57 protein-coding genes and 1 pseudogene (2 of these 58 cut by a window edge) are annotated in these 56337 nt (G+C 56.1%); 23 read left to right on the top strand and 35 right to left on the bottom strand.

Translation table 11 applies throughout. The features are described 5' to 3' along the window. A protein-coding gene (gene dadX, locus HF675_RS10900; protein WP_187044596.1) for a catabolic alanine racemase DadX crosses the window boundary here: on the bottom strand, positions 1 to 718 show its 5' portion. Its footprint begins 356 nt before the window's first position; the window shows 718 of its 1074 coding nt (coding positions 1–718); the start codon lies at positions 716 to 718; its stop codon lies beyond the left edge, outside the window. Positions 719 to 779: 61 nt separating this feature from the next. Further along, positions 780 to 2084 carry a D-amino acid dehydrogenase gene (locus HF675_RS10895; RefSeq protein ID WP_187044595.1) on the bottom strand — a complete coding sequence of 435 codons (1305 nt, stop codon included), beginning with the start codon at positions 2082 to 2084 and terminating at the stop codon, positions 780 to 782. A 526-nt stretch (positions 2085 to 2610) separates the two neighbouring features. On the opposite strand from HF675_RS10895, the gene HF675_RS10890 reads away from it, so the two are divergent. Continuing rightward, entirely contained in the window at positions 2611 to 4146 is a 1536-nt protein-coding gene (locus tag HF675_RS10890; protein WP_105231376.1) for a SpoVR family protein, read from the top strand. A gap of 57 nt (positions 4147 to 4203) precedes the next feature. On the opposite strand, the gene fadR is transcribed toward HF675_RS10890, so the two are convergent. Next, positions 4204 to 4923 (bottom strand): fatty acid metabolism transcriptional regulator FadR, encoded by a 720-nt coding sequence (gene fadR, locus HF675_RS10885; RefSeq protein WP_105231377.1) that lies wholly within the window; start codon positions 4921 to 4923, stop codon positions 4204 to 4206. 238 nt (positions 4924 to 5161) lie between these two features. Between fadR and nhaB the strand changes: the two genes are divergently transcribed. Both nhaB and dsbB read left to right on the top strand, forming a co-directional pair. Beyond that, the gene (gene nhaB, locus HF675_RS10880) at positions 5162 to 6733 is read left to right on the top strand and encodes a sodium/proton antiporter NhaB (RefSeq protein ID WP_105231378.1); all 1572 of its coding nucleotides are present in this window, start codon (positions 5162 to 5164) and stop codon (positions 6731 to 6733) included. A 126-nt stretch (positions 6734 to 6859) separates the two neighbouring features. Next, the gene (gene dsbB / locus HF675_RS10875; protein ID WP_187044594.1) at positions 6860 to 7372 is read left to right on the top strand and encodes a disulfide bond formation protein DsbB; all 513 of its coding nucleotides are present in this window, start codon (positions 6860 to 6862) and stop codon (positions 7370 to 7372) included. Between the two features lie 223 nt (positions 7373 to 7595). On the opposite strand, the gene HF675_RS10870 is transcribed toward dsbB, so the two are convergent. Continuing rightward, complete coding sequence (locus HF675_RS10870) at positions 7596 to 7733, bottom strand: hypothetical protein (RefSeq protein ID WP_187044593.1); 138 nt, start codon at positions 7731 to 7733, stop codon at positions 7596 to 7598. Between the two features lie 307 nt (positions 7734 to 8040). Between HF675_RS10870 and HF675_RS10865 the strand changes: the two genes are divergently transcribed. Beyond that, positions 8041 to 8193 (top strand): hypothetical protein, encoded by a 153-nt coding sequence (locus HF675_RS10865; RefSeq protein ID WP_187044592.1) that lies wholly within the window; start codon positions 8041 to 8043, stop codon positions 8191 to 8193. A gap of 151 nt (positions 8194 to 8344) precedes the next feature. Here the strand turns inward: HF675_RS10865 and HF675_RS10860 are convergent, their stop codons facing one another. From HF675_RS10860 to HF675_RS10840, 5 genes and pseudogenes are all read right to left on the bottom strand, one after another. Further along, on the bottom strand, positions 8345 to 9919 hold the full coding sequence (locus HF675_RS10860; protein WP_187044591.1) for a hypothetical protein: 1575 nt from the start codon (positions 9917 to 9919) through the stop codon (positions 8345 to 8347). A 465-nt stretch (positions 9920 to 10384) separates the two neighbouring features. Next, entirely contained in the window at positions 10385 to 10831 is a 447-nt protein-coding gene (locus HF675_RS10855) for a YcgN family cysteine cluster protein (RefSeq protein WP_187044590.1), read from the bottom strand. Between the two features lie 185 nt (positions 10832 to 11016). Beyond that, positions 11017 to 11673, bottom strand: coding sequence for a fumarylacetoacetate hydrolase family protein (locus HF675_RS10850; RefSeq protein WP_105231381.1), 657 nt, complete (start codon positions 11671 to 11673; stop codon positions 11017 to 11019). Positions 11674 to 11770: 97 nt separating this feature from the next. Beyond that, positions 11771 to 12852 (bottom strand): annotated as a pseudogene (locus HF675_RS10845) (lytic transglycosylase domain-containing protein). A 59-nt stretch (positions 12853 to 12911) separates the two neighbouring features. Continuing rightward, positions 12912 to 13181 carry a YcgL domain-containing protein gene (locus tag HF675_RS10840; RefSeq protein WP_105231383.1) on the bottom strand — a complete coding sequence of 90 codons (270 nt, stop codon included), beginning with the start codon at positions 13179 to 13181 and terminating at the stop codon, positions 12912 to 12914. Positions 13182 to 13317: 136 nt separating this feature from the next. On the opposite strand from HF675_RS10840, the gene minC reads away from it, so the two are divergent. Genes minC through minE form a run of 3 tightly spaced genes read left to right on the top strand, consistent with a single transcriptional unit; the run spans position 13318 to position 15129 of the window. After that, complete coding sequence (minC, locus tag HF675_RS10835; RefSeq protein WP_187044589.1) at positions 13318 to 14019, top strand: septum site-determining protein MinC; 702 nt, start codon at positions 13318 to 13320, stop codon at positions 14017 to 14019. 24 nt (positions 14020 to 14043) lie between these two features. Further along, complete coding sequence (minD, locus tag HF675_RS10830; RefSeq protein ID WP_105231385.1) at positions 14044 to 14856, top strand: septum site-determining protein MinD; 813 nt, start codon at positions 14044 to 14046, stop codon at positions 14854 to 14856. Between the two features lie 3 nt (positions 14857 to 14859). Beyond that, positions 14860 to 15129, top strand: a complete 270-nt coding sequence (minE, locus tag HF675_RS10825) for a cell division topological specificity factor MinE (protein WP_105231386.1) — start codon at positions 14860 to 14862, stop codon at positions 15127 to 15129. 237 nt (positions 15130 to 15366) lie between these two features. Here the strand turns inward: minE and rnd are convergent, their stop codons facing one another. The 5 genes from rnd to HF675_RS10800 all read right to left on the bottom strand — a co-directional run bounded on the left by rnd (position 15367) and on the right by HF675_RS10800 (position 21874). Further along, entirely contained in the window at positions 15367 to 16488 is a 1122-nt protein-coding gene (rnd, locus tag HF675_RS10820) for a ribonuclease D (protein WP_187044588.1), read from the bottom strand. Positions 16489 to 16573: 85 nt separating this feature from the next. Beyond that, positions 16574 to 18262 (bottom strand): long-chain-fatty-acid--CoA ligase FadD, encoded by a 1689-nt coding sequence (gene fadD / locus HF675_RS10815; protein WP_105231388.1) that lies wholly within the window; start codon positions 18260 to 18262, stop codon positions 16574 to 16576. A 207-nt stretch (positions 18263 to 18469) separates the two neighbouring features. Then, on the bottom strand, positions 18470 to 19060 hold the full coding sequence (locus HF675_RS10810) for a Slp family lipoprotein (protein ID WP_105231389.1): 591 nt from the start codon (positions 19058 to 19060) through the stop codon (positions 18470 to 18472). A gap of 105 nt (positions 19061 to 19165) precedes the next feature. Beyond that, positions 19166 to 19867 (bottom strand): tRNA (adenosine(37)-N6)-threonylcarbamoyltransferase complex dimerization subunit type 1 TsaB, encoded by a 702-nt coding sequence (gene tsaB, locus HF675_RS10805; RefSeq protein WP_105231390.1) that lies wholly within the window; start codon positions 19865 to 19867, stop codon positions 19166 to 19168. A 105-nt stretch (positions 19868 to 19972) separates the two neighbouring features. Then, the gene (locus HF675_RS10800; protein WP_111736969.1) at positions 19973 to 21874 is read right to left on the bottom strand and encodes an ATP-dependent DNA helicase; all 1902 of its coding nucleotides are present in this window, start codon (positions 21872 to 21874) and stop codon (positions 19973 to 19975) included. A gap of 123 nt (positions 21875 to 21997) precedes the next feature. On the opposite strand from HF675_RS10800, the gene HF675_RS10795 reads away from it, so the two are divergent. After that, positions 21998 to 22342 carry a RidA family protein gene (locus tag HF675_RS10795; protein WP_105231392.1) on the top strand — a complete coding sequence of 115 codons (345 nt, stop codon included), beginning with the start codon at positions 21998 to 22000 and terminating at the stop codon, positions 22340 to 22342. Positions 22343 to 22402: 60 nt separating this feature from the next. Here the strand turns inward: HF675_RS10795 and mdtI are convergent, their stop codons facing one another. From mdtI to zwf, 4 genes are all read right to left on the bottom strand, one after another. Next, complete coding sequence (gene mdtI / locus HF675_RS10790; protein ID WP_187044587.1) at positions 22403 to 22732, bottom strand: multidrug/spermidine efflux SMR transporter subunit MdtI; 330 nt, start codon at positions 22730 to 22732, stop codon at positions 22403 to 22405. Continuing rightward, entirely contained in the window at positions 22719 to 23087 is a 369-nt protein-coding gene (mdtJ, locus tag HF675_RS10785; protein ID WP_105231393.1) for a multidrug/spermidine efflux SMR transporter subunit MdtJ, read from the bottom strand. Before mdtJ ends, mdtI begins: the two co-directional genes overlap by 14 nt. Positions 23088 to 23652: 565 nt before the next feature. Beyond that, positions 23653 to 24294 carry a bifunctional 4-hydroxy-2-oxoglutarate aldolase/2-dehydro-3-deoxy-phosphogluconate aldolase gene (locus HF675_RS10780; RefSeq protein ID WP_105231394.1) on the bottom strand — a complete coding sequence of 214 codons (642 nt, stop codon included), beginning with the start codon at positions 24292 to 24294 and terminating at the stop codon, positions 23653 to 23655. 142 nt (positions 24295 to 24436) lie between these two features. After that, positions 24437 to 25912, bottom strand: a complete 1476-nt coding sequence (zwf, locus tag HF675_RS10775) for a glucose-6-phosphate dehydrogenase (protein ID WP_111736968.1) — start codon at positions 25910 to 25912, stop codon at positions 24437 to 24439. Between the two features lie 458 nt (positions 25913 to 26370). Between zwf and HF675_RS10770 the strand changes: the two genes are divergently transcribed. The 3 genes from HF675_RS10770 (at position 26371) to HF675_RS10760 (ending at position 29887) form a co-directional block, all read left to right on the top strand. Continuing rightward, positions 26371 to 27243 carry a MurR/RpiR family transcriptional regulator gene (locus HF675_RS10770; RefSeq protein ID WP_054304816.1) on the top strand — a complete coding sequence of 291 codons (873 nt, stop codon included), beginning with the start codon at positions 26371 to 26373 and terminating at the stop codon, positions 27241 to 27243. Positions 27244 to 27457: 214 nt separating this feature from the next. Further along, a complete protein-coding gene (pyk, locus tag HF675_RS10765) occupies positions 27458 to 28900 on the top strand; it encodes a pyruvate kinase (RefSeq protein ID WP_105231396.1) in 1443 nt (480 codons plus the stop codon). 96 nt (positions 28901 to 28996) lie between these two features. Beyond that, positions 28997 to 29887, top strand: coding sequence for a leucine-rich repeat domain-containing protein (locus HF675_RS10760; RefSeq protein ID WP_255427351.1), 891 nt, complete (start codon positions 28997 to 28999; stop codon positions 29885 to 29887). Positions 29888 to 29937: 50 nt separating this feature from the next. Here HF675_RS10760 and lpxM read toward each other — a convergent pair whose 3' ends face one another. The 3 genes from lpxM to znuA all read right to left on the bottom strand — a co-directional run bounded on the left by lpxM (position 29938) and on the right by znuA (position 33376). Beyond that, complete coding sequence (lpxM, locus tag HF675_RS10755; RefSeq protein ID WP_105231397.1) at positions 29938 to 30906, bottom strand: lauroyl-Kdo(2)-lipid IV(A) myristoyltransferase; 969 nt, start codon at positions 30904 to 30906, stop codon at positions 29938 to 29940. Positions 30907 to 31105: 199 nt separating this feature from the next. Beyond that, positions 31106 to 32428 (bottom strand): murein DD-endopeptidase MepM, encoded by a 1323-nt coding sequence (gene mepM / locus HF675_RS10750; protein ID WP_105231398.1) that lies wholly within the window; start codon positions 32426 to 32428, stop codon positions 31106 to 31108. Between the two features lie 21 nt (positions 32429 to 32449). Next, entirely contained in the window at positions 32450 to 33376 is a 927-nt protein-coding gene (gene znuA, locus HF675_RS10745) for a zinc ABC transporter substrate-binding protein ZnuA (protein WP_187044586.1), read from the bottom strand. 77 nt (positions 33377 to 33453) lie between these two features. Here znuA and znuC point away from each other — a divergent pair, with 77 nt between their 5' ends. Together znuC and znuB are read left to right on the top strand one after the other, a co-directional pair. Continuing rightward, complete coding sequence (gene znuC / locus HF675_RS10740) at positions 33454 to 34212, top strand: zinc ABC transporter ATP-binding protein ZnuC (protein WP_187044585.1); 759 nt, start codon at positions 33454 to 33456, stop codon at positions 34210 to 34212. Continuing rightward, the gene (gene znuB, locus HF675_RS10735; RefSeq protein ID WP_105231401.1) at positions 34209 to 34994 is read left to right on the top strand and encodes a zinc ABC transporter permease subunit ZnuB; all 786 of its coding nucleotides are present in this window, start codon (positions 34209 to 34211) and stop codon (positions 34992 to 34994) included. The genes znuC and znuB overlap by 4 nt, the downstream gene beginning before the upstream one ends. A gap of 59 nt (positions 34995 to 35053) precedes the next feature. Here znuB and ruvB read toward each other — a convergent pair whose 3' ends face one another. The 7 genes from ruvB to HF675_RS10700 all read right to left on the bottom strand — a co-directional run bounded on the left by ruvB (position 35054) and on the right by HF675_RS10700 (position 40925). Next, positions 35054 to 36058: a Holliday junction branch migration DNA helicase RuvB gene (gene ruvB, locus HF675_RS10730; protein WP_015672617.1), complete on the bottom strand. Its 1005-nt coding sequence runs from the start codon at positions 36056 to 36058 to the stop codon at positions 35054 to 35056. A gap of 21 nt (positions 36059 to 36079) precedes the next feature. Further along, positions 36080 to 36694, bottom strand: a complete 615-nt coding sequence (gene ruvA / locus HF675_RS10725) for a Holliday junction branch migration protein RuvA (RefSeq protein ID WP_105231402.1) — start codon at positions 36692 to 36694, stop codon at positions 36080 to 36082. A gap of 334 nt (positions 36695 to 37028) precedes the next feature. Further along, the gene (gene ruvC / locus HF675_RS10720; RefSeq protein ID WP_015672619.1) at positions 37029 to 37550 is read right to left on the bottom strand and encodes a crossover junction endodeoxyribonuclease RuvC; all 522 of its coding nucleotides are present in this window, start codon (positions 37548 to 37550) and stop codon (positions 37029 to 37031) included. 73 nt (positions 37551 to 37623) lie between these two features. Then, positions 37624 to 38367, bottom strand: coding sequence for a YebC/PmpR family DNA-binding transcriptional regulator (locus HF675_RS10715; protein ID WP_187044584.1), 744 nt, complete (start codon positions 38365 to 38367; stop codon positions 37624 to 37626). Between the two features lie 19 nt (positions 38368 to 38386). Next, complete coding sequence (gene nudB, locus HF675_RS10710; protein ID WP_105231404.1) at positions 38387 to 38833, bottom strand: dihydroneopterin triphosphate diphosphatase; 447 nt, start codon at positions 38831 to 38833, stop codon at positions 38387 to 38389. Further along, entirely contained in the window at positions 38833 to 40626 is a 1794-nt protein-coding gene (gene aspS / locus HF675_RS10705) for an aspartate--tRNA ligase (protein WP_187044583.1), read from the bottom strand. The genes nudB and aspS overlap by 1 nt, the downstream gene beginning before the upstream one ends. A gap of 11 nt (positions 40627 to 40637) precedes the next feature. Then, positions 40638 to 40925, bottom strand: a complete 288-nt coding sequence (locus tag HF675_RS10700) for a zinc ribbon domain-containing protein (RefSeq protein ID WP_232251557.1) — start codon at positions 40923 to 40925, stop codon at positions 40638 to 40640. A 202-nt stretch (positions 40926 to 41127) separates the two neighbouring features. On the opposite strand from HF675_RS10700, the gene HF675_RS10695 reads away from it, so the two are divergent. From HF675_RS10695 to cmoB, 5 genes are all read left to right on the top strand, one after another. Continuing rightward, entirely contained in the window at positions 41128 to 41700 is a 573-nt protein-coding gene (locus HF675_RS10695; protein ID WP_187044582.1) for a hydrolase, read from the top strand. A 75-nt stretch (positions 41701 to 41775) separates the two neighbouring features. Further along, entirely contained in the window at positions 41776 to 42588 is an 813-nt protein-coding gene (locus HF675_RS10690) for a DUF72 domain-containing protein (RefSeq protein ID WP_105231407.1), read from the top strand. 102 nt (positions 42589 to 42690) lie between these two features. Beyond that, positions 42691 to 43086, top strand: a complete 396-nt coding sequence (locus HF675_RS10685; RefSeq protein ID WP_105231408.1) for an MAPEG family protein — start codon at positions 42691 to 42693, stop codon at positions 43084 to 43086. 113 nt (positions 43087 to 43199) lie between these two features. Further along, entirely contained in the window at positions 43200 to 43943 is a 744-nt protein-coding gene (cmoA, locus tag HF675_RS10680) for a carboxy-S-adenosyl-L-methionine synthase CmoA (protein ID WP_187044581.1), read from the top strand. Beyond that, entirely contained in the window at positions 43940 to 44911 is a 972-nt protein-coding gene (gene cmoB / locus HF675_RS10675; protein WP_187044580.1) for a tRNA 5-methoxyuridine(34)/uridine 5-oxyacetic acid(34) synthase CmoB, read from the top strand. Before cmoA ends, cmoB begins: the two co-directional genes overlap by 4 nt. A 45-nt stretch (positions 44912 to 44956) precedes the next feature. Here the strand turns inward: cmoB and HF675_RS10670 are convergent, their stop codons facing one another. Next, positions 44957 to 45664, bottom strand: a complete 708-nt coding sequence (locus HF675_RS10670; RefSeq protein ID WP_105231411.1) for an HPP family protein — start codon at positions 45662 to 45664, stop codon at positions 44957 to 44959. A 135-nt stretch (positions 45665 to 45799) separates the two neighbouring features. Continuing rightward, positions 45800 to 46558 carry a copper homeostasis protein CutC gene (cutC, locus tag HF675_RS10665; protein WP_111736963.1) on the bottom strand — a complete coding sequence of 253 codons (759 nt, stop codon included), beginning with the start codon at positions 46556 to 46558 and terminating at the stop codon, positions 45800 to 45802. Positions 46559 to 46659: 101 nt separating this feature from the next. On the opposite strand from cutC, the gene HF675_RS10660 reads away from it, so the two are divergent. Then, positions 46660 to 47808 carry a MalY/PatB family protein gene (locus tag HF675_RS10660; RefSeq protein ID WP_105231413.1) on the top strand — a complete coding sequence of 383 codons (1149 nt, stop codon included), beginning with the start codon at positions 46660 to 46662 and terminating at the stop codon, positions 47806 to 47808. On the opposite strand, the gene HF675_RS10655 is transcribed toward HF675_RS10660, so the two are convergent. Then, positions 47805 to 48368, bottom strand: coding sequence for a VOC family protein (locus tag HF675_RS10655; RefSeq protein ID WP_187044579.1), 564 nt, complete (start codon positions 48366 to 48368; stop codon positions 47805 to 47807). The genes HF675_RS10660 and HF675_RS10655 overlap by 4 nt on opposite strands. Before the next feature lie 890 nt (positions 48369 to 49258). Here HF675_RS10655 and argS point away from each other — a divergent pair. Beyond that, positions 49259 to 50989, top strand: a complete 1731-nt coding sequence (gene argS, locus HF675_RS10650; protein ID WP_187044578.1) for an arginine--tRNA ligase — start codon at positions 49259 to 49261, stop codon at positions 50987 to 50989. A 101-nt stretch (positions 50990 to 51090) separates the two neighbouring features. Here the strand turns inward: argS and murJ are convergent, their stop codons facing one another. From murJ to rimJ, 4 genes are all read right to left on the bottom strand, one after another. Then, positions 51091 to 52626, bottom strand: coding sequence for a murein biosynthesis integral membrane protein MurJ (murJ, locus tag HF675_RS10645; protein ID WP_105231416.1), 1536 nt, complete (start codon positions 52624 to 52626; stop codon positions 51091 to 51093). Positions 52627 to 52737: 111 nt separating this feature from the next. Next, positions 52738 to 53673, bottom strand: coding sequence for a Gfo/Idh/MocA family protein (locus HF675_RS10640; RefSeq protein WP_187044577.1), 936 nt, complete (start codon positions 53671 to 53673; stop codon positions 52738 to 52740). After that, positions 53666 to 54313, bottom strand: coding sequence for a DUF480 domain-containing protein (locus tag HF675_RS10635; RefSeq protein WP_105231418.1), 648 nt, complete (start codon positions 54311 to 54313; stop codon positions 53666 to 53668). Before HF675_RS10635 ends, HF675_RS10640 begins: the two co-directional genes overlap by 8 nt. A gap of 10 nt (positions 54314 to 54323) precedes the next feature. Continuing rightward, entirely contained in the window at positions 54324 to 54908 is a 585-nt protein-coding gene (rimJ, locus tag HF675_RS10630) for a ribosomal protein S5-alanine N-acetyltransferase (RefSeq protein WP_105233388.1), read from the bottom strand. A gap of 328 nt (positions 54909 to 55236) precedes the next feature. Here rimJ and HF675_RS10625 point away from each other — a divergent pair, with 328 nt between their 5' ends. The 3 genes from HF675_RS10625 to HF675_RS10615 all read left to right on the top strand — a co-directional run. Then, positions 55237 to 55488, top strand: coding sequence for a hypothetical protein (locus HF675_RS10625; protein WP_105231419.1), 252 nt, complete (start codon positions 55237 to 55239; stop codon positions 55486 to 55488). Positions 55489 to 55621: 133 nt separating this feature from the next. After that, positions 55622 to 56269 (top strand): glutaredoxin 2, encoded by a 648-nt coding sequence (gene grxB / locus HF675_RS10620; protein WP_105231420.1) that lies wholly within the window; start codon positions 55622 to 55624, stop codon positions 56267 to 56269. Between the two features lie 34 nt (positions 56270 to 56303). Then, positions 56304 to 56337: the beginning of an AarF/ABC1/UbiB kinase family protein gene (locus HF675_RS10615; protein ID WP_187044576.1), read on the top strand. It continues 1610 nt past the right edge of the window; only the first 34 of its 1644 coding nucleotides appear in the window; the start codon lies at positions 56304 to 56306; its stop codon lies off the right edge, out of view.

Below are 56337 nucleotides of genomic sequence, written 5' to 3'. Positions count from 1 at the left end.
TAATCTCACTGCGCAATGACATCGTCGCCTGTAGCCCCGTCGCGGCAATATCCGCCGAGTTGCCGCTCGGCGATGCGCCGTACAAGATAATGCCCGGCCGCACCCAACTGCCGTGCGTATCCGGATGCCACAGCGTCGCCGCCGAATTGGCCAGACAGCGCGGCAGCGGCAGTTCCGCCGCCGCGCGATCAATGGTCGTCATTTGCTGCGCTACGCCACGCGCATCATCGGCAGTCGCGAAGTGGCTCATCAGCGTCATAGCGCCGATATTGGCGATGCCCTGCGCCCGTTGCCAGACGCTGCGTATCCGCTCGGGCGCAAAGCCCAGCCGGTTCATGCCGCTATTCAGCTTCAGATAAATATTCAGCGGCGCCGCGAGCCGTGCCTCGGCGATCGCCGCCAGCTGCCAGTCGCTGTGTACGGCGGTGGTCAACTGATAACGGTCAATCAGCGCCAGGTCCTGCGGCTGAAAGAACCCCTCCAGCAGCAGGATCGGCCCCTGCCAGCCGGACTCGCGCAGCAGCACCGCCTCCGCCAGATCCAGTAACGCAAAGCCGTCAGTATTCGCCAGGCTGCGCCAGACGTGTTTAATACCGTGGCCATAGGCATTAGCCTTCACCACCGACCAAACCTTCGCAGCGGGCGCATGGCGGCGGATAACCTGTAAATTGTTGTCGAACGCCGCCAGGTGCAGCGTTGCGGTAATTGGGCGGGGCATGGGCTCTCCTTCAGCCGGTTTGACGCCGGCCGCAGTCTGCCGCTGCGGCCGGCGATGAGGATTAACGCGCCGGATGCACGTCGTTCAACGGTGCACGCCGCGAATGGGTCACACCACCGCTGTAACGCGCCACGGAGAGATCGTCAAATGGGATCGCCGGCGTGATGCCGGAGATCAGGTCGGCAAGCAACTGGCCGGAACCGCAGGCCATCGTCCACCCCAGCGTGCCGTGGCCGGTATTGAGGTACAGGTTCTTCAATGAGGTGCGGCCGACAATCGGCGTACCGTCCGGCGTCATCGGCCGCAGTCCGGTCCAGAACGTAGCCTGTTCAACCCGGCCGCCGTTGGGGTACAGATCGCGCACCACCATCTCCAGCGTCTCGCGTCGCTTCTGCTCCAGTTCGGTATTAAAGCCGACGATTTCCGCCATACCGCCAACGCGAATGCGCTGGTCAAAGCGGGTAATAGCGACTTTATAGGTTTCATCCAGCACCGTTGAGTACGGCGCCGCCGTCTCATCGGTAATCGGGATGGTCAGCGAGTAGCCTTTCAGCGGATAAACGGGGATCGCCACCAGCCCGCGCAGCAGCGCGGTCGAATAGGAACCGAAGGCCACCACATAACTGTCCGCCGTCAAAGTCTGCCCGCCGCACTGCACGCCGGTAATTTTATCGCCATCCACCAGCAGGCGATCGACGTGCTGGTCATACAGGAAGGTCACGCCCGCCTGCTCCGCCATTTTGGCCAGGCGCTGGGTAAACAGCTGGCAATCACCGGTTTCATCATTCGGCAGTTGCAGACCGCCGGTCAGCTTGTGCGCCACCTGCGCCAAAGCCGGCTCCGCCGTGGCCAACTGGCTGGACTCCAGCAGTTTGTAAGGCACGCCGGCGTCTTCCAATACCGCAATATCTTTCGCCGCATTCTCAAACTGCTGCTGCGAACGGAACAGTTGCAACGTGCCGCGCTGACGCCCTTCGTATTCGATACCGATGTCCTGACGCAACGCCTTGATGCAGTCGCGGCTGTACTCCGCCAGACGCACCATCCGCCCTTTGTTGGTGGCATAATGGGACGTATTGCAGTTTTTCAGCATCTGCCACATCCAGTTGATCTGAAAGCCGGTGCCGTCCAGGCGGATAGCCAGCGGCGCATGGCGTTGGAACATCCATTTGATGGCCTTCAGAGGCACGCCGGGCGCGGCCCATGGCGCAGCATAACCCGGCGAGATCTGACCGGCGTTGGCGGCGCTGGTTTCCAGCGCCGGCCCTGGCTGACGATCAACCACCGTCACTTCATGCCCGGCTTTCGCCAGATACCAGGCGCTGGCTACGCCAACCACTCCACTACCTAAAATCAAAACTCGCATCACTGACTCCAGCCCGAGGTTTAACAAAGCATAATCTTCTGTTGACGGCAAATTAACTCAGTAGAAAAAACCATCCAACAAATTAGTTTTTAATCGTGACAGATTTCACAATTAATTTATCGTTCAAGCCGCTTCCTTTTGCAATAGGCGGATTTAAATAGCGATAACCTGCGGTGAAAGCCGGTTTCTGGAGAGAATAGCGCCCCCTCATGCAATCAATGACTGCATTGAAGTCACTAAAAATCGCCCTCATGTGCAACAGGTTGTTAACAGAATATAAAATCAACCCTGCCATACAAAACAAAATATTAATCTACAAAACACGCAAAACATCAACATATCCTGCGAGGCAACATCGGCGGCAAAACAGCAGAAAAAACTCACCCGCTATCCGCTCCTCCCGTTAAGTTCAGACAGGACGTTGAATTTTTAGGCTTTATAACCCCCTCGCCCCGTTCTTTTTTGAGCTACGATTGATTAAGGGCCGCCGTAATGAGCCTGGCCCGTACAAAACGAGGGTGCGCTGATGACAACTTCAACACATGATCAAATTATGGATGAAAAACGTCTGAGCGATGGACCAGACTGGACGTTTGAGTTGCTGCAGGTCTATCTGGAGCAGATTGACCGCGTCGCCAAACATTACAAACTGGATACCTATCCGCACCAAATTGAGGTCATCACCTCTGAGCAGATGATGGATGCGTATTCCAGCGTCGGGATGCCGATTAACTATACGCACTGGTCATTCGGTAAAAAATTTATCGAAACCGAACAGCTCTACAAACATGGGCAGCAGGGGCTGGCCTATGAGATCGTCATCAACTCCAATCCTTGTATTGCTTACCTGATGGAAGAGAACACCATCACCATGCAGGCGCTGGTGATGGCGCACGCCTGCTACGGGCACAACTCATTCTTCAAGAACAACTACCTGTTTCGCAGCTGGACCGACGCCAGTTCGATCGTCGATTACCTACTGTTCGCCCGCCATTACATCAGCGAATGTGAAGAGCGCTACGGCGTAGAAGAGGTAGAAAAACTGCTGGATTCCTGTCACGCGCTGATGAACTACGGCGTGGACCGCTATAAACGTCCGCAAAAAATTTCACTGCAGGAAGAGAAAGCCCGTCAGAAGAGCCGGGAGGAGTATCTGCAAAGCCAGGTGAACTCGCTGTGGAAAACGCTGCCGCGCGTCGAACGCGAAGACGCGCCGGAGCAAGAACGTCGTTACCCCAGCGAGCCGCAGGAAAATATTCTCTACTTTATGGAAAAAAACGCCCCGCTGCTGGAGCCGTGGCAACGGGAAATCCTGCGCATTGTGCGCAAGGTCAGCCAGTATTTCTACCCGCAAAAGCAGACGCAGGTAATGAACGAAGGCTGGGCCACCTTCTGGCATTACACCATACTCAACCATCTGTATGACGAGGGCCGCGTCAGCGAGCGCTTTATGCTGGAGTTCCTGCACAGCCACACCAACGTGGTGTATCAGCCGCCTTACAACAGCCCCTATTACAACGGCATTAACCCGTATGCGCTGGGCTTCGCCATGTTCCAGGATATCAAGCGCATCTGTCAGTCGCCAACGGAAGAAGATCGCTACTGGTTCCCGGATTTTGCCGGCAAAGACTGGCTTGAAACGCTGCATTTCGCCATGCGCGACTTTAAGGACGAAAGCTTTATCAGCCAGTTCCTGTCGCCGAAACTGATGCGCGACTTCCGCCTGTTCACCGTGCTGGATGACGACCGCAACAACTATCTGGAGATTTCGGCCATCCACAATGAGGCGGGATATCGGGCGATTCGCCAAGAGCTGTCGGCACAGTACAACCTGAGCAATCACGAACCCAACATCCAGGTCTGGAACGTTGATCTGCGCGGCGATCGTTCATTGACGCTACGCTATGTGCCGCAGGAACGCGCGCCGCTGGATAAAAGCCGCCGCGAGGTGATGAAACATGTGTACCGGCTGTGGGGGTTCGACGTGATTTTGGAACAGCAAAACGAAGACGGCAGCGTCGAACTGCTGGAACGCTGCCCTCCGCGCCCCAGCGCGCTGTAACACGCAGCAAAAAGGGCGCATGATGCGCCCTTGTTTTTTACCAACGCGACGCCGCCGTTAACGGCGCGCTTCGGTCAGATCGCTCGGCATGGTGCCTTGCATGCTTTGCCAGATCGCGCCGCTCTCCTTGCCATAATTACGCACGGTATCCATCACCTGGTCGTACATTTTCTCATGGCACAGCATCGACAGCTTACTGTAGAACGAACGCGCCAGCTTGCGCGCTTCCGGGTTGGAGAAGTAGTAACGGCCAACGCGGGTATACAGCCCTTTCAGACCGTTGAAAATCAGCCCGTAAATCGGGTTGCCGGACACGAAGGCCAGACCGCGGAAAATTTCATAATCCAGCGTATTGAACGCCTCGGCCTGATCTTCAACCTCCGACGCCTTCGCCAGGACGGCCTGCGCTTCCTCAGGGTGGTTACGCACCGCAGAGCGGATAAAGATAGAGGCAATATTGGTGCGCACCGACAATAAATTATCGATCAACTGCGGGACGCTGTTATGATCGAGGCGCGCCAGCGTTTCCAGAATGTTGAGGCCGGATGTTTCCCAAAAGTTATTCACTTTGGTCGGCTTGCCGTGCTGAATCGTCAGCCAGCCATCTCGCGCCAAACGCTGTAAAACCTCGCGTAACGTGGTGCGCGTGACACCTATCAGTTCAGATAGCTCACGCTCCGCGGGCAAAATAGAGCCAGGAGGGAAGCGATTATTCCAAATACTTTCAATAATGTACTCTTCCGCAAAACCGGCTGGACTCTGTGCCTTAATGACCATGTGTTTGACGTTCCGTTGCAACGATATCAGTAATAGTAGTCCGCTGATCATACCAGATCATGCTGGTATGACATAGTGCGAGCTGGAAACTATAAACGAAAGTGTGCATAACCTGGCAAAAAACAGCCGAAAACGGCGAAACCCATGAATTTTAGGTTGAAATTTCTGCCGCAGTTGCATCGCAACCGCCGGCGTTGGTAGGGTAGCAACAATTTTTCTTCAAGGTAGTAAGACATATATGGAAATGACAACACGCAGCGCCGTTGTGAAAAATTTTCTCGGCCAATCCCCTGACTGGTATAAATTAACCATCCTGATATTTTTGGTTATCAATCCGCTGGTCTTTTTCCTGATAAGCCCCTTCGCTGCCGGCTGGCTGCTGGTCGCGGAATTCATCTTCACCCTGGCGATGGCGCTCAAGTGCTACCCGCTACAGCCCGGCGGCCTGCTGGCGCTGGAGGCGGTAGCTATCGGCATGACCAGCCCGGCGCACGTCGGTGAAGAGATCGCCAACAATATTGAAGTGCTGCTGCTGCTGATCTTTATGGTGGCCGGCATCTACTTTATGAAACAGCTGCTGCTGTTCGTATTTACCAAGCTGCTGCTGAACATCCGCTCCAAAATGCTGCTGTCGCTGGCGTTTTGTCTGGCTGCGGCGGTGCTCTCGGCGTTTCTTGACGCCCTGACGGTCGTCGCCGTGGTAATCAGCGTCGCCAGCGGTTTTTATTCTATCTACCACAATGTCGCCTCCAACCAGCCGGAAGACGCGCATAACGTGAACGACGACAGCGGCATCGACGGCGATGACCGCAAACAGACGCTGGAACAGTTCCGCGCCTTTCTGCGCAGCCTGCTGATGCACGCTGGCGTCGGCACCGCGCTCGGCGGTGTGATGACCATGGTCGGCGAACCGCAGAACCTGATTATCGCCAAAAGCGCCGGCTGGGGCTTTATTGATTTCTTCCTGCGTATGGCGCCGGTTACCCTGCCGGTCTTTGTATGCGGCCTGGTGGTGTGTCTGCTGGTGGAGCGCTTTGGCGTTTTCGGCTATGGTGCGCAACTGCCTGAGCGCGTGCGCGAAGTATTGACCGAGTTTGACCGCCAGGCCAGCGCCAAGCGCAACCGCCAGGAAAAAGTCAAACTGGTGGTGCAGGCGCTGATCGGCATTTGGCTGGTGGCGGCGTTGGCTCTACATCTGGCGGAGGTCGGTCTGATTGGCCTGTCGGTCATTATTCTCGCCACCTCGCTGTGCGGCGTAACCGACGAACATGCCATCGGCAAGGCCTTCCAGGAAGCCCTGCCGTTCACCGCCCTGCTGACGGTATTTTTCACCGTGGTGGCCGTAATCATCGAACAGCATCTGTTTAGCCCGGTTATCGCGTTTGTGCTGCAGGCCGAGCCGTCGGCGCAGCTGATGCTGTTCTACGTGTTTAACGGCTTGCTGTCGGCGGTTTCCGATAACGTCTTTGTCGGCACGGTCTATATCAACGAAGCCAAAGCCGCCCTCACCAGCGGCGCCATCTCGCTGAAGCAGTTTGAAATGCTGGCGGTGGCGATCAACACCGGCACCAACCTGCCTTCGGTCGCTACGCCAAACGGACAGGCGGCGTTTCTGTTTCTGCTGACCTCGGCGATCGCCCCGCTGGTGCGCCTTTCCTATGGACGTATGGTCTGGATGGCACTGCCATATACCATCGTTCTGGCGCTGGTCGGGCTGCTGTGCGTTGAGTTTACCCTGGCGCCCGTGACCGACCTGCTGACGCAGTGGCACTGGCTCACGCTGCCGCATCTGGAGGCTGCGGGGCACTGATTCAGCCCCCGTGACGTTGCCAGCCATACTTTGTTACCTCGAAAAGGGTCTCTGATGGCTGGCAACACGGTTGAATTGTGGTTTACACTGCCGGTTCAATTGCTTACTGCATGGAAGACTCAAAATATGTTGCGATTCTTTAAGCGCTGCTCACAAGGACGCCGCGCCTGGCTGTTGATGGCTATCACCGCGCTGGCGCTGGAACTGACTGCGCTCTATTTCCAGCACGTTATGCTGCTGCAACCTTGTGTGATGTGTATTTATGAGCGCTGCGCGCTGTTTGGCATTCTGGGCGCCTCTCTGTTAGGGGCAATGGCACCGAAAACGCCACTGCGCTACGCCGCCATCCTGCTGTGGATCTACAGCGCCTGGGAAGGGCTGCAGCTGGCGTGGAAGCACACCATGATTATGCTACACCCTTCACCGTTCAATACCTGCGACTTTTTCGTCAGTTTCCCTTCCTGGCTGCCGCTGGACAAGTGGATGCCGGCCGTATTTCATGCTTCCGGCGACTGTTCGGTGCGCCAATGGCAGTTCCTGACGCTGGAAATGCCGCAGTGGCTGGTCGGCATCTTCGCCGCCTACCTGCTGGTCGCCGCGATCGTGCTGCTCAGCCAGGTAGTGCGTTCACGTCAGTAAAGCTGACGCAGAGTAAAACGTATCGGTATCAATCTGAAAGGCGCCTGACGGCGCCTTTTTTATAGGGGCTATTCTGCACGATGAGACGGCGGAAAAATCACATAAAGAGAAGCGATGCCCCACGGGGCGTATGGTTTGTCGGGTTTTATCGTCCGTGATGCAAGACGGCGTACAACGATGATTAGCATTATTGTTTTAGTGTTTCCCTGGTAAATGCAGCTCTTTATCTTTTTGGACACGGCCAAGGATGATCCAGACCGAAAAACGATAATCCAAACGTCAGTACAATATAGGCAAGCAATACAGCAAACATCAGAACAGCCATTTTCTCCAGCAGATTAAGACGGTTATCATCAGTCATACTTCACATCTCCTTGTAACTACCCACAATAAACACGCCTTTAAAACTTAGGCAACTATGCCTTCCACTTCAATAGCCACACATAAAATGAAACATTATTAATAAGATTGGTTAATGGTTTGTACATGTTTGCACCAACCGGCATGCTCGCCGCGTTGTTGTAAAGTATTTACTCTTGCCGATTAGCCGGGTATGTTGCGCCATCGTTTCCGCCTGAGTGGCAAACCGCACCTTATCTGACGACGTTGATAGGCGTCTGGTACCGTCGGGCAAGCGCATAACTCTTGGTTATCCAGCAACAGATACTATGAACAGAATTGAAATTGCCTTGGTGGTAGTCTGCATCATTCTCACCACCCTGCTGTTTTCCAAATCGGGTGACGTCATGCGACGCAGCAGAAGCCGTTATGAGGTGATCGCCGAAGAGCCGGTGTACAGCTCTCGTATGAGCATACGATAACGACATAACTAACATTTTTTGTTAAATAGATATTATTTATAGCTTTTAGTTATAATCGGTTGTAATAAAAATCTCTTGCCAACACCTATTGTAATTAATATCTTTTTCCTGATTTGAGTTTTGCCCCATAGGCTCTCTATGGGGCGACCTGTCACAACACACGAATTGCGTTATAATAGAGTATTCTTGCTATACCCGTGCTTTGCAGTAGTAACACCTTATGCCCATCAGTTCTGATATCCACATGCGAGATATTTTTACTGATGACTTTAGCCTCGGTAGCTGAATTCGACATTGTAAACTCCCCATTAATATTACCGTCCTCACCAGATATATATACCTTCCAAAGAGACACCGGAGTGTTACTTCCGCCATTCAGGCTAAATGCCCAAGTTGACGCATTGTTTGGCACTGAGATTTTCCCAGTAGTCCCCTGTAGCTTATGAGCACCTAGGATGGATATATTCCTATTTATTCTCATATCTTCAGATGTTACCGAGCAGAACGGAGAGGATACACTGTGTTGCGTTGCATACATTTCAAGGTGAGAGGAAGAACCGCCAACACCAAGACCGCGATATGCCATATTACGTGGGTTCTGTGATGCACTCGGCCCCCATATATCACATGTAAACAGATTATGCCCATATATACCACCAACATAATCAGCAGCAACACGGGCTTTACTGAAATCCCCCGTTCTATTACAGATGATAATATCGGGATATATCGCCGTTTTTTTACTAGGCACTGTGATTTTTGAAATCTTTGCTGAAAATCCCGGGGCGGTAATAACGTCACCAACAGAAAACTTTGACTGTCCATCAGTGACATTACCATCTTCTTTGACATTCAACTGCCACTCGCCCTCATATCCACGCATGAGACTCGATAATGTGTATGATTTCTTATTACCGCTTGTAATATCAGTACCAAACTCAACGCCATACATATCGTCAATTTCAATGTTGTCAAGCGTAAGTATGGACGTATGCTGTGCGTTAAAATCATATGTGCCACCGGTAATGTTGGCGTACTGTGAGCGGTCTTGCAGCGAAATGCCACCATACAGATTGCTTGCGCACCAGTTTATATCTATATTATGGCATTCACTATTCCCATAGCCCTTGCCAAATCCACCGATCAGGCAAGCAATATAACCACCAGACCAAAAACGCCCTCTAATCTTATTCATTCCTGACTGAAATGTGGGATCTAAATAATTTTTGAATCCAATAATATAAGCAGTCATTTCATTACATGAAATTAGGCTTGTAGATACACCTCTACCTTGTGATTTAAAAAAGGTCGCTCGATCATTACCATAAAACTCATTAACATGCAGCCTCAGATTGTCCATAGGCCCGCTATGGTCTGGATAGAAAGCACCTTCAGCATCCCACCATTTCTCGGGAACCTCCGGAAAATTGTCACCAACCCTGACAATATTCAAATGAAGATCAAACCCACGAGAAACAATAGTATGATTATCTTTGCCAACGCCAATTTTGCAAGGGATACATTTCTGAATTAAGTAAATTCCGTCACCGCGAACAGCGTTTACACCCGTATCTACAGCATGGTCTATCGCTGCAATAATGGCACCAGCATCATCAGTGCTGCCATCACCCACTGCGCCAAACATTTCCGGCGTAATGTACTTTACAGCGTCTTGTACCGTACCACCCTGATCCAGAATAACTGATTTCGCGTTAATATCTTCCACGTTATTTCTCCTGTCTTATGCAGATAAATAAAATGACGAACGAGTAACCGGATACTTACCGTATAAATAATCGATTCGCTGCGTTCTGTGTAAGATATTAATCATTGTCAGCATTGATAATAAACCGAAACCCGTTGTGCCATTGCTCAGCGCATTTTTTACGCGTATCTTTACGAACGTACGTAACTTTATTTCTTTCCATTCGGGAAGATAACGGTGGGGCAAATGTACAGGGGCTTTAATCAAGACGTGGTCGAGTGGCGGAATAGCCGATAAAAATGGGGAGAGATCTGCCCGAACAGGGCAAAACCCCAATGCGCGCATGCGCACAGCGGGGTTATCAGGATTACAAATGCAGATGGCCGGTAACACGACCTGCTGACGATGTCAGACACTATTTCCGCGTCGGCGATATCCATGTCTTGGGCGCCAACCTCGTCAGTTCACGCCTTTCAATACGGTCAATCAACGCGCCCAGTCCGGCTTATTGAGGATATGGTCCTGCCAATCCACCACCTCACTCTCGCGCACGGCAATATGGCGTACGGTAATACGCTCACCGTGCATCGCTGCCTTTGAACCGCTGATCAGCGGGTGCCAGGGGTATAGAGGCTTGCCTTCGCCGATCAGACGATAGGCGCAGGTTGGCGGCAGCCAGTCGAAAGTCACCAGATTTTCCCGCGTCAGTTTGATGCAGTCTTCTTCCAGTTCGAAGCGTCCTTCATAGTTGCGGCACTGGCAGGATTTAATATTCAGCTGGTTGCAGGCAACGTTGGTAAAGTAGATTTCGTCGGTATCTTCGTCGATCAGCTTATTCAGACAGCACTGCCCACAACCGTCGCACAGCGATTCCCACTCTTCTTCTGACATTTCCGCCAGCGTTTTGCTCTGCCAAAAAGGACGTTGTGACATGTTGAAATCCGGTATAACCCCTTAATACCTCAGCCAGCCCGGCATGCTTGCCCGAGCCGCACGATCGGCGATTAAGGATGAGTAAATGAATATTAGCCTGCATACAGACTGCGAGGGGCACTATATAGACATTTTAGCCTGCAGATGCAAGCCTTGCCGCCGTTTTTACACGACGGCCGGCAGGATCAGATCACGCGCGTGGTCAGCGTCTTGTCGTTCAGGGAGATTGTCAGCATATCGCCCGAGGCCATCGGCCCGACGCCCTGCGGCGTGCCGGTGAGAATGATATCGCCGGCGCGCAGCGTGAAGAAACGGCTCATGTAGGCGATCAGCGGCAGGATCGGTGTGATCATATCGCGCGTATTGCCCTGCTGGCGGATCTCGCCGTTAACATTCAGCGTCAGTTCAGCATTTTGCGCGTCGCCAAACTCGGCGACCGGAATAAAACCGGAGAGAGGGCAAGAGCCATCGAAGCCTTTGGCCTTTTCCCACGGCTGGCCGGCTTTCTTGAACCCCGCCTGCAAATCACGCAGCGTCAGATCCAGCGCCACGCCGTAGCCGGCGATCGCCCGCGCCACGCGATCTTCATTGGCCTGCTTCAGCGGCGTACCGATCAGCACCGCCAGTTCAACCTCGTGGTGCACCGCGCCAAGATCTTTCGGGATCGCCACCGGCTGGCGGATATCGCACAATGCGGTTTCAGGTTTGATAAACAGCACCGGCTCGGCGGATTTGGCGCTGCCCATCTCCTTGATGTGATCGGCATAATTGCTGCCGACACACACCACTTTGCTTACCGGAAAATCCAGCAATGCCCCCTGCCAGTCTCGATGTTGATACATTCCGTTTCTCCCTACAAATCATGTAGGGGCTCAGCCCGCAGGCCAGGCCCGTTGTCGTTACAGTAGCGCCGTATCGCTGACGGCCCGCCGGTGCGGCTTATTGGCCAACGGCATCCGCCATCATACCCACGCTGATGGCAAAATAATATGAACGGTTCCAGTGCATGATGGTACGGAAATTATCATACACCAGGAACGCTCGCCCCTGCGCATCGTCCGGCGTAATGACCCAGCTGCGCAGCGTAGCATCCGGCAGCGCGGTGCCGTCAGGCTGCGTGACGCCCATTGCCGCCCACTGATTAACCGTGCGTCCGCGGGTTTTCAGCCCCAGATCGGCAGCGCTGAAGCCTGCCGGCAGTTTGACTTCACGCCCCCAGCTGCTGCCTGCCAGCCTTCTGTCGACAGGTAATTGGCCGTCGAGGCAAAAACATCATCGACATTGTTCCAGATATCAATACGTCCATCGCCATCGCCGTCAGCGCCATAGGTCAAGAATGAGCTGGGCATAAACTGGCTTTGCCCCATCGCACCCGCCCAGGAGCCTGTCAACTGTCCGGCCGTCACGTGTCCCTGCTCAATAATCTGCAACGCCGCCATCAGTTGCTTGCGGAAAAACGCCTCTCTGCGCCCTTCAAACGCCAGCGTCGCCAGCGCGGAAACCACGTCTTCCTTACCCTGAATCTTGCCGAAATGACTTTCCATCGCCCACAGCGCCACGATATAGCGTTCCGGCACGCCGTAACGCGCCGTCGCCCGTGCCAGCTGCGGCTGGTATTTACGCATCATCTCGCGCCCCTGCCGCGTTTTACTGGCCGACAGTACGCGCTGCAGATAAACGTCCAGGGTGATCTTCTTTTCCAGCTGATTGCGATCGGATTTAATCACCCTATCGACAAAATGGATATTGGCAAAGGCGCTGTCGACCGTTTTCCGGCTCAGTCCCTGCGCTAATGCCTGACTTTTAAGTTGTTCAACATAGGCGGGAAACTGCGCCGGGTCGCGACCGGTAGCGGCCAGCGTATTCGCAGCCGGCGCTCCGGGACTGCCGGCCGCAGGCTTCAGCATCCCTCCCGACGCGGGCGGCGTGGCGGTTGGCGCCGCTAGCGCCTGGTTCTTATGGCCGGCACAGCCGGCCAGTATCAAAGCCGTCAGTGTCAAAGCCGTGGTCGACAATCTCATCGCGGTGTCCTTTTCTGCAACTCAATTCCGCCCCGCTCAACATGCGGGGCAGACGACAATTATTTCCCGCCGCCCAAATGCTGGCTCAATAAATTCTCAACCGGCGGCGGCACCTGCAGATAAAACCCTTCTTCCTTCAGGGCCTCTCTCACCTTGTCAATATTCGCATTGGCTAATCTTTTCCGTTCATCAAGATTAAGCAACATAGCGAACTGCGGCGCGCCAAAACTTTTCAGCAAATCCTCCGGCACGCGCGAGAAGTCGTCTTTTTTTTCGACATAAAGATAAGTTTGATCGCGTTTTGAACTTCTATAGATCACACAAAGCATATTTTTAACTCTATTTAATTGGGGCAGTGTCTTGCCTGGATATAACTCTGACTATAACATGCTTCTAGTACATCGGAATATCGCACCCCGAGTGGAATTCCGGGGATTTAAAGTTGCTGAAACTGAGTCAGGATAGATGTCACAATCGCCAATTGAGCTAAAAGGCAGCAGTTTTACCCTATCGGTTGTTCATTTGCATAATTCGGAACCCGAGGTAATTCGCGAGGCGTTGCAAGAAAAAGTGGAACAAGCTCCCGCTTTTTTGAAAAACGCCCCTGTTGTTATCAACATTGCAGCGCTTAACGGCGACGCAAACTGGAAAGAACTCCAACAGGCGGTCGCAGCGGCAGGTCTGCGGGTGGTTGGCATCAGCGGTTGCAAAGATGAGCGGCAAAAACGGGCGTTTGCCCGTGCCGGTCTGCCGTTGCTGAGTGAAGGAAAAGGCCACAAAGTGGCCGCTGCCGAGGTGCCGGCTCCGGCTCCCGAGCCGGCAGCCGACAACGCTCCCGCCAAAACACGCGTCATCAGCACGCCTGTCCGTTCCGGCCAACAGATTTATGCCCGTAACTGCGATTTAATCGTAACCAGCAGCGTCAGCGCCGGTGCAGAAGTGATTGCCGACGGCAATATTCACATCTACGGCATGATGCGCGGTCGTGCGCTGGCTGGCGCATCCGGCGATGCCTCATGTCAGATTTTTTGCACGCATCTGGCCGCTGAGCTAGTCTCTATCGCAGGGCAGTACTGGTTGAGCGACCAGATCCCGTCCGACTCGTTCGGGCAGGCAGTACGACTCAGCCTGTTGGATAACGCTTTAACCATACAACCTTTAAATTGAGCCCTTTTGACAAGGAACCACTTCATGGCACGCATTATTGTTGTTACATCGGGTAAAGGGGGGGTTGGTAAAACCACCTCGAGCGCAGCCATCGCGACCGGTCTGGCCAAACAAGGCAAGAAAACCGTCGTTATCGACTTCGATATCGGTCTGCGTAACCTTGACTTGATTATGGGCTGTGAGCGTCGCGTGGTTTATGACTTCGTTAACGTAATTCAGGGTGATGCCACGCTGAACCAGGCGTTAATCAAAGACAAACGCACCGAAAACCTCTACATTCTGCCCGCATCTCAAACGCGCGATAAAGACGCGCTGACCCGCGAAGGCGTTGAGAAAGTGCTCAACGAACTTGGCAAGATGGACTTTGACTTTGTGGTGTGCGACTCACCAGCCGGTATTGAAACCGGTGCGCTGATGGCGCTGTACTTCGCGGATGAAGCCATCATCACCACCAACCCGGAAGTGTCTTCGGTACGCGACTCCGACCGTATTCTCGGCATTCTGTCCTCCAAATCGCGCCGCGCCGAACAAGGCAAGGACCCGATCAAGGAGCACCTGCTGCTGACCCGTTACAATCCGGGCCGCGTCAGCCGCGGCGACATGCTGAGCATGGAAGACGTGCTGGAAATTTTGCGCATTCCTCTGGTCGGGGTTATCCCGGAAGACCAGTCCGTACTGCGCGCATCCAACCAGGGTGAACCAGTGATTCTGGATCTCGAGTCCGATGCCGGCAAGGCATATGACGATACCGTTAACCGCTTGTTAGGAGAAGAACGCCCCTTCCGCTTCATTGAAGAAGAGAAGAAGGGCTTCCTGAAACGCCTTTTTGGGGGATAAACCATGGCTTTGTTAGACTTCTTTCTGTCCCGCAAAAAAAGTACAGCCACTGTAGCCAAGGAGCGGCTGCAAATTATCGTCGCAGAGCGTCGTCGGGGAGACAGTGAACCCCCGTACCTGCCCGATATGAAGCGTGACATCCTGGCGGTCATCTGCAAGTACATTCAGATTGACCCTGACATGCTGCACCTTCAGTTTGAGCAGAAAGGAGACGATATTTCGGTACTGGAACTCAACGTCACGTTACCGGAGTCAGAAGAAGCCGCTAAATGATCGCGACGCAATAAATATCCCCCTGTATTTTTTGCAGGGGGATACTGTATATGTGTCCAGATATTGAACGGGAAAACAGCAAAATATCTATTTTTACCGTTTGAGATTAATCCCAATTAATCTGGTGGTAATGTTATTTAAACTTAATACTGGCGCCAGTATTATCTGAAATTAAATCCATCCCACAATAAACGGAGCAGTTTCCTTTTCCCCTGCCCCGCATCCGCTTCTGTTCTATTAATAACCCTGTAGGATTGCCAATAACGGCTCGGCTAATAACTCCGCACGCCACCCGTTGATTAATTCCGGCTGGCAGTCGCTGTTTTTCAGTTTCCAATGCCAATTCAGCAGCTGATTAATTTGCCGGCGCGATGCCAGCAGTTCACTGCTTAAACCGCTTTGCTCACTGACGGTAACGATCGCCGCCTTGATATCCTTGAAGACCTTTTTGTAACCCGGGTGCTCTACCAGATTGGCCACCGGTGCCGGCAGCTCGGCTTCATCCAGCGCGTTAGCCTCAGCAACCAGCGCCAGCAGCGTTTTACCGTGGAACCGGATCTCCGGGCCACTCAGACCCAGTGCGTCCAACTCGCCCATTGAAGACGGCATATGGCGCGCCACCGCCCACAGGTTTTCTTCCCGCACCACAAAATTAACCGCCAGATCGCGTTGCCGCGCCTGCAGCAGTCGCCAGGCGGCCAGTTTTTGCAAACAGCCCAGCTGGCGCGGGCGCAGCTGCCAGGCATTATTGATTTCGCGGTAGGCCAGCTCCGGCGCCAGCGTTTCGCTACGGCGTTGGCACAGCAGCAGGCACTCATTGCTCGCCGCATCGGTCCAGCCGGCCTGCTCGACTTCCTGCACCAGTTGGCCGGCCATCGGCAACAGATAGAACACATCGGCCGCCGCATACTGACACTGACGCTCGGTCAGCGGCCGGGCCAGCCAGTCGGTACGCGATTCGCTTTTGTCCAATTCGACCTGCATATAGGCAGCAACCAGCGTGGCGAACCCGCACGACAGCGGCCGACCGGTGAATGCCGCCAGGATCTGGGTATCCACCAGCGGCGTCGGCAAGGTTTGGAAAGCGTTCAGGAATACTTCAAGATCTTCGCTGCCGGCATGCAGATATTTCACCACGGCCTTGTCGCTCAGCAGGTCAATAAACGGCTGCCACTGTGTAATCGGCAAAGGGTCAATCAGGGAGAGTTGTTCACCATCGTATAACTGGATAAGGCCAAGCTGCGGGTAATAGGTGCGCGTTCTGACAAATTCGGTATCAAGCGCGATTTGAGCATGTGTTCTGGCCTGTTCGCAGACCTGCTGCAATCCGGCATCGGTAGTGATCAACGTATAATTCAAAACTTCATTCTCTTATTTCATGAGCCAAACACAACAACGCCGGCATTCACCGGCGCTGTTGATAAGTAAGTGTGACCGGACAACATCAGGCGGCATCGGCCGCCTTGGCATTTGTCTGTTCGTCACGCAGTTCGCGTCGCAGAATTTTGCCGACGTTCGATTTCGGCAACTCGTCGCGGAACTCAACAATTTTAGGCACTTTATACCCGGTCAGGTGCCGACGGCAATGGGTCAGCAACTCGTCCTTGGTCAGCGAAGGATCCTTCTTCACCACGCAAATTTTCACGCTCTCGCCGGAGGCTTCGCTCGGCACGCCAATTGCCGCGCACTCCAGCACTTTAGCATGCTGACTGACGACATCCTCAATTTCATTCGGATAAACGTTAAAACCCGATACCAAAATCATATCTTTTTTACGATCGACGATGCGAATAAAGCCTTGTTCATCCACCGTGACGATATCGCCGGTCGCCAGCCAGCCGTCTTTCAGCACTTCATCCGTGGCGTCGGGACGTTGCCAATAGCCTAACATAACTTGCGGCCCTTTGACCCACAGTTCACCCGGTTCGCCCATGGCAACGTCTTCCCCCTGCTCATCCACCAGGCGCACATCGGTCGACGGTACCGGTAACCCGATACTGCCGCTGTAATGCTGCAAATCATACGGGTTGCCGGCCACCAGCGGCGCGCACTCGGTCAGGCCATAGCCTTCCAGCAGGTGCTTGCCGGTGGTCTGCTCCCACTTATCCGCCACCGCCTTTTGCACCGCCATACCGCCCCCCACCGAAAAACGCAGCGTCGAGAAGTCCAGTTTGAGGAACTCCTCGTTATTCAGCAACGCATTGAACAGGGTATTGACGCCGCTCAGCGCGGTAAACGGGTATTTGGCCAGCTCTTTAACCAGGCCGGGGATATCGCGCGGGTTAGTGATCAACAGGTTACGGCCGCCAAGATCGATAAACAGCAGGCAGTTCACCGTCAGAGCAAAAATGTGATACAGCGGCAGCGCGGTCACCACCAGCTCTTGTCCGGCACGGAACAGCGGCGCATAAGCCGCCTTGGCCTGTTCGAGATTGGCCTGCATATTGCGGTGGGTCAGCATCGCGCCTTTCGCCACCCCGGTGGTGCCGCCGGTGTACTGCAAAAAAGCCAAATCGCTGTTAATGATGTCCGGTTTTACATATTGCAGACGTCGGCCGCGCTGCAGCGCCGTACGGAAAGAGATGGCGTCCGGCAGGTCGTACTTCGGCACCAAGCGTTTGACATACTTCACCACAAAGTTGACCAGCGTGCCTTTGGCCGCCGAGAGCTGATCCCCCATCCGCGTCAGGATCACATGCTTAACCTGGGTTTTGAAGACCACCTTTTCCAGCGTATGGGCAAAGTTGGAGACGATGACAATAGCGCTGGCGCCGCTGTCGTTGAGCTGATGCTCCAATTCGCGCGGCGTATACAGCGGGTTCACGTTAACCACCACCATGCCGGCCCGCAGAATGCCGAACAGCGCAATCGGGTACTGCAGCAGGTTTGGCATCATCAAAGCGACACGGTCGCCTTTATTCAGCCCCAGCTCATTTTGCAAGTAGGCGGCGAATGCCCGGCTGCGCTCTTCCAACTTGCGGTAGGTCATCACCTCGCCCATATTGATAAATGCTGGTTGATCCGCATAACGCTGTACGGCATTTTCAAACATTTCAACCAAAGACGGATAGCGATCGGCGTCAATCTCTGCTGGCACATCTGCCGGATAACGTTTTAACCAGACCTTTTCCAAGGTATTACTCCCGAAATCATTTCTCATTATCATCGCAGCCCCTAAATGCGCAGCCAGGTTATAACAATATTTTAACTCAGCAGACCAGTTTAGGTTTTAAACAATTTGCAGGTTGCGATGCGTGTCACTAATTACCGGCGCTTCCCTACGCCAAAAGAAAAGGCGGCTCATAAGCCGCCTTCACAATCTATTGAATTTTCGCGTAACTTACTCGGTAACGATCGTTTGCACCTGTGCCGGGCCAGGGCTGTACCAGCCGTACCCCGGGCCCCAGTCAGGTCCCCACGGGCCGCCACGCCAACCCCAAGGGCCCATTGGCGCCGGAGGCATCATTACCTGCTGCGTCACCCGCCAGCGTTTAAAGCCGCTGACGTTCATCGTAACGAATTTATACGGCGTCGCACCGATTTTGCCAGGCTGCACGCCGGTTATCGAACCGACTACGGTGACCAGATGCCCCTTGAAGTCCGTCGGCTCAAGGAAACCGTTTACCGTCGCCAGCACTCGCCCACGCGATGGTTCACCGAGAATCGGCCGCGCGCCATCGTCCAGCGGCACTGCGGCGATTTCCAGTACCGTCTTGCCCTGCTCGTTCGCCACATTCACCACTTTACCGCCAAAGCGGGCCTCCGCACCGTTAAACAGGCTTGGCGCGTTTTGCACCGACGCCAGCTCGGTGACCGGCGTTGGGGATGAGCCTTTAATCGCATCGGGGACGGTGACGCAGCCGGACAGCATCAGAACGCCGCCGGCCAATGCCGGCAGCGTGAATCGTTGAATTACGGTACGGATTAACATGGTCGCAATCTCCTGAAATATCTGTCACTTCGACTGTTATTTTCGCCGCAAGTTGCAGAACGTTTCATCCCTGTCACGTATAAAGCGCACATAACGTGCAAAGGGCTATTCGCGCCCCGGTAACTTCTTCCAGGTGACTTCATTACGCAGATACGTCGGTTCAGCCTGTTCAACCGGGCAAGCCTGCCCCTGCTGCCAGGCATGCAGCGCCAGCGGCAGCATATCTTCCGCTCGCGGCAGCAATATCTGACCATCATGCAGAGTAATCGGCGCACCGGCAACCAGCTGCGGGTAGGTTTGCCAGCCGGTGCCTACCTGCGCCCAGTCGCCTTGCAGGCCCTGCGCGCGCGCCAGCGCCTGCTCGGGCGACAATACCGCCTCACCTTCGCTTTCCAGCCATTGCCCATCGGACTGACGCTCAAACTGGCCCCAGTAAACCTCGCCCATACGGGCGTCGATCGCCGCCAGCACGCGCTGCGCGCCGGTCATACGCCAGGCGCCCTGCGCCATGGTCTGTAGGGTAGAAACGCCCAGCATCGGCAAATCGGCGCCTAACGCCAGTCCCTGCGCGATACCAATGCCGATACGCACGCCGGTGAAACTGCCGGGGCCACGCCCAAAGGCCAGCGCATCAAGCTCGGCGAGCGTCACGCCGGATTCGGCCAGGACCTGCTGCACCATCGGCAGGATACGCTGCGTGTGTTCACGCGGGCACAGTTCAAACAGGGCGTGGGTTTCGCCTTGATTCCAGAGGGCAACGGAACAGGCTTCCGTTGCGGTATCGATCGCTAAAATTCGCGTGGACATGCCAACCTCAGGCGGGAAATATCAGTATTTTTTACAAGGCGCGCATTGTAGCACAGCCCCGATTACCGGCATAGCCGCAGCCACCACACGGGCGTGGCTCCCCGGTTATTCCTGCTGCAAAAAGGCGATCGCCTTGCTCAGATCGCGCGTGCGCGGCGTAGGCGGCAGGCTATTGAGAAAGACTTCGCCATAGGGACGCATCACCAGCCGGTTGTCGCAAATGACCAGCACGCCGCGGTCATCCGTATCGCGGATCAGGCGGCCGACACCCTGCTTGAGGGTAATCACCGCATCCGGCAGCTGTACCTCATTAAACGGATCGCCGCCGCGCAGGCGGCAATCTTCAATGCGCGCCTTGAGCAACGGATCGTCCGGCGAGGTAAACGGCAGTTTATCGATAATCACGCACGACAGCGCATCGCCGCGCACGTCCACCCCTTCCCAGAAACTGCTGGTCGCCACCAGCAGCGCGTTGCCCGCTTCGACAAACTGCGCCAACAGCTGCCCCTTACTGGTTTCCCCCTGCACCAGTACCGGCAACGTCATCGACGCGCGAAACTCTTCGGCCAACTCACGCATCATCTGGTGCGAGGTGCACAGGAAGAAACAGCGCCCCTGGTTGGCCTCAATCATCGGACGCAGCATCCGCGCCAACTGGCGCGCTCCACCCGGCTGATTCGGCGACGGCAGAAAACGTGGCACACACAACAGAGCCTGATTAGCATAGTCAAACGGGCTGGGTAACAGCAGCGTCTTCGCCTTGTTCAGCCCCAGCCGTTCGGTAAAGTGCCCCATCTGTTCATTCACCGACAACGTCGCCGAGGTGAAAATCCAGCTGCCCGGTTTATCATCCAGCAGCTCACGGAAACGTTCCGCCACCGTCAGCGGCGTCAGGGCCAGCACGAAATTGCGCGCATTACACTCATACCAGTAGCTAAAGCCGGGTTCATTGACCGATTTCAGGCGTTTAAGGCGGGTGCGATACTGGCTTGCGCGCTCAAACGCGGCATCCAGCAGAGCCGAGCGCCCGAGCGACAGTTTCATCACGTCGTAACACAACTCCAGCGCATCATCGAGCAACAGCAAAGCGCGCTGTACATTGGGCTGGTTCACCACGTCGCGCAGGTTGCCGCGAAAGCCCGGTTCCCCCAGCGCCAGCCGAAAATCCTGCGTACTCATGCTTAAGCGATCGGCGCTCTTTTGCAACTGAGCCGCGTCGCGCACCTCGGTGCGGTAAGCGATGGTGATATCTTTCGCCAGATCCATCAGCTGACGGCTGGTCAGCTGTTTGCCAAAATACTGGCTGGCGATATCCGGGATCTGATGCGCTTCATCGAAAATCATCACATCCGCCTCGGGGATCAGCTCGGCAAAACCGCTTTCCTTCACCACCATATCCGCCAAAAACAGGTGATGGTTAACCACCACCACGTCAGCGTCCATCGCCTTACGGCGGGCTTTGACCACGAAGCAGTCCTGATATTGCGGACAATCGCTGCCCAGGCAGTTGTCATTGGTGCTGGTCACCAGCGGCCAGACGAAGCTGTCTTCAGCCACGTCGCTGCAACTGCTGATGTCGCCTTCCACGGTCTGCGACGACCAGCCGCGCAGCTGCACCAGATCGATCAGCGTCTGCCCCGCCAGTTCGCCGCCGGCCAGCGACTGCTGCTCCAAACGCTCCAGGCACAGGTAATTGGAGCGCCCTTTCAGCAACGCCAGTTTACCCTTGAATTGCAACGCTTTGGCGATAGTCGGCAGATCGCGCGCGTACAGCTGATCCTGCAACGCCTTGGAACCGGTAGAGATAATCACTTTTTTATTCGAACGCAGCGCCGGCGCCAGATAGGCAAACGTTTTACCGGTTCCGGTTCCCGCTTCCACCACCAGTTCCTGTTTAAAATTGATGGCCTCGGCGACCGCTTCGGCCATCAGCCGCTGCGCTTCGCGCGGTTTAAACCCTGTAATTGCCTGCGCCAATGCGCCGTCTGTTGCGAAATCGTCTGCCACGCTGCCTCACCGCCGAAAAAATTCAGCTGTGATTATATACACATTCCGCAGCGCCGTGCAGATGGCAGCAACGGACGCTATGCTGTGCTACCCTAAGCGAGCCAACAATATGGAGATAACTGAATGAATATCGAACGCATTGATCCTGAACAGCGCTGGTCGGAAGCCGTGGTGCATAACGAAACCATCTATTACACCAGCGTGCCGGAAAATCTGGATGAGGACGCGACGGCGCAGACCGCAAACGCCCTGGCAGCGATTGACGTCCTGTTGGCGCGCGTAGGCTCAGACAAAAGCCGCGTCATGGACGCCACCGTGTTTCTCGCCGACGCGGCGGATTTTGCCGCCATGAACGCCGCCTGGGACGCCTGGGTGGTGCCCGGTAGCGCACCGGTGCGCTGCACCGTGCAGGCGAAGCTGATGAATCCGAAATACAAGGTTGAAATCAAAATCATCGCCGCCCAATAATTGTCATGCCGCGGACCTTACAGACCGCGGCATAATGGCCATGGCGCCGCCGCGGCGCCTTTATGCCAGCTTAATCAGCACCATTCCCGTCAACAACAGCGTAACGCCCAACCAGCCTTTGCCATTGAGACGCTGACCGAACAGGATCCAGCCGGCGGCCACGGTGGCGACAATACCAAAACCGCCCCACAGCGCATACGCAACCGACAGGTCTATCCCCTTAACCGCCTGCGCCAGCGCACTAAAGGCGGCCAGTACCGACAGCAGCGACAGCAACCCCAGCCACACCCTGCGGAAACCGTCTGACATTTTCAGAAAAATGTTGGCGACAATCTCCAGCACCGTAGCCAGCACCAGAAAACCGATATGAACCCACTCAAGCTGTTGCATGCTGCGCACCTCGCTCATCGTCAGACTTCGGCGTCTTACGGGTGCCGGACTTCACCAACATAATGCCCGCAATCAACGTCGCCAGACCCAATACCTTCAGCAGGGAAATCGGTTCATCGAACCACAGCACGCTGAACAGAGTAATAAACAAAATGCCTATGCCTTCCCACAGCGCATAGGCCACACCCAGGGCGACACGCTTGACCGCAACGGACAGCAAAATATATGACGTGGTAATCATCACATACATCACCATATGCCCCAGCATGCCCCCACTGACGCTGGCATATTTCATCGACAAGGTGCCGATAATTTCAGTAACGATAGCCAAACCTAAAAACAGCCAATAAATCATGATTTCTCTCCCAAACGGCGAATAACGCACGCAAAGGTATATTTATCCCGATTTATCTCGTCCGAGCGGCATTTCACCGCATCGGGACGTAGAGATCCCTGGGGATAAACTGACCCAAATGTTGTAAAAACAGAGTGTCCGGTTATGCGGAGATAAAGCTTGAAAAACGCAGCCTTATCGCAACCGGTTAAGGGAGAAAGGTGCTATAGCTCACTGCACCAGTGGTGTTCACTGGCAAGGATGGCAGACAGGAAAAGCTGACAGGTTGAGGTTCTAAGGGGGTTTTTATTTGTAGTCATCATAGTTATCTCGCTATCTTCAGCCGTACATATCACAAAACCCGTACGATTTGCTCAATATCCTCATTATGGAAAAGTTTAACGGAGATAGTTGTACCATAGGCTTTAAAATAAAGCAAACCGCCATTTTGATAAACAAGTGACAAAAAATAAGTTAAAAATAAGAAAGTTATATAAATAGAAAACTAAAAAAGGCTCAATCAATGATTGAGCCTCTGAGTAGCATGCCTTGTACAAGGATGCGGCAAACTCAGGCGCGACAAGGCTTAGCCACGCGCACCATCCACCGCTTCACGCGCCAGTTTGGTAATACGCGCATAGTCGCCCTGCTCCAACGCATCGCCAGGCACCAGCCAGGAACCGCCGATGCACAGCACGCTTTTCAGCGCCAGATAATCACGATAGTTACCCGGCGAGATCCCGCCGGTAGGGCAGAAGCGCACCTGCGGGAACGGACCGGCGATCGCCTGCAGCGCTTTCACACCGCCGTTGGCTTCCGCCGGGAAGAACTTGAACTCACGCAGGCCGTAATCCATCCCCAGCATCAGTTCAGACACGGTGCTGATACCCGGAATCAACGGAATGCTGCCGGCTGTCGCCGCCTGCAGCAGATCGGCCGTCAGCCCCGGGCTGATAGCAAACTGTGCGCCTGCCTCGGTCACCGCCTGCAGCTGCTGCGGGTTGATCACCGTACCGGCGCCGATAATCGCCTCAGGCACTTCATTGGCAATAGCTCGGATAGCATCCAGCCCGCACTCGGTACGCAGTGTCACTTCCAACACGCGCACGCCGCCGGCGACTAATGCCTTAGCCAACGGCACCGCATGTTCCAGCTTGTTAATCACAATAACCGGCACAACCGGGCCCGCGGTCAGAATCTGCTGCGCGCTGGTTTTCCAGTGATTCATCGTCATTTTCTCCACATTGAGGTTGGTGTATGGCACGCCCCTGCCACAGGGCCTTCAGATCATGGTCTGAAAAGTCCGGCCGTACCCTCAGCCTGATCGACAGGCAAAAAAAAGCCGGCAGACTCGCTGCCGGCGTAACAACTTATTCGAACTCGTTCCAGGAACGGCCGTCGCGGGTGATCATCGCCACCGATGCCACCGGCCCCCAGGTACCCGCCTGATAAGGCTTAGGCGCGTCATTGTCGGCTTTCCATGCGTCCATGATGGAATCGACCCACTTCCAGGCCTCTTCCACCTCATCACGGCGGACAAACAGCGCCTGAATACCGCGCATGCTTTCCAGCAGCAGACGCTCGTAGGCGTCGGCTACGTGCTCCTGGTTGAAGGTTTCCGAGAAACTCAGATCCAGCTTAGTGGTTTGCAGATGGTGCTTATGGTCAAGGCCCGGCACTTTATTCAGTACCTGGATCTCAATCCCTTCATCCGGCTGCAGGCGGATGGTCAGCTTGTTCTGCGGCAGCTGCTGATATGAGTCGCTGAACAGGTTAAGCGGCGGGTTCTTGAAGTACACCACCACTTCGGAGCATTTAGCCGGCAGACGTTTGCCGGTACGCAGATAGAACGGCACGCCGGCCCACTGCCAGTTATCGATATCCACGCGGATGGAGACAAAAGTCTCCGTATTGCTGCTCTTGTTGGCGCCCTCTTCCTCCAGATAACCCGGAACCTTACGCCCCTGCACGAAGCCGGAGGTGTACTGGCCGCGCACCGTCGTTTCACGCACGTTGCGCTGATCGATACGGCGCAGAGAACGCAGCACTTTCACCTTCTCGTCGCGAATACGGTCGGTGGTCAGATCCGCCGGCGGCGACATGGCGATCATGGTCAGTACCTGCAGCAAGTGGTTCTGAATCATATCGCGCATCTGACCGGCCTGATCGAAGTAACCCCAGCGCCCTTCAATGCCCACTTCTTCCGCAACGGTGATCTGCACCGAGTCAATGGTGCGGTTATCCCAGTTGGAGGCGAACAGCGAGTTGGCGAAACGCAGCGCCAGCAGGTTCAACACCGTTTCCTTGCCCAGATAGTGGTCAATACGGTACACCTGACTTTCATTGAAGAACTCGGCAACCTGATCGTTGATCAGGCGTGAAGAGGCCAGATCGGTGCCCAGCGGTTTCTCCATCACTACGCGCGCCGGCTCTTTGTTCAATTTGGCCTGGCCTAGCCCTTTGCAGATCGCGCCGAAGGTGCTTGGCGGCATCGCAAAGTAGTTGATGGTGGTACGGTTTTCCTGATCCAACATTTTGCCCAGTTTGGCAAAATTTTTGCTGTCGTTGACATCAAGATTACAGAAATCTAATCGCGCGCTGAGCGTAGCCCACAGTTCGTCATCCAGCTTTTCCTTCATAAAGGTTTCAAGCGCTTCTTTGACGATCTTGGTATAAGCGTCTTTATCCCACTCTGCACGGCCCACCCCGATAATGCGGGTGTCCGGGTGGATATGACCGGCTTTTTCTAATTGGTACAGGGAAGGCAGCAGCTTACGGCGCGCCAAATCCCCCTTCGCGCCGAAAATAACCAGGTCGCACGCCTGGGCTGTAGAGGTTACCGCCATGTTCATCTCCTCGTTGCAGGATATTTGTAATTTTCTTACATTACTAATGTACTCTCTTTACCTACGGCCAGTAAACCCGGATTAAAAGCAGAAAAACGCCAGAAACTTTGCGGCTATACGTTGAAAGTCTGCCGATACCGCCAACGTTAGCCAAAATTGTAATTTTCTGTCTTTTTTGTCGCTCTTTTACCATTATGAAAGTTAGACACAGCTCATATTCTGGTGAAAAATCCCAGCAAACGCTCTGTCGAGACTGCCAACGGTTACCAGCACGTAGTATATTTTCACTAAACCGGCATTGATTTCTCCTTTGATTGAAATCGATATACCCAATTGATTTCTCGTTGCATCCTGGCGCAGGCCGGCCACTCGCGCCGCCCCGTAGATATCAGGCGCGTTTTTTACGCACCGGCAACCGGAAATATGCAGGGTAAAAAACCATGAGTGACACCCGTTATATGAATACGCTGGAAAAAATTCAGAGCCATTTAGAACAGCTGAGCAAATCCGAAAGAAAAGTCGCCGAAGTGATCCTCGCATCGCCGCAGACGGCGATCCATTCCAGCATCGCCACGCTGGCGCGTATGGCCGACGTCAGCGAGCCAACGGTAAACCGCTTTTGCCGCCGTCTTGATACCAAAGGTTTTCCCGATTTTAAACTGCATCTGGCGCAGAGCCTGGCTAACGGTACGCCTTACGTCAATCGCAACGTCGAGGAAGACGACAGCGTCGAGGCTTACACCAGTAAAATTTTTGAATCGGTGATGGCCAGCCTGGATACAGTAAAGGCAAATTTAGATATTGCCGCAATAAATCGTGCGGTAGACCTGCTGACCCAGGCGAAAAAAATCTCCTTCTTCGGCCTCGGCGCCTCTGCGGCGGTAGCCCATGACGCCATGAACAAGTTCTTCCGCTTCAATATCCCGGTCGCCTACTTCGACGACATTGTGATGCAGCGTATGAGCTGCATGAACTCCGGCGAAGGCGACGTGGTAGTGCTGATTTCACACACCGGCCGCACCAAGAATCTGGTGGAAATGGCGCGTCTGGCGCGCGACAACGATGCCGCGGTGATCGCCGTCACCTCGCATGATTCGCCACTGGCGCGTGAAGCGACGCTGGCGCTGCTGCTCGACGTGCCGGAAGATACCGACGTCTACATGCCGATGGTATCGCGCATCGCGCAGCTTACGCTGATTGACGTATTGGCGACCGGTTTTACCCTGCGCCGCGGGGATAAATTCAGAGATAACTTGAAGCGGGTCAAGGAAGCGTTGAAAGAATCGCGCTTTGATAAAGACGTAGAGATCCCCAACAGTTTCGAGTCATAATCGAAATGGCCCTCTTTCGCCGCCGGACAGCCTCTGCGAGGCGATTTGATCGGCGGCACTATAGGTTGTACCGTGTAACACGTTCCTGCGGATAACCCGGGTGTGACGCCAGCGTAATGAAACGTGGCTATGGTAACGTTTCACGCTGGTTCGCGTTATCCGATGCTTATCGCAACACTTTTTTTATTTGCTTCACCAGTCAACGGAGTAATACATGTCCAGACGGCTCAGAAGAACCAAAATCGTTACTACACTGGGTCCGGCTACCGACCGCGACAATAATCTGGAAAAGATCATTGCTGCCGGCGCCAACGTAGTCCGGCTTAATTTTTCCCATGGCAATGCGGAAGACCACCAGGCTCGAGCGGATAAAGTGCGTGAAATCGCCGCGAAGCTGGGTCGGCACGTTGCTATCCTCGGCGATCTTCAGGGGCCAAAAATTCGTGTATCCACCTTCAAGGAAGGCAAGGTCTTCCTGAACGTTGGTGATAAATTCCTGCTCGATGCCGAAATGGCGAAAGGCGAAGGCGATAAAGAAAAAGTCGGCATCGACTATAAAGGCCTGCCTGCCGATGTGGTGCCGGGCGATGTGCTGCTGCTCGACGACGGACGCGTGCAGCTGAAAGTGCTGGAAGTCAAAGGCATGAAGGTGTTTACCGAAGTGACCGTCGGCGGCCCGCTGTCCAACAACAAAGGCATTAACAAACTGGGCGGCGGTTTGTCTGCCGCGGCGTTGACCGAAAAAGACAAGGCCGACATCATCACCGCCGCCAAAATTGACGTTGATTACCTGGCGGTCTCCTTCCCGCGTACCGGTGAAGACCTGCACTACGCACGCCGTCTGGCGCGTGATGCGGGCTGTAATGCCAAAATCGTTGCCAAGGTTGAACGTGCGGAAGCCGTCTGCGATGAAGAAGCGATGGACGATATCATCCTGGCGTCCGACGTGGTGATGGTGGCACGCGGTGACCTGGGAGTGGAAATCGGCGATCCGGAACTGGTAGGCATTCAGAAAACACTGATCCGCCGCGCCCGTACGCTGAACCGTGCTGTCATCACCGCTACCCAGATGATGGAGTCGATGATTACCAACCCGATGCCAACCCGTGCGGAAGTGATGGACGTGGCAAACGCCGTGCTGGACGGCACCGATGCCGTAATGCTGTCGGCGGAAACCGCTGCCGGCCAATACCCGGCGGAAACCGTTGCCGCCATGGCGCGCGTGTGTCTCGGTGCGGAGAAGATCCCTAGCATCAATGTTTCCAAACACCGTCTGGACGTGCAGTTTGACAACATCGAAGAAGCAATCGCCATGTCTTCGATGTACGCCGCCAACCACCTGAAAGGGGTCACGGCAATTATCGCCATGACCGAATCCGGCCGCACCGCGCTGATGATGTCCCGCATCAGCTCTGGCCTGCCGATTTTCGCCATGTCACGCCATGAGCACACATTAAACCTGGCTGCTTTGTACCGTGGCGTCACGCCGGTCTATTTCGACAGCCACACCGACGGCGTTGCCGCCGCCAATGACGCCATAAACCGTCTGCGCGACAAAGGCTACCTGCTGTCCGGCGATTTAGTGCTGGTCACGCAGGGCGACGTGATGGGCACCGTCGGCACCACTAATACCAGCCGTATCCTGCGAATCGAGTAATCTTATACTCAATTGACCGGCCTGCCCTGAGCAGGCCGGTATTTTTACCAATGATGGAACCCTTCAACGTTGTCCTAACCATAAGGAAAGTACGGCGTGCTGCATCAACATACCCCGCATCTCGATACAAATCGCTCCGTAAATTTAGAACTGGACGGTCAACAGCTCGACCAGCTTGATGCCGCCATGCTGGCAGGATCGGGGCTGCGCAAAATAAGCCTCTATAACAACCAACTGAAAGTATTTCCGCCGGAGATCGTCAACCACAGCCAACTGCAAGTGCTGAACATATCCGTGAATCAGTTAACTGCTGTGCCGGATGAAATTGTTCAACTGCGGCAATTGGAAATGCTCGATCTGGGACACAACCAACTTAGCGTGATCCCTGACGAAATCGGTCAGCTCGACAAGCTGAAATACCTTTACCTCAGCGACAATCAACTCAGCGATTTGCCGGTATCCTTGTCCGGGCTAACAGCGCTACGCTATCTGAACGTTACTGACAACCGCCTGACCACCCTGCCGGACTTCCTTTGTCAGCTCATGTCGTTGCAAGAGCTCAGGCTTTACCATAATCAGATCGCTCATCTGCCTGAATCCATCCATCGGCTGTCACTGCTGCGGGAATTACATCTGATGCACAATCAGTTAACGTCATTGCCGGCCAGCTTTGGTGAATTAGGCACGCTCAACATATTGGATGTCTCCAACAACGTCATTACCCACCTGCCGGATACGTTCTGTCAGCTTTCCCAACTGTGTGAGCTTAATTTGCGCTTTAATCAGCTCACTCACCTGCCTGAAAACATAGGACAGCTGAGCAAGTTGCAAATTCTGGATCTGCGCGCTAATCGGCTCACGACGTTACCGGCCAGTCTGGCTGAGATGAAAAGTTTGCGCCGGCTTGATTTACGCTGGAATGATTTCACCCGCTATCCTGAGGTTCTCGATCTGCTGATCGAAAGAGGGTGTATGGTGCACGCGTAAATAACAAAAGGCGCCATTTGGGCGCCTTTTTACATTATTTCACCTACGCATCAGCGGTATAAATCATCGCGCGAATAGGGTTCAATCTCCCCTTCCTTACGCGTCTTCAACAGTTTGAGGATCCAAGTGTACTGCTCAGGGTTCGGCCCCACCAGGTTCTCCACCTCTTCATTCATCCGCCGGGCAATGCGGTTGTCGTCAGCCTGAGCCAGATCGTCCATCGGTTCGCGGATATAGATATCCAACATGCTGGTTTTACCGTCATACACCGGGAATAACGGCACGATCGCCGCGCGGCACACTTTCATCAGGCGTCCGACCGCCGGCAGCGTTGCCTTATAGGTAGCGAAGAAGTCGACAAACTCGCTGTGCTCTGCACCATGGTCCTGATCCGGCAGATAATAGCCCCAGTACCCTTGGCGAACTGAACTGATAAAGGGTTTAATGCCGTCGTTACGTGCATGCATGCGGCCGCCAAATTTGCGTCTTACCGCATTCCACAGATAGTCCACCAGTTGGTTACGCTGGTTATGGAACATCGCCGCCATCGGCTGACCACGCGCCGCCATCAGCATCGCCGGCACGTCCACCGCCCAGCCATGCGGTACCAGGAAAATAACGTTGCGCCCTTCTGCGCGGATCTTATCCAGCACCTCTTCACCGTGCCAGCGCACGCGCTTCAGTACCCGCTGCGGGTTAGTACAAGCCAGCTCCGCCATCAGCACCATCGACTGTGGCGCGGTGGCGAACATTTCATCAATGATATGCTCGCGATCGCTTTCCGGCACGTCCGGCAGGCAATACAACAGATTAATACGGGCGCGACGACGGGCGCCTTTTGCCACCCGACCGGCCAACCGGCCCAAGCCGCCCAGCAGCGGATCGCGCATCCGCGCAGGTATCAGCGAGACGCCGGCCATCAGCCCCGTCCCCAGCCAGACGCCCCAGTAGCGCGGATGGAAGAAGGCTTTTTGAAACTGCGGGATAAATTCTACGTTCGACTTTTTTTCGTTTTGCATGCACCAACTCTTAACTTAGCGATTCGGCTATTATCCCAGACATTACGCGCTGCACGGCGATTTCCCACTCGCGCGCGATTCAAAGGCTATTGGGTATAATAATTGCAGATGATGAATTTGCAATTCGCCACGGCGAAACGCCAAATAAGGAAAAGGCCCGATCGCGGATCGGGCCAATGAATAAATTTTAACGGCGGACTCAGTCCAGCTGCAACTGCGGCACCACTTCCTTCACCTGCGCCAGGTATTCACGGCGATCTTTACCGCTCAGGCCTTCAGAACGCGGCAGTTTGGCCGTCAGCGGATTCACCGCCTGCTTGCCAACCCAGAACTCATAGTGCAGGTGCGGCCCGGTAGAACGGCCGGTATTGCCGGAAAGCGCAATGCGATCGCCGCGTTTTACTTTCTGACCTGGCTTCACTAGCAGTTTCTTCAGGTGCATATAGCGCGTGGTGTATTGGCGGCCGTGACGAATAGCCACATAGTTGCCCGCCGCGCCGCTGCGCTTGGCGATAACCACTTCTCCATCACCCACCGCCAATACCGGCGTCCCGACCGGCATCGCAAAGTCGACGCCTTTATGGGGCGCAATACGACCGGTGACCGGGTTAACACGGCGCGGGTTGAAATTGGAGGAGATACGGAACTGCTTCATGGTCGGGAAACGCATAAAGCCGCGCGCCAGGCCGGAACCCTGACGATCGTAGAATTTGCCGTCCTCGGCGCGAATTGCATAGTAGTTTTTACCGCCGGTACGCATACGCACGCCTAGCAGTTGGCTTTGCTCACGCTTGCCTTCAAAGTGCTCACGCGACATCAGCACCGCAAACTGGTCGCCTTTGCGCAGCTTACGGAAGTCCAGCTGCCACTGCAGCGCCTTGGTCACCGCGCTGATTTCAGCACGGCTCAACCCGGCGGAGGAAGCGCTGGCGACAAAGCTGCCGTTCAACCGGCCGCTGATAACCTTGTTGCTCCACACGCCCTCTTGGGTTTCTTCACTGGATTTGAAATTGTTGCCTACGCGCTCATAGGTGCGGGTCTCGCGGCGGGATACTTCCCAGGTCAGCGTTTGCAGATCGCCGGCCTCGTTCACCGTCCAGGAGAGCTGCTGGCCGATTTTTAAATTACGCAGGTCGCGGTTTTGCGACGCCAGCAGCGCGACATCCGACATGTCGATGCCGTACTGTGTCAAAATGCTGCTCAGGGTATCGCCGGTAGATACGACATATTCATGCACCCCTTCCTCGCCGGCGACCTTTTGGTCCAGCTCATCCTGCGGGATTTCATCATCTGGGGTAGGTTGATCGATATCGATAGGTTCGCTGGCCTCAGGCAACAGCGAATGTAGCTGGCTGGATTCTAGTTCGACGTTCTTAACGATGGGGTTATGGTCTGGGTGATAAACAAAAGGCCGCCAAACAGCAACGGCCAATGTGACGACTGTCAGCGACCCCAGCATGACGCGATGGGGCCGAGGCAGGTTGTTATACGCCAGAGCGATAGTTCGGACTATCTGCTGCACTCTTGGATATCCTCATAAGCTTTACTTCAGGCAGCTCACGTATTGGTTCGACAGCGCTGTCAGGAAGTTCCCGTAGCTGTTCTTCCCCAATGCGATGCCGCTACCCAACGGGTCCAGCGTTCCAGAACGCACCTTGGTACCCTTGGCAACGGCAGTGATTACGGCCGGCCTGAATTGTGGCTCAGCAAAAACGCATACTGCTTTCTGCTCAACCAACTGTGTTCGAATTTGGTGTAAGCGCTGTGCTCCAGGCTGAATCTCAGGGTTAACGGTAAAATGGCCCAGTGGGCTCAAGCCGTAGTGTTTTTCAAAATAACCGTAAGCGTCATGAAAAACAAAATATCCCTTGCCTTGCACAGGCGTAAGCATCTTACCAACATTTTTGTCAGTTTGCGTCAGCAGATTCTCGAACTGACGCAGGTTCGCGTCTAGTTTGTCTTTATTTTGCGGCATAAGTTCCAACAATCTGTCATGAATCGCGATCGCAGTCACTTTTGCCATCTCCGGAGACAGCCAGAGGTGCATATTGTATTCGCCGTGATGGTGACCGTGTTCGTGCTCATCGTCATGCCCTTCATGATGATGTTCGCCCCCTTCGGCATCCTTCAGCAGCAGCGGTTTTATCGCCGGCAGCGCGGCCACGGACAGCTGCTTTTGCGCATCAATCGGCTGCAGCGGCTTGCTGAGGAACGCCTCTAGCTCCGGGCCGACCCACACCACCAAGTCAGCCGAGCGCAGACGGCGCAGATCGGAGGGACGCAGCGCGAAGTCATGGGGCGATGCGCCGTTCGGCAGCAGAACTTCGGTTTCCGTCACGCCATCGGCGATGGCGGAGGCAATAAACCCTAGCGGACGAACCGATGTCACCACCGCCGCCGTCGCACTACCGGCCATCATCAGCGCGCTTGCCAACAGCGCACGCTGCAGCCATTTTTTTTTCTGTATCATCGTGTGTTATCCCGTCGTGTTTGTCAGCGAAGCGTGATATTATAACATTCGGTAAGTTCTGCAAGATGTAATCAGAAATGTCTACACTGACAACGTTAAAAAATATCTCCGTTTCGTTCGGCAGCCGCAATGTGCTGTCGAATATTTCTCTCAGCCTGCAACCTGGCCGCATACTAACGCTGCTGGGGCCGAACGGTGCGGGTAAGTCGACGCTGGTGCGCGTGGTGCTCGGCCTTATTGCGCCGACCAAAGGCGACATTGAGCGCCAGCCGGGCCTGTGTATCGGCTATGTGCCGCAAAAGCTGCATCTGGATGCCACCCTGCCCCTGACGGTCAGCCGGTTTATGCGGCTCAAGCCCGGGGTCAAAAAGGCAGATATTCTGCCGGCGCTCAAACGGGTACAGGCGGCGCATCTGTTGGAACAGCCGATGCAAAAGCTGTCCGGCGGCGAAACACAGCGCGTGCTGCTGGCCCGGGCGCTGCTAAACCGCCCGCAGTTGCTGGTGCTTGATGAACCGACGCAGGGCGTCGACGTCAACGGCCAGTTGGCGCTGTACGATCTGATCGACCAACTGCGCCATGAGCTGGACTGCGCCGTGCTGATGGTTTCCCACGATCTGCATCTGGTGATGGCAAAAACCGACGAAGTACTGTGTCTGAATCAGCATATCTGCTGTTCCGGTACACCGGAGGCGGTGTCGACACATCCCGAATTTATTGCCATGTTCGGTAACCGCGGCGCAGAGCAACTGGCTATTTACCGCCATCACCATAATCACCGTCACGATTTAAAGGGACGTATCGTATTAAAGAAAACCGGGAGTCGTGACGCATGATCGAACTGTTATTCCCCGGCTGGCTGGCCGGCATTCTGCTGGCCACCGCCGCCGGCCCGCTGGGCTCGTTTGTCGTCTGGCGCCGGATGTCCTATTTCGGCGATACGCTGGCGCACGCGTCGCTGCTGGGCGTCGCCTTCGGCCTGCTATTGGACATCAATCCGTTTTACGCGGTAATCGCCGTTACCTTGTTGCTGGCACTGCTGCTGGTATGGCTGGAACGGCGTCCTCAGCTCTCTCTGGATACCCTGCTGGGCATTATGGCGCACAGTGCGCTGTCGCTCGGCCTGGTGGTGGTGGCGCTGATGTCCGATGTGCGTGTCGATCTGATGGCCTACCTGTTTGGCGATCTGCTGTCGGTGACCACGGATGACATTGCGATGATTGCCGTCGGCGTGGCGATCGTCCTGTTGGTGCTCTACTGGCAGTGGCGCAATCTGCTATCGATGACCATCAGCCCGGAAATGGCACACGTTGACGGCGTCAATCTGGCGCGCACGCGCATCGTGCTGATGATGGTGACCGCGCTGACCATCGGCCTGGCAATGAAGTTTGTCGGCGCGCTGATTATTACCTCGCTGCTGATTATCCCGGCAGCCACCGCGCGCCGGTTTGCCCGCACGCCGGAGCAAATGGCCGGCATCGCCGTACTGGTCGGCATGCTGGCGGTAACCGGCGGCCTGACCTTCTCGGCGTTTTACGATACGCCGGCCGGCCCGTCGGTGGTGCTGTGCGCAGCCATTTTGTTTGTCTTCAGCCTGTCGAAAAAACAGCAAGCGTAATCGCCGTTAGCCAGCAAAAAGGGTCGCTTACGCGACCCTTTTTTCGTCAATTCTTCCTGTCACTCTTCGCGCTCAATACCGAAATGCTTATAGGCATGGTTGGTCGCCATGCGTCCGCGCGGCGTGCGCTGAATAAAGCCTTGCTGAATCAGGAACGGCTCAATCACGTCTTCAATCGTTTCACGCTCTTCGCCAATCGCCGCCGCCAGGTTATCCAACCCTACCGGCCCGCCGGTAAACTTATCGATAATCGCCAGCAGCAGCTTACGGTCCATATAGTCGAACCCTTCCGCATCCACATTCAGCATATTCAGCGCCTGCGCCGCGACTTCGCCGGTCATCTGGCCGTCGGCCCGCACCTCGGCGAAATCCCGCACCCGGCGCAATAAGCGGTTGGCGATACGCGGCGTACCGCGCGCCCGGCGCGCCACCTCGTGTGCGCCGTCCGGCGACAGCGTCAGCCCCAGGCAGCTGGCGCTGCGCGAGACGATGTGCTCCAGATCGGCCACCTGATAGAACTCCAGCCGCTGGACAATGCCGAAGCGATCGCGCAGCGGCGAGGTCAGCGAGCCGGCGCGGGTGGTGGCGCCGACCAGGGTGAAAGGCGGCAGATCGATTTTGATCGAACGCGCCGCCGGCCCTTCGCCGATCATAATATCCAGCTGATAGTCTTCCATCGCCGGGTACAGCACCTCTTCCACCGCCGGCGACAGCCGGTGAATCTCATCGATAAACAGCACGTCGTGCGGTTCAAGGTTGGTGAGCATCGCCGCCAGATCGCCGGCCTTTTCCAGCACCGGACCGGAGGTAGTGCGCAGGTTGACACCCATTTCATTGGCGACGATATTGGCCAATGTGGTTTTCCCCAGCCCCGGCGGCCCGAAAATCAGCAGGTGATCGAGCGCGTCGCCCCGCAGTCTGGCCGCCTGAATAAAGATTTCCATCTGCTCGCGAACGTGCGGTTGGCCCACGTACTCCGCCAGCATTTTGGGGCGGATGGCGCGATCGATCACCTCTTCTTCCGTGATCGGCTCGGCTGAGATCAGGCGGTCGGCTTCAATCATTTCTTATCCTTATCCCGGCGGTTACAGGGCCGCGCGCAGCGCGTCGCGGATCAGGGTTTCACAATCAGCGCCCGGCTTGGCCACTTTACCGACCATACGGCTGGCTTCCTGCGGTTTGTATCCCAGCGCCACCAGCGCCGCAGCGGCCTCGGCTTCAATATCCGCTTCCGATGCCTTGCCGGCGTTGGCCGGCAGGTTGATCTCACTGCTGTTGGCAAACAGGTCGCCGTTAAGCCCTTTAAAGCGGTCTTTCATTTCCACCACCAGACGCTCGGCGGTCTTTTTGCCCACGCCCGGCAGCTTCACCAGCGCGGTGATTTCCTCACGCTCTACCGTGGTGACAAACTGTTGCGCCGACATGCCGGACAGGATCGCCAACGCCAGCTTCGGCCCTACGCCGTTAACCTTAATCAGCTCGCGAAACAGCGCGCGTTCCTGTTTATCGTTAAAACCATACAGCAGCTGCGCATCTTCACGCACCACGAAATGGGTAAATACGATCGCTTCCTGCCCCAGCTCCGGCAGTTCGTAGAAGCAGGTCATCGGCATATGCACTTCATAACCGACGCCGTTCGCTTCCAACAACACCAGCGGCGGCTGTTTTTCCAGGATATTACCTCTGAGACGACCTATCATTTACCCTCCAGCTTCAATTCTTGTTCACGGCCCGCAGCCATGCCATGCTGCTAAGCTTATAACATAAAAAAGGCTGGATGAATATCCAGCCTGAAGTTGATGGCAAAGCCATCTGATGGCCCGATATACCCAGGCCTAGCGTAACGAGGAGCATTATGGGACGCATCCCTGCGGGCCAACCTGTCGGTTGTTCAAATTTGCTCCCGGCAAATTTGTCCGGCGGCTAACGCCGCTACGACCCCATCGCCACGCTCTTCTTATAACGCGCTTTGTCAGCAGTCTGAGGCAGTATGAATATCCGGCCGCCCGGAATCTCTTCGCAGCCTGATAACGCTTATTTTAAACGCCCGCGCGCCATGCTTAACCGCCCTTCGCTCATCCGCAGCACATTCTGGCTGAGGTGGCAGTGGGTGATGGCGATAGCCAGCGCATCGGCGGCGTCCGCCTGCGGACTGGCGGACAGTTTAAGCAACGAACGCACCATATGCTGCACCTGCGCCTTCTCGGCCGCGCCGGTGCCGACCACCGTCTGTTTGACCTGACGGGCGGCGTACTCAAACACCTCAAGATTCTGGTTGACCGCAGCAACGATCGCCACGCCGCGCGCCTGCCCCAATTTGAGCGCCGAGTCCGGGTTCTTGGCCATAAACACCTGTTCGATGGCGAAGAAATCCGGCTGGAACTGCGTAATAATCTCGCTGACGCCGGCATAAATCAGCTTCAGCCGCGTCGGCATATCGTCCACGACGGTGCGAATGCAGCCGCTGGCGATATACGACAGCTGGCGCCCCTGCTGACGAATCAGGCCATAGCCGGTGATGCGCGAACCCGGGTCAATACCGAGGATAATCGCCATTATGTCGTCCGCTCCGTCTTGCCCGCCAACGGCGTCAGGCGCTGCAACAGCGCAGCGCCATATTCACCACGCATTACAGCGTAGCCGCCACCTCGTCGGAGATCTCACCGTTGTGGTAAACCTCCTGCACGTCGTCGCAGTCTTCCAGCATATCGATCAGACGCAGCAGCTTCGGCGCGGTTTCCGCATCCATATCGGCTTTGGTCGACGGGATCATCGACACTTCCGCCGCTTCGGCGGTAAAGCCGGCGGTCGTCAGCGCGTCTTTCACTTCGCCCAGGTTTTCCCACGCGGTGTAAACGTCGATCGCGCCGTCATCATAAGTCACGATATCTTCCGCACCGGCTTCCAGCGCCGCTTCCATCACGCTGTCTTCATCCAGGCCCGGCGCAAAGGTGATCACGCCTTTTTTGGTGAACAGATACGCCACGGAGCCGTCGGTGCCGAGGTTGCCGCCGCACTTGGTGAAGGCGTGACGCACTTCCGCCACGGTGCGGTTGCGGTTGTCACTCAGGCATTCGATCATGATGGCGGTGCCGCCCGGACCGTAACCTTCATAGATGATGGTTTCCATGTTGCTGTCGTCTTCACCGCCGACGCCGCGGGCAATGGCGCGGTTCATGGTGTCACGCGTCATGTTGTTGGACAGCGCCTTATCCATCGCCGCGCGCAGACGCGGGTTGGCGTCGGGATCGCCGCCGCCCAGTTTGGCCGCGGTGACCAGTTCACGAATAATTTTGGTGAAAATCTTACCGCGTTTGGCGTCTTGCGCCGCTTTACGGTGTTTTGTGTTGGCCCACTTACTATGACCTGCCATAAAAAATCTCCAAAAAAAACTACTGGACTGAATTAATCACAAACTCTTCAATCGCCTGCTGGTTGCTCCATGACTTGGTCAGTTTGACGGCTTCCGCCGCCTCAAGCCACCGATAGGCGTGATGCTCGGTAATCACCGGATCGCGCTCTGCGGGCAACGCCAGACAGAACCAGTGCTCTTTATTACGCGTGGTTCCCGGCGCATAGCGATGTCGCAAGTGGACAAAGAGTTCAAACTCCACGCAGCGCTGGCAATCGAACAGCGGCAGATTCTCCGCCACCACATCGATGCCGACTTCTTCTTTGATTTCACGCTGCGCAGCATGCAGCGGCGATTCATCCGCCTCCAGGCTGCCGGTCACCGACTGCCAGAATTCGGTATCGTCCCGCCGCTGTAACATGAGCACCCGGCCGCTGGAACGCGCATAAATCACCACCAGAACCGACTCGGGGCGTTTATAGTTCATCACGCGTTCTCTGAGTTAGCGTCGTCCGCCGCGCCCTTTTTCACCACGCTGATGGACAGCTCCTGCAGCGACGCCGGGTTGGCGAAGCTCGGTGCGTCGGTCATCAGACAGGCGGCAGCGGTGGTTTTCGGGAAGGCGATCACGTCGCGGATATTTTCCGTGCCGGTCAGCAGCATCACCAGGCGATCCAGGCCGAAAGCCAGGCCGGCGTGCGGCGGCGTGCCGTACTTCAGCGCGTCCAGCAGGAAGCCGAACTTCTCACGCTGTTCGTGTTCGTCGATGCCCAGAATGCTGAACACCGTCTGCTGCATTTCGCTGCGGTGAATACGCACCGAGCCACCGCCCACTTCGTAGCCATTCAACACCATGTCGTAGGCGTTGGCGATGGCTTCGGTCGGCGCCTGCGCCAGCGCTTCCGGCGAGGAGTCACGCGGAGCGGTAAACGGATGGTGCATCGCCGCCAGACCGCCTTCGTCGTCTTCTTCGAACATCGGGAAATCAACCACCCACAGCGGCGCCCAGGCGTCCAGCTTGGTCAGCTGCAGATCGCGGCCCAGCTTCAGACGCAGCGCGCCCATCGCATCGGTGACGATTTTGCTGCTGTCAGCGCCGAAGAACAGAATATCGCCGCTTTGTGCGTCGGTGCGCGCCAGCATCGCTTCCAGCACGTCCGCGCTGAGGAATTTGGCGATCGGGCTTTGTACCCCTTCCATCCCGGCGGCACGGTCATTCACTTTCAGCCACGCCAGCCCTTTGGCGCCGTAGATGTTAACGAATGCGCCGTACTCGTCGATCTGCTTACGGGTCAGCTGCGCACCGCCCGGTACGCGGATCGCCGCCACGCGGCCTTTGGCATCATTGGCCGGGCCGGAGAACACTTTAAATTCGACGTCTTTCACCAGTTCGGCCACGTCCACCAGCTCCAGCGGGTTACGCAGATCCGGTTTGTCGGAACCGTAGCGGCGCATCGCTTCGGCAAAGGTCATGATCGGGAAGTCGCCCAGATCCACGCCCTTCACATCCTGCCACAGTTCACGCACCAGCTGTTCCATTACGGTGCGCACTTGCTCGGCGCTCATAAAGGACGTTTCGACATCGATCTGGGTGAATTCAGGCTGGCGATCGGCACGCAGGTCTTCGTCGCGGAAACATTTGACGATCTGATAGTAGCGGTCAAAACCGGACATCATCAGCAGCTGTTTAAACAGCTGCGGCGACTGTGGCAGCGCGTAGAACTTGCCTTTATGTACGCGGCTCGGCACCAGATAGTCGCGCGCGCCTTCCGGCGTCGCCTTGGTCAGCATCGGCGTTTCAATATCCAGGAAGCCATGGTCGTCCATAAAACGACGGACAAAACTGGTGATCTTGGCGCGGGTCTTCAGACGGTCGGCCATTTCCGGGCGACGCAGGTCCAGGTAGCGGTATTTCAGACGCGCTTCTTCGCTGTTGGTCTGGTTGGCGTCCAGCGGCAGCGGCTCGGAACGGTTGATAATCTCGAGCGCATGGGCGAACACTTCCACTTCGCCGGTGGCCATATCTTTATTGATTTGGCTGTCCGGACGCGCGCGTACGGTGCCGACGATCTGGATGCAGAATTCGTTGCGCAGTTCGAACGCTTTGTCGAACGCCGCTTTTTTATCCGGGTCGAAGAACACCTGCACGATGCCTTCGCGATCGCGCATATCAATAAAGATCAGGCCGCCCAAATCACGGCGACGGTTTACCCAGCCGCACAAAGTCACTTCCTGGCCCACGTGGGACAGATTCAACTGCCCGCAATATTCAGTACGCATACGCTATCCTTTTACTCAGCCGATGCCGCGCCGGACGTGTTGCCCTGGGCGCCGCTGTTATCTGATGAACTCTTGTTGCCCGGTTTAAAATCAGTCGCGTACCAGCCGGTGCCTTTCAGCTGGAATCCGGCTGCGGAGATCAATTTTGTCAACGCAGGCTGCCCACACGCCGGACAATCCGTCAGCGGCGCATCGGAAAATTTCTGCAATTTCTCTAATCGATGAGTGCAAGCACCACATGCATATTCATAAATCGGCATAGGTCGTTGGATTAAAGAGAGTTGAAAAAAGGCGGTCATTATAAAGGAAATTCATCCGCCCGATAAGTGCGAAGCGCGTATTGTTCTGCGACTAAATGCTGCCTTTTTGTCCGAACCACACATTGATTAACAAATTTCCCGTTAACAGCGGCGCAAATGTTCACGTAGCCTAGATTTACGCTTGATTGTTACAAACCCGGCGGCAAACCGCCCAACCCCCTTTTCGCAATGAGACAACGCCATGCTGAAACTTGATACCTCAACCACCGCTCTGGTACTGATTGACCTGCAACAGGGTATTTTACCCTTTGCCGGCGGCCCGCACAGCGCTGAACAGGTCGTCACTCACGCCGCCCATCTGGCGGGACGCTTCCGCGCACTTGGCGCACCGGTGATTTTGGTACGCGTCGGCTGGTCCGCAAGCTTTGCCGAAGCGCTGCAACAGCCGGTTGATCAGCCTTCTCCACCGCCGGTCGGCGGCCTGCCCGATAACTGGTGGACCTTCCCGGAAACGCTGGCGGTCAGTGATGACGATATTCTGGTCACCAAACGCCAGTGGGGCGCCTTCTACGGCACCGATCTGGAGCTGCAGCTGCGCCGCCGCGGCATTAAAAGCATCGTGCTCGGCGGCATCGCCACCAATATCGGCGTAGAATCCACCGCGCGCGACGCGTGGGAACGCGGCTTCGAACTGGTGATCGCCGAAGATATGTGCAGCGCGCAGAACGCGGACATGCACCAGTTCGCCTTCCAGAATATCTTCCCGCGCCTGGCGCGCGTACGCAGCACCAGCGAAATTCTTGCCGCGCTGTAAGCGACGGGTTAACGTAAGCACTTTCTATTTTGCGCTGCCCGCCCGCCGGGCAGCCGATAACTTGCGAAGGAACGGATGTATATCGGATTACCGCAATGGCACCATCCCGCTTGGAACCGCATCGGACTGCGGGATCTGGCGGACTACAGCCGCTATTTTAACTGCGTCGAGGGCAACACCACCTTTTATGCCCTGCCGAAAGCTGAGATCGTGCAGCGCTGGCGAGCGATGACCCACGACGATTTTCGCTTCTGTTTCAAATTCCCCGCTGAAATCAGCCATAAGGCGGCGCTGCGCCATTGCGACGCCGACGTGCAGGCGTTTTACCAGTGCCTGGCGCCGCTGGAGCAGCGTATCGGCCAGCTGTGGCTGCAACTGCCGGCGGCCTTCGGTCCGGCGGAACTGCCGGCGCTGTGGGCGTTTTTCGACACCCTGCCCGGCGCATTCACCTACGGCGTCGAAGTGCGCCACCCCGCCTTCTTCGCCAAAGGCGAAGAAGAGCGTCTGCTGAACCAGGGGCTGCACCAACGCGGCATTAACCGGGTGATCTTAGACAGCCGACCGGTGCACCACGCCGCGCCGAACAGTGCGGCGGTACGCGATGCCCAGCAAAAGAAGCCGAAGCTGCCGGTACACGCTCTGGTTACCGCTGACAATCCGCTGGTGCGTTTTATCGGCGGCAACGTACTGGGCGACAACCTGCGCTGGTTCGATGCCTGGCAACATAAGCTGGCGGATTGGCAACAGCATACGCCTTATCTGTTTATCCATACGCCGGATAACGGTGATTCGCCGCAGCAGGCGCAAAAGATCTGGCAGTTGCTGCGGGAAAAGATACCGTCGCTGCCTGCTGCACCCGACTGGCCCGAACAGGATTCACTGTTTTAACCAATTAATCTGGCGTATTACATCAGATTTTTCTCCGCGACAGCCAAACAAATGGCGGCTATTATGCAGGGGCCAGTTTTTGGTTAGGGAATGGAGTTAAAAATGGTAAGCGCGCTCTATGTGGTGCTCGGCGCATTGTTGTTAATCAAACTCTCTTATGACGTAGTCAAACTCAGGATGCAGTACCGCGTCGCTTACGGCGACGGGGGCTTTTACGAGTTGCAGACCGCCATCCGCGTACACGGCAACGCCGTAGAATATATTCCGATCGCCGCCGTACTGCTGGTGCTGATGGAGATGAACGGCGCAGAAATATGGCTGATTCACCTCAGCGGCCTGATGCTGATCGCCGGACGTCTGGTGCATTTCTATGGCCTGCGCAACCGCGAAGTCCGCTGGCGCCGTTCAGGTATGGCCGCCACCTATATCTCCCTGGTGCTGATGGTGCTGGCGAATACCTACTATCTGCCATGGGAACTGATCTTTTCGCTGCACTGAACCCTCGCTTTCCAGGCGGCGATGCCGCCTGTTTCCGCATCGATAATGTGATCTCTCACGCCGATATCTGTTAGAATACGCCCCTTCGAATTCTGACCTGATTTTTTGCCGCTATGCCAAACCGCGATACTCTGTTTTCCGCCCCTATCGACAAGCTGGGCGACTGGACCTTTGACGAACGCGTTGCTGAAGTGTTCCCCGATATGATCCAGCGCTCCGTGCCCGGCTACTCCAATATTATTTCCATGATCGGCATGCTGGCGGAACGCTTCGTGCAGCCGCACAGCCAGGTCTATGATCTGGGGTGTTCACTGGGTGCGGCCACGCTGTCGATGCGGCGGAATATCAGCGTGGCGGACTGTAAAATCATTGCGGTGGACAACTCGCCGGCCATGGTCGAGCGCTGCCGTCGCCATATCGACGCCTTTCGCGCCGAGACGCCGGTCGAGGTGATTGAAGCCGATATTCTCGACATCAAGATCGAGAACGCCTCGATGGTGGTGCTGAACTTCACCCTGCAATTTCTCGAACCTGCCGACCGCCTGCGCCTGTTGCAACAGGTTTACCGTGGGCTGCGCCCGGGCGGCGCGCTGGTGCTGTCGGAGAAATTCAGCTTCGAGGACGCGCCGGTCGGCGAGTTGCTGTTCAATATGCACCACGACTTCAAGCGCGCCAACGGCTACAGCGAGCTGGAAATCAGCCAGAAACGCAGCATGTTGGAAAACGTCATGCTGACCGACTCGGTCGAAGCCCATAAAGCGCGCCTGCAGCAGGCCGGCTTTGAACACGCGGAAGTGTGGTTCCAGTGCTTTAACTTCGGTTCGCTGATCGCCCTGAAAGCGGGAGAAAACGCATGATCGAGTTCGGCGATTTTTACCAGCAAATAGCCAAAAGCCCGCTCAGCCACTGGCTGGACACCCTGCCCGCACAGCTCAGCGCCTGGCAGCGCGAATCGCTGCACGGCAAATTCAAACAGTGGTTCAACGCGGTGGAACACCTGCCACTGCTGACGCCGGAGCGGCTTGACCTATTGAACGGCGTGCGCGCCGATATGAACCAGCCGCTGTCCGCCGGCCGGCTTGAGGGCATTGAAACCATGCTGCGCACGCTGATGCCGTGGCGTAAAGGGCCGTTCTCCCTGTACGGCATCGATATCGAAACCGAATGGCACTCCGACTGGAAGTGGGATCGCGTGCTGCCGCATATCTCGCCGCTGGCGGGCCGCACCGTGCTCGACGTCGGCTGCGGCAGCGGCTACCACATGTGGCGGATGCTCGGCGCCGGCGCGCAGTTTGTCGTGGGTATCGACCCGATGCAGCTGTTCCTGTGCCAGTTTGAGGCGGTGCGCAAGCTGCTGGGCGGCGACCAGCGCGCGCATCTGCTGCCGCTCGGGATCGAACAGCTGCCGGAGCTGGCTGCGTTCGATACCGTCTTCTCCATGGGGGTGCTGTATCACCGTCGCTCGCCGCTGGATCACCTGTATCAGCTGAAAAATCAGCTGGTGCGTGAAGGCGAACTGGTGCTGGAGACGTTGGTGGTGGAAGGCGATCGCCATCAGGTGCTGGTGCCGGGCGACCGCTACGCGCAGATGCGCAACGTTTACTTTATCCCGTCCACCGAAGCGCTGAAGGGCTGGCTGGAAAAATGCGGTTTTGTCGATGTGAAGGTGGCCGACGTCTGCGTCACCAGCCTTGAAGAGCAGCGCCGCACCGGCTGGATGACCAGCGAATCGCTGGCCGACTTCCTCGACCCCGACGACCCGACGAAAACCCGTGAAGGCTACCCGGCGCCGCGCCGCGCCGTGCTGGTGGCGAGAAAGCCCTGATACTTTCTCCGCGGCGTATCCAACGATACGCCGCATCAATCAGCGTTAAGACGCCGTCCGCTGCTGCGCCAGCTGTTCCGCGCGCTGCAGCACCGCCTGCAGATCGTCTTCATCAATATCCAGAAATTCGCCGTCCATCAGCGCCTGATGCAGATCGGCGCGGGTAATCGGCACATCAAGCGGCACCGGTTCCGGCTTCGCTTCGGCGGGCGATAGCGCATGCGGGTAGCGTCTGCCCATCAAGTTATTAAACACTATTGCCAGCAGCGCCATCAGCACGGAGTTGAGTAACACCGGCGACCAGACAAACGCATAGCCCAGCTGTTTAACGACATCGCCGCCGAGGATCGCCGTCAGCGCCACCGCCCCGCTCGGGGGATGCAGGCAGCGCAGCTTAAACATTATCCCAATCGCCAGGCACGCGGCCACGCCGCAGGCAATGCCCGGATCTCCGATCAGTTTGCCGCAGCTGACGCCAATCAGCGCCGCCACCAGATTACCGCCGACAATCGACCAGGGCTGTGCCAGCGGGCTGGCCGGTACGGCAAACAGCAGCACCGCCGAGGCGCCCATCGGCGCGACAAACCATAAATTGACGCTGCCCAACATCCAGTGGCTGACCCAGCCGGCGACCATCAGCCCCAGACCCGCGCCAAGGCTGGCGAGCGCAATCTCTTTATTCCCTGCGGCTAACGGATGCGGCCACAAACGCGCGCCCCCTACTTTCAACTTCGTTACTATCGGGTTAATCATGTTGCCTAATAATGTAAAAATTAACGTTGCGGCGGGAATATATCACAGGAAAAATCTTAGTTAAGCTTTTATAGAAGGTAAAAAACCCGGCGAATGCCGGGCGAGAGAGGATTTGTGTAGATTCAGTCTCGGTAACTAGGCGCTCTGCGCCAGCGGGTCGACCAGCTCCAGCGCGCCTTTCATCGCTTCCACCATTTCACCGTCAACGCAATAATGGCTGAACTCGTCGAATTCATTATCAGCGCACATGGTGACACCGGCCTTGCGGTAGCGCATGGTGGACGGCACGGTATGGCCGGAAGAACTGTGCAGTTCGCGAATACCGATATCGACAAACTTGTGCAGGTTGCTTAAGCGCACGCCGGCGCCGGCCATAATCACCGGCCCCTGGCTGGCCTGCAGTAAATCACGCAGCAGCGGCAACCCCAGCTCGGCATTCTGCTGCTGGCCGGAGGTCAAAATGCGCGCCACGCCCAAGTCGGTCAGCTGTTGCAGCGCCTGCATCGGGTTCTGGCACATATCAAACGCCCGATGGAAGGTCACCGCCATATCACCGCACAGCGCCATGACTTCCCGCATGCGCGGCAGGTCGATGTGGCCCTCTTCGTCCAGCATGCCAATTACCACGCCGGGGAAGCCCAGCTCGCGCACCTGCGCCACGTCGTTTTTCATCACGCTGAAATCAACGGAGCTATAGCAAAAATCGCCGGCGCGCGGCCGGACGATGGGATGCACCGGAATCGCCAGCCTCTCCCGCGCCAGCGCCAATGATCCATAGCTGGGCGTCAGGCCCCCTTCGCTTTGGCTGGAGCATAATTCAATTCGATCCGCTCCTGCGCGTTCAGCCGTCAGCGCGCAATCGACGCTATAGCAACAAACTTCCAGTTTAATCATTATCACCTCCAGATGACGGCCAGCTCACTACCCGTCTTGTTTATCCGCATACTTGTCGCGTAGGCTGCAAGTATCAGCGAAAAACAGTTCAGGGAGTAACTATGGCATTCAATTTTGATCAATGGATAGACCGCAGTCACAGTGACAGCGTGAAATGGGATAAATATCACGATCGCGATATTATTCCGCTGTGGGTGGCCGATACCGACTTCCAGTCGCCGCCGGCGGTGATCGAGGCGCTGCACCAGCGAGTCGCACACGGTGTGTTCGGCTATGGTCACCCTTCTCCCGCGCTGATCGCGCTTTTCGTTCAGCGTATGGCGGAACGTTACCAGTGGCATATCCGGCCCGAATGGCTGGTGTTCCTGCCCGGACTGGTCTGCGGCCTGAACCTGTGCGTGCGCGCGTTTACCGCTGAAGACGAAGGCACTATTGCGCCTTCCCCCATTTATCCGCCATTTCGCAAAGCCGCGCAGTTTGCCGAACGACGCCAGCTGTCGGTGCCGATGCGCATGCAGAACCGGCGTTGGCTGCCAGACCTGCCGTCGCTCGCCGCGCAGCTTGACGGCCGGGAAAAACTGATGCTGTTGTGCAACCCGCACAATCCGGGCGGCACGGTGTATCGCCGCGATGAACTGCTGGCGCTGCAGCAGTTTGCCCGGCAACATGATTTGATCGTCTGTTCCGACGAGATCCACTGCGACTTACTGCTGGAGCCAGGTCTGCAACATATTCCGTTTGCCGCGCTGAATGAGGACGCCGCCCAGCGCAGCGTGACGCTGATGTCTCCGTCGAAAACCTTTAATATCGCCGGACTTGGCGCATCAATGGCGATCGTTCCCAACGATCGTCTGCGCCGCTCGCTGTGTCGCACGCGTCGCGGTCTGGTGCCGGAGGTCGACGTGCTGGCGCTGGTCGCCGCGCAGGCCGCCTATCAGCACGGACAGCCGTGGCTTGACCAGCAGCTGGATTACCTGCGTGCCAACCGCGATCTGGTGATGACGCGCATCAATGCCCTGCCGGGTCTGCATCTGTCGCCGGTTGAAGCCACCTATCTGGCATGGATTGACTGCAGCGGGCTGCCGGTCGATAACCCGCATGCCTTCTTTGAGCAGGCCGGCGTTGGTCTGAGCCCCGGGTTGGACTTTGGCGACCGCCGCTTCGTACGCTTAAACTTCGGTTGCCAGCGCGCACTGCTGATACGCGCGCTGGAGCGTATCGAGCATGCAGTGCATGCTTTGACCGGCTAATCGCGCTCGCTGGCGACGATCTCGCGAATGGCGTAAGGATGGAATTTGATGGTGACGCTGCCATCGGTAATCGCCAGCGTCGGGTTCGGCAAGCGCTCACCTTCCCCCTGCGGCGCGCTCTGCTTCAGCTTAATGCCCGGCGCAAGCAGGGCTTCGTCCGGTAACAGCGCCAGCGCGCGCGCATACAGGGTTTGCGGATCGCCGGCGATCACCAGCTCCACATGCTCCCACCCCTCATGCGGGTAACGCTTGTTACCGGGAAACGGCAGTTCAATACAATCAATTTGCCACGGCCCCACCTGCAACGGCTGATGCAGATCGAACAGATAAATCGGCCGACCGTTGATGATGGCGTCGGACATCACGTCAGCGCATTGCCGGAAGCCACTCAGCCAGCGTTCCGCCGTAGCGTTTTGGTGGCAGCGTACCGAAATATGGTCGGCATCAAACTGCGCCAGATCAAGCTGTAGCTTCTGGGCGAACTGTGCCAGCGTTTGTTCGAAACGGGGTAAGTCCAGCGCCAGATCCTGCAATTCGGCGATGGTTGAGAAAGGATTCATAGTATTGTTGTCCGCTAAAGCTGTTTTTAGGGGCGTAATTTACCGCGCCTGAGCGACGAGGGCTACATCTGCCGGCGCGGAAATCATCACATGACCGCCGATGGGCAATATGGCGGGCGTAGGAAAGAGAAAGCACGGCCCGTAGAATTATTTTTCTCCCCGTTAACTATTCGTGCCACTTATATTTTTTAGGATTTATCCCATAAGAAAAATAGTATAATATCTGAGAAATAGAATATTCACAGTTTGCATGCAAATTAAACTAATAAAAATATCTTTATTGCTGTTTAAACTAGGTTCTACAATAGTATTTCACTGAGGCAACCCCTGCACCACGAGCGCTTATCATTCGTACCAAAACCCATCTATCCGACTGTTTAAACAGTTATTTACTGAACACACATCCTGAGACTTATCTTAAATCAATCATCGTTAATTGATTCAGCATAGTAATTAAGTTAGCTTGAGACCATGTTATAGCTGAGAAAATGATTATGTTTCTTTTAACGATATCTGTAGTACTCATCGTTATTGCCGTTTATGCAATTTTACGCCATTTCAAAACGCGCCGTGGCAGTGCGTTCGATGGTCGTCGTCGCAAGAAGTAACGGAATCTCTCCCGTACTCTTTTTATCATCCAGATAACAACACCGGTGAATCCGTCCACCCACTTGCGGAAGCTGTGGGTGACGTCCTTCGTTTTCCGCCCCCCTTTTCCCTTGCAGACTTTATATCTCGCCACCGCCGCAACTGCTGACGTGACGTCATCAATCGGTTACAATTATGGGCTGTTTTGTGGTTGGCTGCGGACGTGAGTCCCCCTATAGAGCCACCGTTGAATCCGCAGGGGCGCAACTGGCGTCTTTGCATTTGTCATTTAAGGTATCCCGGTGAATATTCAGGCACTTCTCTCAGATAAAGTCAGCCAGGCGCTGATTGCCGCAGGCGCGCCTGCCGATTGCGAAGCACAGGTCCGTCAATCTGCTAAAGCGCAATTTGGTGATTATCAGGCCAACGGCGTCATGTCCGTTGCCAAAAAGCTTGGCATGCCGCCACGACAACTGGCAGAAAAAGTCGTCGCACTGCTTCAGTTGGACGGCATCGCCAGCAAGGTCGAAATCGCCGGTCCGGGTTTCATCAATATCTTCCTTGACGCCGCGTGGGTCGCCCAGCAGGCCGACGCCGTGCTGCGCGCGCCAAAACTGGGCATTGCGCCGGTCGCGCCGCAGACGATCGTGATCGATTACTCGGCGCCTAACGTAGCGAAAGAGATGCACGTCGGTCACGTGCGTTCCACCATTATCGGCGACGCCGCCGCCCGTACTCAGAGCTTCCTCGGTCATAAAGTGATTCGCGCCAACCACGTCGGTGACTGGGGCACGCAGTTCGGCATGCTGATTGCCTATCTGGAAAAAATGCAGAATGAAAGCGCCAATGAGATGGGGCTGTCAGATCTGGAACAGTTCTACCGCGAAGCCAAGCGTCACTACGACGAAGACGCCGAGTTTGCGGAGCGCGCGCGCGCTTACGTGGTTAAACTCCAGGGTGGCGACGACTACTGCCTGAAAATGTGGCGCAAGCTGGTGGACATTACCATGGCGCAGAACCAAATCACCTATAACCGTCTTAATGTCACGCTGACCGAAGATGATGTCATGGGTGAAAGTCTGTACAACGCCATGTTGCCGGGTATTGTGGCCGATCTGAAAGCCAAAGGGCTGGCGGTGGAAAGTGAAGGCGCTACCGTGGTGTTCCTGGACGAATACAAAAACAAAGACGGCGACCCGATGGGCGTCATCATCCAGAAAAAGGATGGCGGCTACCTGTACACCACTACCGATATCGCCTGCGCCAAATACCGTTACGAAACCCTGGGTGCCGACCGCGTGCTGTACTACATCGACTCCCGCCAGCACCAGCACCTGATGCAGGCCTGGACCATCGTGCGCAAAGCCGGTTACGTGCCGGATTCGGTATCTCTCGAACACCATATGTTCGGCATGATGCTGGGTAAAGACGGCAAGCCGTTCAAAACCCGCTCCGGCGGCACCATCAAGCTGTCCGACCTGCTGGATGAAGCCATTGAGCGCGCCGGCAAGCTGATCGCCGAGAAAAACCCGGATATGCCGGCCGATGAACTGCAAAAAGTGGTCAACGCCGTCGGCATCGGCGCGATCAAATACGCCGACCTGTCAAAAAGCCGCACCACCGACTATATCTTTGACTGGGACAACATGTTGTCCTTCGAAGGCAACACCGCGCCTTATATGCAATACGCCTATACCCGCGTGGCCTCGGTGTTCAAACGCGCCGGCGTCGACGAAAGCGATCTGACGCTGCCGCTGGCGATGACCGAAGAGCGTGAGATTGCGCTGGCAACTCGCCTGCTGCAGTTTGAAGAGACTATCACCGTGGTGGCGCGCGAAGGCACCCCGCACGTGATGTGCAGCTATCTGTACGATCTGGCCGGCCTGTTCTCCGGCTTCTATGAGCACTGCCAGATCCTTAACGCCGACAGCGAAGAAGCGCGCCAGAGCCGCCTGAAACTGGCGCTGCTGACCGCCAAGACGCTGAAAACCGGTCTGGATACGCTGGGGATCGAAACCGTCGAGCGGATGTAATTGCCGAACACCGCATAGCAAAAGGGTCGCCAAAGGCGACCCTTTTTTATTGTCCCGCCAGCGCGGGCTAAGGCGCGGCGTGCCGCGCCCATGATGCCGCATCAGGCGACGCGGCGGGCAAAGTCGCGCGGCCGGAAGCCCAGCACGCCCAGCACGCCGAAGTAGGCCACCACGCCGGCCACCACCACCGCCGCCAGGCGCAGCAGGCGCTCCAGCATATTGCCGTTATCCCAGGCCGGCATCAGCCACAGCATACCGACCAGCACCGCCGACATCACCAGCACCGCCACCACCAGCTTGGTGAGGAACAGCGCCCAGCCCGGCTGCGGACGGAAAATATCCTGCTTACGCAGCTGCCAGTACAGCAGTGAGGCGTTCAGACAAGCCGCCAAACCGATCGACAGCGACAGCCCGGCATGTTTCAGCGGACCAATAAAGGCCAGGTTCATTACCTGCGTCATAATCAGCGTGACAATGGCGATTTTCACCGGCGTTTTGATGTCCTGACGCGAATAAAAGCCGGGAGCCAACACCTTCACCACGATCAGCCCCATCAGGCCGACAGAGTAAGCCACCAGCGCACGCTGCGTCATCGCCGCATCAAAGGCGCTGAATTTGCCGTACTGGAACAGCGATACGGTCAGCGGTTTAGCCAGAATACCCAGAGCAATCGCGCTCGGCAGCGCCAGCAGGAAGCACAGGCGCAGCCCCCAGTCCATCAGGCGGGAATACTCATCGTGATTGCCGCTGGCGAAGCTTTTTGCCAACGACGGCAACAAAATGGTGCCCAGCGCCACGCCCAGCACCCCGGAAGGAAACTCCATCAGGCGATCGGCGTAATACATCCAGGAAACCGAACCAGACACCAGGAACGAGGCGAAAATGGTGTTGATAATCAGTGAAATCTGGCTGACCGACACCCCGAGGATCGCCGGCCCCATCTGACGCATCACCCGCCATACGCCGGCGTCGCGCCACTTGATGCGCGGCAGCACCAGCATACCGATCTTGCGCAGGTGCGGCAATTGGTAACCCAGTTGCAGTACGCCGCCGACCACCACCGCCCAGGCCAAAGCCAGCACCGGCGGATTGAAATAAGGCGCGGCGAACAGGGCGAAACCGATCATGCTGACGTTAAGCAGCGTCGGCGCAAACGCCGGTATCGAAAAGCGGTTCCAGGTATTGAGAATCGCCCCCACCAGCGACGCCAGCGAAATCAGCAAAATATAGGGGAACGTAATGCGCAGCAGCGACGAGGTTAAGGCGAATTTGTCCGGCGTATCCGTAAAGCCCGGCGCAGTGATATAGATCACCCAGGGCGCCGCCAGCATCCCGGCCACCGTCACCAGCGCCAGCACCAGCGTCAGCAGGCCGGAGACATAGGCAATAAAAGTACGCGTCGCCTCTTCCCCCTGCTGGCTTTTATATTCGGCGAGGATCGGTACAAACGCCTGAGAGAACGCGCCTTCGGCAAAGATACGGCGCAGCAGGTTCGGCAGTTTGAACGCCACGAAGAAGGCATCCGTCGCCATCCCGGCGCCAAAAACGCGTGCGACAATGGCGTCACGCGCAAAGCCCAGCACCCGGGAGAACATCGTCATCGAGCTGACGGCCGCCAGTGATTTTAGTAGGTTCATGTGGTTTTTCTGGTGAGTACTACGTGTAAATATCAACGCCTGCAACAGCAGGCGTCAGTCAAGAAACGGCTTCAGTTTACGCATCCGCGGCAGAATAGCCAACGCCATATGTTACATGGGGTTACCCGGCAAATCCGCGTCGCGCAGTATCTGTTCAATCATCCGCTGGGCGTAAAGTGCCTGTTCACCTCCGGTCTGCGGCGGCGTCTGATTTGCCACCGACTGAATAAAGTGACGCACCGCCCCCTCAAAACCTCGCTGGGCCAGCGTGGTCTGCCAGCCGGGCGCCGGTTGCTCCAGAACGCCGTCGCGGTCTTCACGCCGCCACTGGCGCATATCGTCCAGTTGATACACCGCGCCGCGGGTCACCGCCTGCACGCTTTCCCGCTGGCTGCCCGCCTGGCGGTGCATGCTGGTAGTCACCATTGTCTCACCGCAGCGGAAATGATGCTCGGCATACAGCATTTCACCGGCATCATTAGCGCTCAGCCGGCCGCCCAGCAGTTTGCCTTCGCCACCGGCCAGCCACAGCGCGGTGTCCACCACGTGCAGATAGTCATCCAGCAGGGTGAAGCGCAGCAAATTCGGCCCTACGCTGTCGGCACGGTGCTTATCCATACGGATCGACGCCGGCTGGCGCATCTGCTGCTGCAACTGCCCGTACAGCGGCGCAAAACGGCGGTTGAAGCCGACCATCAGCGCCTTACCGCGCGCCTGCGCCAGTTCCAGCAGTTGTTCGCCCTGCTCCAGCGTCTCCGCCAGCGGTTTATCAACGTAGACATGCACGCCCTGCTCCAACAGGCTTTTCACTACGCTGAAATGGCTGGCGGTGCTGCTGTGTACGAAAACCGCATCGCACTGCTGCGCCAGTTCATCCAGGCGGGAGAAACAGGCCATCCGGTAGCTGTCGCACAGCGGCTGTGCCTTCTGGCGGTTCGGCGAAAAGCCGCCCACCAGTTGCCAGTCGGCCGCGTGGCTGAGGATCGGCAGATACGCTTTTTGCGCGATGCCGCCCAGGCCGACCACACCAATACGTAGCTTAGTCATCCCGCCCCTCCGCCGTCAGTTGCTGCAGTTGCTGCGTCAGCGCCGCGACCTGCTGTTCCAACACGGCGACGCGCTGGCTTAATGACATATTTTCCTGCTCATCTTCGACGGCGGCGGTCGCTACCGCCTGTTCGGCGCCGAACAAATGCGCAAAGCGGCTTTCACGCTTGCCCGGTTCACGCGCCAGGCGCTGTACAAACGGGCCGTCTTCCCGCCCGGCCAGTTGCTGCAGCAGTTGTTCTACCTCGGCGACATCGTTGAAATCATATAGCCGCGCGGCGCGCGTACGCAGCTCGCCCGGCGTCTGAGCACCGCGCAGCAGCAAGGTGGCAACCAACGCCAGTTCCGCGTCGCTGAGCTTCAACTGACCGAATTCGGAATTGCAGAAACGCTGCTCATATTTCACCACCCGGTTGCCAAAACCGCTTTGCGTGCGCAGAAAGTGTTTTTTCACCAGTTCGTCCAGCACCTCCTGAACCTCGCCTTCACTCAACGCCATCACCGGCTCACGGTTGGTTTTCTGATTACAGGCTAATGTGATGGCGTTCAATGACAGCGGATACTGCTCCGGCGTCGTCACCTGCTTTTCCAGCAGACAGCCGATCACCCGCGCCTCTTGCGTGCTTAATTGATATTTCATTATCGTTATCTCAACGTGGCGGAAGCCATTCTTTATTGGTTAACGCGGTCAGCACGTGATCCTGCCACGTGCCGTCGATCAGCAGGTAGTCCTTGGCGTATCCTTCACGCTCAAAGCCCAGACGCGCCAACAGCGCGCCGCTGCGCTGATTATGCGGCATATAGTTCGCCATAATGCGGTGCATACGCTGCTGACGCATCATATAGCGGTTCGCCGCCTGTAGCGCTTCATACATCAATCCCTGTCCCTGCCATTTCTCACCGAGTGAATAGCCAAGGAAACAGGCATGAAAAGAGCCCCGCAGCACATTGCTGAAGTTCGCAACGCCGCGCACCTCATTTTCATCCGGATCAAGCAGAATGAAGTAGTAGGCGTTGCCCTGCTTTTGCATTTCCGTGATCATGCCGAGCCGCGCCTGCCAGCCGGAAGGATAGCAATAGCTTTCATCACGCACCGGCTCCCAGGGTTTGAGGAAGGCGCGATTCTCCGCGTAATAATCCGCCAGGCGGTAGGCATCGCGCTCATGCACTAAACGGACGGCCAGGCGATCGGTGGTAAGACGTACTTTTGGTGATGCAGAGCGATAGCCGAACATCATTTCCCCCGCTATTCGGAACGGTTCGATAAAAAGAGAGTGATGGAACTGCGCCCTATGCATCAAGCGGCATAAACCGTATTTCCCGTCATTGAATATAACCGTAGCCTGCCTCACAGGTAAAACCCCAAGCGCTCAGTAAATAAGCGGTCAGTTTTTTTTCCCGCGCTTTTGTCGGCATGCTCCCGTTATTTCGGCGACCTCATCCGGAAACAGGTGGTCAACGCTTCGGCAAACAGACGTAAAATACGCGCTAAGTCACCAGAAAATCAGCAATATTTATATCAACTGCTATTCTGGTAGTACATTCACATCAGGAGTCGTCAGCATGTCCGAAGAAAACAATCACCTGCCCCAGCTGTTGGAACATATGGTTTTGAACCTGCGTATGATCTATGCCCGCTCCACGCTGATGGAGAAAGCTCTGGCGCGTATTTTGGCGGATGACAACGCGCTGAAAAGCGATGTGATTGAACAGCTTCAGCAGGTTAACGCCGCCACCGAGCGCGATAAAGTCGATTTAGAGCAGGCCCGCCAGCATTTGATTGACGTTTTCAATTCCATTCCCGCCAAAGAATAACCTCTCCCCCAGGCGCAACCTGCCGTGGTACGGTGGGTTACGCCTATTAGGCATCTTCCGGCAAGAATAGCGGGCGACAGCATCCGTAAGCTGTGCTAACTATTGCGGCAATCACCTGACAACGGGAGCGAGTATGAAACTGTTTATCTACGATCACTGCCCATTCTGCGTTAAGGCGCGCATGATTTTCGGTCTGCAAGGTCAGCCGGTGCGGCTGGTCACCCTGCTTAACGACGACGAAATCACGCCGACCACCATGATTGGTAAAAAAATGGCGCCTATTCTGCAAAAAGATGACGGCAGCTATCTGCCGGAAAGCATGGACATCGTGCACTATATCGATCGGCTGGCCGATAAGCCGCTGCTGACCGGCTCCAGCAACCCGGCTATCGGCGAATGGCTGGCGCAGACTGCGGAATATACGCCGCAGCTGCTGTTGCCGCGCTTCGCCCAGGCCGACTTTGAAGAGTTCGCCACCGACAGCGCCCGTCAGTACTTTATTAATAAAAAACAGGCGGCGATCGGCGACTTTTCCCAACACCTGGCGAACAGCGCCGACCTTATCGCCCGTCTGGAGCAGGATCTGCCGGCGCTGGCGGCGCTGATCGTCTCGCCGGAGGCGGTCAACGGCACGCTGTCGGAAGACGATATACACCTGTTCCCGCTGCTGCGTTCGCTGTCCATCGTCGCCGGCGTTGCGCTACCGGAGCCGGTTGAGGCCTACCGTAACCGCATGGCTGAACGCAGCGATATCCCGCTGCTGCTGAATATGGAACAGTAATCACCGCCGCTGCGGTCAAAGGAGGAGCGCACAGATGCTGAAAATGGTGTTCGTCACCGCGCGCGATC

It is taken from the genome of Serratia sp. JUb9 (genome assembly GCF_014298095.1).
Classification (GTDB): Bacteria; Pseudomonadota; Gammaproteobacteria; order Enterobacterales; family Enterobacteriaceae; genus Serratia_B; species Serratia_B rhizosphaerae.
Note: the sequence above shows the minus strand (reverse complement) of the source record. Positions and strands in the feature narration are given on the sequence as shown.

Excerpts from the sequence above, each read along its gene's own strand:
- HF675_RS10895 (WP_187044595.1), bottom strand. The coding sequence starts at position 2,084 with ATGCGAGTTTTGATTTTAGGTAGTGGAGTGGTTGGCGTAGCCAGCGCC.
- HF675_RS10890 (WP_105231376.1), top strand. The coding sequence starts at position 2,611 with ATGACAACTTCAACACATGATCAAATTATGGATGAAAAACGTCTGAGC.
- fadR (WP_105231377.1), bottom strand. The coding sequence starts at position 4,923 with ATGGTCATTAAGGCACAGAGTCCAGCCGGTTTTGCGGAAGAGTACATT.
- nhaB (WP_105231378.1), top strand. The coding sequence starts at position 5,162 with ATGGAAATGACAACACGCAGCGCCGTTGTGAAAAATTTTCTCGGCCAA.
- dsbB (WP_187044594.1), top strand. The coding sequence starts at position 6,860 with ATGTTGCGATTCTTTAAGCGCTGCTCACAAGGACGCCGCGCCTGGCTG.
- HF675_RS10870 (WP_187044593.1), bottom strand. The coding sequence starts at position 7,733 with ATGACTGATGATAACCGTCTTAATCTGCTGGAGAAAATGGCTGTTCTG.
- HF675_RS10865 (WP_187044592.1), top strand. The coding sequence starts at position 8,041 with ATGAACAGAATTGAAATTGCCTTGGTGGTAGTCTGCATCATTCTCACC.
- HF675_RS10855 (WP_187044590.1), bottom strand. The coding sequence starts at position 10,831 with ATGTCACAACGTCCTTTTTGGCAGAGCAAAACGCTGGCGGAAATGTCA.
- HF675_RS10850 (WP_105231381.1), bottom strand. The coding sequence starts at position 11,673 with ATGTATCAACATCGAGACTGGCAGGGGGCATTGCTGGATTTTCCGGTA.
- HF675_RS10840 (WP_105231383.1), bottom strand. The coding sequence starts at position 13,181 with ATGCTTTGTGTGATCTATAGAAGTTCAAAACGCGATCAAACTTATCTT.
- minC (WP_187044589.1), top strand. The coding sequence starts at position 13,318 with ATGTCACAATCGCCAATTGAGCTAAAAGGCAGCAGTTTTACCCTATCG.
- minD (WP_105231385.1), top strand. The coding sequence starts at position 14,044 with ATGGCACGCATTATTGTTGTTACATCGGGTAAAGGGGGGGTTGGTAAA.
- minE (WP_105231386.1), top strand. The coding sequence starts at position 14,860 with ATGGCTTTGTTAGACTTCTTTCTGTCCCGCAAAAAAAGTACAGCCACT.
- HF675_RS10810 (WP_105231389.1), bottom strand. The coding sequence starts at position 19,060 with ATGTTAATCCGTACCGTAATTCAACGATTCACGCTGCCGGCATTGGCC.
- tsaB (WP_105231390.1), bottom strand. The coding sequence starts at position 19,867 with ATGTCCACGCGAATTTTAGCGATCGATACCGCAACGGAAGCCTGTTCC.
- HF675_RS10795 (WP_105231392.1), top strand. The coding sequence starts at position 21,998 with ATGAATATCGAACGCATTGATCCTGAACAGCGCTGGTCGGAAGCCGTG.
- mdtI (WP_187044587.1), bottom strand. The coding sequence starts at position 22,732 with ATGCAACAGCTTGAGTGGGTTCATATCGGTTTTCTGGTGCTGGCTACG.
- mdtJ (WP_105231393.1), bottom strand. The coding sequence starts at position 23,087 with ATGATTTATTGGCTGTTTTTAGGTTTGGCTATCGTTACTGAAATTATC.
- HF675_RS10780 (WP_105231394.1), bottom strand. The coding sequence starts at position 24,294 with ATGAATCACTGGAAAACCAGCGCGCAGCAGATTCTGACCGCGGGCCCG.
- zwf (WP_111736968.1), bottom strand. The coding sequence starts at position 25,912 with ATGGCGGTAACCTCTACAGCCCAGGCGTGCGACCTGGTTATTTTCGGC.
- HF675_RS10770 (WP_054304816.1), top strand. The coding sequence starts at position 26,371 with ATGAATACGCTGGAAAAAATTCAGAGCCATTTAGAACAGCTGAGCAAA.
- pyk (WP_105231396.1), top strand. The coding sequence starts at position 27,458 with ATGTCCAGACGGCTCAGAAGAACCAAAATCGTTACTACACTGGGTCCG.
- lpxM (WP_105231397.1), bottom strand. The coding sequence starts at position 30,906 with ATGCAAAACGAAAAAAAGTCGAACGTAGAATTTATCCCGCAGTTTCAA.
- znuA (WP_187044586.1), bottom strand. The coding sequence starts at position 33,376 with ATGATACAGAAAAAAAAATGGCTGCAGCGTGCGCTGTTGGCAAGCGCG.
- znuC (WP_187044585.1), top strand. The coding sequence starts at position 33,454 with ATGTCTACACTGACAACGTTAAAAAATATCTCCGTTTCGTTCGGCAGC.
- znuB (WP_105231401.1), top strand. The coding sequence starts at position 34,209 with ATGATCGAACTGTTATTCCCCGGCTGGCTGGCCGGCATTCTGCTGGCC.
- ruvB (WP_015672617.1), bottom strand. The coding sequence starts at position 36,058 with ATGATTGAAGCCGACCGCCTGATCTCAGCCGAGCCGATCACGGAAGAA.
- ruvA (WP_105231402.1), bottom strand. The coding sequence starts at position 36,694 with ATGATAGGTCGTCTCAGAGGTAATATCCTGGAAAAACAGCCGCCGCTG.
- ruvC (WP_015672619.1), bottom strand. The coding sequence starts at position 37,550 with ATGGCGATTATCCTCGGTATTGACCCGGGTTCGCGCATCACCGGCTAT.
- HF675_RS10715 (WP_187044584.1), bottom strand. The coding sequence starts at position 38,367 with ATGGCAGGTCATAGTAAGTGGGCCAACACAAAACACCGTAAAGCGGCG.
- nudB (WP_105231404.1), bottom strand. The coding sequence starts at position 38,833 with ATGAACTATAAACGCCCCGAGTCGGTTCTGGTGGTGATTTATGCGCGT.
- aspS (WP_187044583.1), bottom strand. The coding sequence starts at position 40,626 with ATGCGTACTGAATATTGCGGGCAGTTGAATCTGTCCCACGTGGGCCAG.
- HF675_RS10700 (WP_232251557.1), bottom strand. The coding sequence starts at position 40,925 with ATGACCGCCTTTTTTCAACTCTCTTTAATCCAACGACCTATGCCGATT.
- HF675_RS10695 (WP_187044582.1), top strand. The coding sequence starts at position 41,128 with ATGCTGAAACTTGATACCTCAACCACCGCTCTGGTACTGATTGACCTG.
- HF675_RS10690 (WP_105231407.1), top strand. The coding sequence starts at position 41,776 with ATGTATATCGGATTACCGCAATGGCACCATCCCGCTTGGAACCGCATC.
- HF675_RS10685 (WP_105231408.1), top strand. The coding sequence starts at position 42,691 with ATGGTAAGCGCGCTCTATGTGGTGCTCGGCGCATTGTTGTTAATCAAA.
- cmoA (WP_187044581.1), top strand. The coding sequence starts at position 43,200 with ATGCCAAACCGCGATACTCTGTTTTCCGCCCCTATCGACAAGCTGGGC.
- cmoB (WP_187044580.1), top strand. The coding sequence starts at position 43,940 with ATGATCGAGTTCGGCGATTTTTACCAGCAAATAGCCAAAAGCCCGCTC.
- HF675_RS10670 (WP_105231411.1), bottom strand. The coding sequence starts at position 45,664 with ATGATTAACCCGATAGTAACGAAGTTGAAAGTAGGGGGCGCGCGTTTG.
- cutC (WP_111736963.1), bottom strand. The coding sequence starts at position 46,558 with ATGATTAAACTGGAAGTTTGTTGCTATAGCGTCGATTGCGCGCTGACG.
- HF675_RS10660 (WP_105231413.1), top strand. The coding sequence starts at position 46,660 with ATGGCATTCAATTTTGATCAATGGATAGACCGCAGTCACAGTGACAGC.
- HF675_RS10655 (WP_187044579.1), bottom strand. The coding sequence starts at position 48,368 with ATGAATCCTTTCTCAACCATCGCCGAATTGCAGGATCTGGCGCTGGAC.
- murJ (WP_105231416.1), bottom strand. The coding sequence starts at position 52,626 with ATGAACCTACTAAAATCACTGGCGGCCGTCAGCTCGATGACGATGTTC.
- HF675_RS10640 (WP_187044577.1), bottom strand. The coding sequence starts at position 53,673 with ATGACTAAGCTACGTATTGGTGTGGTCGGCCTGGGCGGCATCGCGCAA.
- HF675_RS10635 (WP_105231418.1), bottom strand. The coding sequence starts at position 54,313 with ATGAAATATCAATTAAGCACGCAAGAGGCGCGGGTGATCGGCTGTCTG.
- rimJ (WP_105233388.1), bottom strand. The coding sequence starts at position 54,908 with ATGTTCGGCTATCGCTCTGCATCACCAAAAGTACGTCTTACCACCGAT.
- HF675_RS10625 (WP_105231419.1), top strand. The coding sequence starts at position 55,237 with ATGTCCGAAGAAAACAATCACCTGCCCCAGCTGTTGGAACATATGGTT.
- grxB (WP_105231420.1), top strand. The coding sequence starts at position 55,622 with ATGAAACTGTTTATCTACGATCACTGCCCATTCTGCGTTAAGGCGCGC.